The sequence below is a fragment of the Shinella sp. HY16 genome, assembly GCF_028534175.1.
GTDB lineage: Bacteria > Pseudomonadota > Alphaproteobacteria > Rhizobiales > Rhizobiaceae > Shinella.
The window spans coordinates 1-57,001 of the sequence record NZ_JAHYXL010000002.1 but is presented as its reverse complement, the minus strand read 5'-3'; the positions used below and the strand labels follow the sequence as shown (position 1 = coordinate 57,001).

General features: G+C 59.7%; 46 protein-coding genes and 16 pseudogenes (1 of these 62 cut by a window edge). 29 read left to right on the top strand and 33 right to left on the bottom strand.

Translation table 11 applies throughout. The features are described 5' to 3' along the window. The 9 genes and pseudogenes from K0P03_RS20380 to K0P03_RS20340 form a co-directional block, all read left to right on the top strand. A protein-coding gene (locus tag K0P03_RS20380) for a chemotaxis protein CheB (RefSeq protein ID WP_272790528.1) crosses the window boundary here: on the top strand, nt 1-763 show its 3' portion. The gene continues 56 nt to the left of window position 1, outside the view; only the last 763 of its 819 coding nucleotides appear in the window; its start codon lies beyond the left edge, outside the window; its stop codon occupies nt 761-763. A 24-nt stretch (nt 764-787) separates the two neighbouring features. After that, a complete protein-coding gene (locus K0P03_RS20375) occupies nt 788-4,252 on the top strand; it encodes a CheR family methyltransferase (protein ID WP_272790527.1) in 3,465 nt (1,154 codons plus the stop codon). A gap of 320 nt (nt 4,253-4,572) precedes the next feature. Continuing rightward, nucleotides 4,573-4,854: a hypothetical protein gene (locus tag K0P03_RS20370; protein ID WP_245462387.1), complete on the top strand. Its 282-nt coding sequence runs from the start codon at nt 4,573-4,575 to the stop codon at nt 4,852-4,854. Nucleotides 4,855-4,917: 63 nt separating this feature from the next. Further along, nucleotides 4,918-5,202: pseudogene (locus tag K0P03_RS20365) on the top strand (hypothetical protein); the annotation flags it as partial. Nucleotides 5,203-5,653: 451 nt separating this feature from the next. After that, a pseudogene (locus tag K0P03_RS20360) lies at nt 5,654-5,908 on the top strand (IS110 family transposase); the annotation flags it as partial. A gap of 157 nt (nt 5,909-6,065) precedes the next feature. Continuing rightward, complete coding sequence (locus tag K0P03_RS20355) at nt 6,066-7,295, top strand: site-specific integrase (RefSeq protein ID WP_269704327.1); 1,230 nt, start codon at nt 6,066-6,068, stop codon at nt 7,293-7,295. Continuing rightward, entirely contained in the window at nt 7,292-8,659 is a 1,368-nt protein-coding gene (locus K0P03_RS20350; RefSeq protein WP_272790526.1) for a tyrosine-type recombinase/integrase, read from the top strand. The genes K0P03_RS20355 and K0P03_RS20350 overlap by 4 nt, the downstream gene beginning before the upstream one ends. Then, on the top strand, nt 8,656-9,660 hold the full coding sequence (locus tag K0P03_RS20345) for a site-specific integrase (RefSeq protein ID WP_269704331.1): 1,005 nt from the start codon (nt 8,656-8,658) through the stop codon (nt 9,658-9,660). Before K0P03_RS20350 ends, K0P03_RS20345 begins: the two co-directional genes overlap by 4 nt. Nucleotides 9,661-9,744: 84 nt before the next feature. After that, nucleotides 9,745-9,978: pseudogene (locus tag K0P03_RS20340) on the top strand (IS110 family transposase); the annotation flags it as partial. A 22-nt stretch (nt 9,979-10,000) separates the two neighbouring features. Here K0P03_RS20340 and K0P03_RS20335 read toward each other — a convergent pair. Continuing rightward, nucleotides 10,001-10,755, bottom strand: a protein-coding gene (locus K0P03_RS20335) for an IS5 family transposase (protein ID WP_443020588.1) whose coding sequence is annotated in 2 segments (ribosomal slippage) — nt 10,001-10,411 and nt 10,414-10,755 — 753 coding nt in all. Because the reading frame shifts where the segments join, the coding sequence is not laid out codon by codon here. 349 nt (nt 10,756-11,104) lie between these two features. Further along, nucleotides 11,105-11,359, bottom strand: a pseudogene (locus K0P03_RS20330) (IS6 family transposase); the annotation flags it as partial. Between the two features lie 50 nt (nt 11,360-11,409). Between K0P03_RS20330 and K0P03_RS20325 the strand changes: the two are divergent. Further along, nucleotides 11,410-11,667, top strand: a pseudogene (locus tag K0P03_RS20325) (ATP-binding protein); the annotation flags it as partial. 277 nt (nt 11,668-11,944) lie between these two features. Here the strand turns inward: K0P03_RS20325 and istB (K0P03_RS20320) are convergent. Together istB (K0P03_RS20320) and K0P03_RS20315 are read right to left on the bottom strand one after the other, a co-directional pair. Continuing rightward, nucleotides 11,945-12,739, bottom strand: coding sequence for an IS21-like element helper ATPase IstB (gene istB, locus K0P03_RS20320; protein ID WP_272790515.1), 795 nt, complete (start codon nt 12,737-12,739; stop codon nt 11,945-11,947). Further along, a pseudogene (locus tag K0P03_RS20315) lies at nt 12,729-13,142 on the bottom strand (IS21 family transposase); the annotation flags it as partial. The gene istB (K0P03_RS20320) and the pseudogene K0P03_RS20315, both read right to left, overlap by 11 nt. Between K0P03_RS20315 and K0P03_RS20310 the strand changes: the two are divergent. After that, nucleotides 13,142-13,345, top strand: a pseudogene (locus tag K0P03_RS20310) (IS6 family transposase); the annotation flags it as partial. The pseudogenes K0P03_RS20315 and K0P03_RS20310 sit on opposite strands and share 1 nt — an antisense overlap. Nucleotides 13,346-13,798: 453 nt before the next feature. Here K0P03_RS20310 and K0P03_RS20305 read toward each other — a convergent pair. The 4 genes and pseudogenes from K0P03_RS20305 to K0P03_RS20290 all read right to left on the bottom strand — a co-directional run. After that, nucleotides 13,799-14,335: pseudogene (locus K0P03_RS20305) on the bottom strand (patatin-like phospholipase family protein); the annotation flags it as partial. 346 nt (nt 14,336-14,681) lie between these two features. Continuing rightward, a complete protein-coding gene (locus K0P03_RS20300; protein ID WP_130521144.1) occupies nt 14,682-15,920 on the bottom strand; it encodes an MFS transporter in 1,239 nt (412 codons plus the stop codon). A 2-nt stretch (nt 15,921-15,922) separates the two neighbouring features. Continuing rightward, complete coding sequence (locus tag K0P03_RS20295) at nt 15,923-16,891, bottom strand: quinone oxidoreductase family protein (RefSeq protein ID WP_130521146.1); 969 nt, start codon at nt 16,889-16,891, stop codon at nt 15,923-15,925. Then, nucleotides 16,888-18,405 carry an FAD-dependent oxidoreductase gene (locus K0P03_RS20290; RefSeq protein WP_130521148.1) on the bottom strand — a complete coding sequence of 506 codons (1,518 nt, stop codon included), beginning with the start codon at nt 18,403-18,405 and terminating at the stop codon, nt 16,888-16,890. The genes K0P03_RS20295 and K0P03_RS20290 overlap by 4 nt, the downstream gene beginning before the upstream one ends. 44 nt (nt 18,406-18,449) lie before the next feature. Here K0P03_RS20290 and K0P03_RS20285 point away from each other — a divergent pair, with 44 nt between their 5' ends. Continuing rightward, nucleotides 18,450-18,917: a MarR family winged helix-turn-helix transcriptional regulator gene (locus tag K0P03_RS20285; protein WP_130521165.1), complete on the top strand. Its 468-nt coding sequence runs from the start codon at nt 18,450-18,452 to the stop codon at nt 18,915-18,917. Nucleotides 18,918-19,270: 353 nt separating this feature from the next. Here K0P03_RS20285 and K0P03_RS20280 read toward each other — a convergent pair whose 3' ends face one another. Then, nucleotides 19,271-19,888, bottom strand: a complete 618-nt coding sequence (locus K0P03_RS20280; protein WP_130521150.1) for a TetR/AcrR family transcriptional regulator — start codon at nt 19,886-19,888, stop codon at nt 19,271-19,273. A gap of 76 nt (nt 19,889-19,964) precedes the next feature. Here K0P03_RS20280 and K0P03_RS20275 point away from each other — a divergent pair, with 76 nt between their 5' ends. Together K0P03_RS20275 and tnpC are read left to right on the top strand one after the other, a co-directional pair. Continuing rightward, nucleotides 19,965-20,372 (top strand): VOC family protein, encoded by a 408-nt coding sequence (locus K0P03_RS20275; RefSeq protein WP_130521152.1) that lies wholly within the window; start codon nt 19,965-19,967, stop codon nt 20,370-20,372. A gap of 593 nt (nt 20,373-20,965) precedes the next feature. Further along, nucleotides 20,966-22,393 (top strand): annotated as a pseudogene (tnpC, locus tag K0P03_RS20270) (IS66 family transposase); the annotation flags it as partial. Nucleotides 22,394-22,420: 27 nt separating this feature from the next. On the opposite strand, the gene K0P03_RS35680 reads toward tnpC, so the two are convergent. Both K0P03_RS35680 and K0P03_RS20260 read right to left on the bottom strand, forming a co-directional pair. Then, complete coding sequence (locus K0P03_RS35680) at nt 22,421-24,490, bottom strand: recombinase family protein (RefSeq protein ID WP_272790524.1); 2,070 nt, start codon at nt 24,488-24,490, stop codon at nt 22,421-22,423. Further along, entirely contained in the window at nt 24,477-24,656 is a 180-nt protein-coding gene (locus tag K0P03_RS20260) for a hypothetical protein (RefSeq protein ID WP_130521156.1), read from the bottom strand. The genes K0P03_RS35680 and K0P03_RS20260 overlap by 14 nt, the downstream gene beginning before the upstream one ends. Nucleotides 24,657-24,962: 306 nt before the next feature. Here K0P03_RS20260 and K0P03_RS20255 point away from each other — a divergent pair. Both K0P03_RS20255 and K0P03_RS20250 read left to right on the top strand, forming a co-directional pair. Further along, nucleotides 24,963-25,196, top strand: a pseudogene (locus tag K0P03_RS20255) (transposase domain-containing protein); the annotation flags it as partial. Beyond that, a complete protein-coding gene (locus tag K0P03_RS20250) occupies nt 25,196-25,495 on the top strand; it encodes a hypothetical protein (RefSeq protein WP_130521167.1) in 300 nt (99 codons plus the stop codon). The pseudogene K0P03_RS20255 and the gene K0P03_RS20250, both read left to right, overlap by 1 nt. Here K0P03_RS20250 and K0P03_RS35675 read toward each other — a convergent pair. Both K0P03_RS35675 and K0P03_RS20240 read right to left on the bottom strand, forming a co-directional pair. Continuing rightward, nucleotides 25,470-25,958 (bottom strand): annotated as a pseudogene (locus tag K0P03_RS35675) (hypothetical protein); the annotation flags it as partial. The gene K0P03_RS20250 and the pseudogene K0P03_RS35675 overlap by 26 nt on opposite strands. A gap of 74 nt (nt 25,959-26,032) precedes the next feature. Further along, nucleotides 26,033-27,229, bottom strand: coding sequence for an MFS transporter (locus K0P03_RS20240; RefSeq protein ID WP_272790523.1), 1,197 nt, complete (start codon nt 27,227-27,229; stop codon nt 26,033-26,035). A gap of 72 nt (nt 27,230-27,301) precedes the next feature. On the opposite strand from K0P03_RS20240, the gene K0P03_RS20235 reads away from it, so the two are divergent. The 5 genes and pseudogenes from K0P03_RS20235 to K0P03_RS20215 all read left to right on the top strand — a co-directional run bounded on the left by K0P03_RS20235 (nt 27,302) and on the right by K0P03_RS20215 (nt 30,799). Further along, nucleotides 27,302-27,754 (top strand): helix-turn-helix domain-containing protein, encoded by a 453-nt coding sequence (locus K0P03_RS20235; protein ID WP_130521160.1) that lies wholly within the window; start codon nt 27,302-27,304, stop codon nt 27,752-27,754. Nucleotides 27,755-28,080: 326 nt separating this feature from the next. Then, a complete protein-coding gene (locus K0P03_RS20230) occupies nt 28,081-28,734 on the top strand; it encodes a DUF433 domain-containing protein (RefSeq protein WP_130521163.1) in 654 nt (217 codons plus the stop codon). Further along, entirely contained in the window at nt 28,731-29,147 is a 417-nt protein-coding gene (locus tag K0P03_RS20225; RefSeq protein ID WP_050746638.1) for a DUF5615 family PIN-like protein, read from the top strand. The genes K0P03_RS20230 and K0P03_RS20225 overlap by 4 nt, the downstream gene beginning before the upstream one ends. A gap of 364 nt (nt 29,148-29,511) precedes the next feature. Then, nucleotides 29,512-29,993: pseudogene (locus K0P03_RS20220) on the top strand (alpha/beta hydrolase); the annotation flags it as partial. Nucleotides 29,994-30,238: 245 nt separating this feature from the next. Further along, nucleotides 30,239-30,799, top strand: a complete 561-nt coding sequence (locus K0P03_RS20215) for a hypothetical protein (RefSeq protein WP_272790522.1) — start codon at nt 30,239-30,241, stop codon at nt 30,797-30,799. A 62-nt stretch (nt 30,800-30,861) separates the two neighbouring features. Here K0P03_RS20215 and K0P03_RS20210 read toward each other — a convergent pair whose 3' ends face one another. Together K0P03_RS20210 and K0P03_RS20205 are read right to left on the bottom strand one after the other, a co-directional pair. Further along, nucleotides 30,862-31,575: a DUF6683 family protein gene (locus tag K0P03_RS20210; RefSeq protein WP_272790521.1), complete on the bottom strand. Its 714-nt coding sequence runs from the start codon at nt 31,573-31,575 to the stop codon at nt 30,862-30,864. Between the two features lie 140 nt (nt 31,576-31,715). Continuing rightward, a complete protein-coding gene (locus K0P03_RS20205; protein ID WP_272790520.1) occupies nt 31,716-32,102 on the bottom strand; it encodes a lysozyme inhibitor LprI family protein in 387 nt (128 codons plus the stop codon). Nucleotides 32,103-32,998: 896 nt separating this feature from the next. On the opposite strand from K0P03_RS20205, the pseudogene K0P03_RS20195 reads away from it, so the two are divergent. Continuing rightward, a pseudogene (locus K0P03_RS20195) lies at nt 32,999-33,168 on the top strand (IS630 family transposase); the annotation flags it as partial. A 12-nt stretch (nt 33,169-33,180) separates the two neighbouring features. Here the strand turns inward: K0P03_RS20195 and K0P03_RS20190 are convergent. Genes K0P03_RS20190 through K0P03_RS20155 form a run of 8 tightly spaced genes read right to left on the bottom strand, consistent with a single transcriptional unit; the run spans nt 33,181 to nt 41,289 of the window. Then, a complete protein-coding gene (locus tag K0P03_RS20190; RefSeq protein WP_272790519.1) occupies nt 33,181-34,179 on the bottom strand; it encodes an ABC transporter ATP-binding protein in 999 nt (332 codons plus the stop codon). Then, nucleotides 34,176-35,840, bottom strand: a complete 1,665-nt coding sequence (locus tag K0P03_RS20185; RefSeq protein ID WP_272790518.1) for an ABC transporter permease subunit — start codon at nt 35,838-35,840, stop codon at nt 34,176-34,178. Before K0P03_RS20185 ends, K0P03_RS20190 begins: the two co-directional genes overlap by 4 nt. A 2-nt stretch (nt 35,841-35,842) precedes the next feature. Beyond that, nucleotides 35,843-36,973, bottom strand: coding sequence for a M24 family metallopeptidase (locus K0P03_RS20180; RefSeq protein ID WP_023514372.1), 1,131 nt, complete (start codon nt 36,971-36,973; stop codon nt 35,843-35,845). Between the two features lie 4 nt (nt 36,974-36,977). Next, nucleotides 36,978-38,021: an ABC transporter substrate-binding protein gene (locus K0P03_RS20175; protein ID WP_024270699.1), complete on the bottom strand. Its 1,044-nt coding sequence runs from the start codon at nt 38,019-38,021 to the stop codon at nt 36,978-36,980. Nucleotides 38,022-38,044: 23 nt separating this feature from the next. Beyond that, nucleotides 38,045-38,743, bottom strand: a complete 699-nt coding sequence (locus K0P03_RS20170) for a type 1 glutamine amidotransferase (RefSeq protein WP_024270700.1) — start codon at nt 38,741-38,743, stop codon at nt 38,045-38,047. Between the two features lie 2 nt (nt 38,744-38,745). Further along, on the bottom strand, nt 38,746-39,531 hold the full coding sequence (locus K0P03_RS20165; protein WP_023515830.1) for an SDR family oxidoreductase: 786 nt from the start codon (nt 39,529-39,531) through the stop codon (nt 38,746-38,748). Further along, entirely contained in the window at nt 39,531-40,454 is a 924-nt protein-coding gene (locus tag K0P03_RS20160; RefSeq protein ID WP_272790517.1) for a dihydrodipicolinate synthase family protein, read from the bottom strand. The genes K0P03_RS20165 and K0P03_RS20160 overlap by 1 nt, the downstream gene beginning before the upstream one ends. 1 nt (nt 40,455) lies before the next feature. After that, nucleotides 40,456-41,289: a GntR family transcriptional regulator gene (locus K0P03_RS20155; RefSeq protein WP_272816001.1), complete on the bottom strand. Its 834-nt coding sequence runs from the start codon at nt 41,287-41,289 to the stop codon at nt 40,456-40,458. Nucleotides 41,290-41,302: 13 nt separating this feature from the next. Here K0P03_RS20155 and istA (K0P03_RS20150) point away from each other — a divergent pair, with 13 nt between their 5' ends. The 6 genes from istA (K0P03_RS20150) (at nt 41,303) to K0P03_RS20125 (ending at nt 47,104) form a co-directional block, all read left to right on the top strand. After that, nucleotides 41,303-42,823 carry an IS21 family transposase gene (istA, locus tag K0P03_RS20150; protein ID WP_152007245.1) on the top strand — a complete coding sequence of 507 codons (1,521 nt, stop codon included), beginning with the start codon at nt 41,303-41,305 and terminating at the stop codon, nt 42,821-42,823. Next, complete coding sequence (istB, locus tag K0P03_RS20145) at nt 42,813-43,607, top strand: IS21-like element helper ATPase IstB (RefSeq protein ID WP_272790515.1); 795 nt, start codon at nt 42,813-42,815, stop codon at nt 43,605-43,607. Before istA (K0P03_RS20150) ends, istB (K0P03_RS20145) begins: the two co-directional genes overlap by 11 nt. Before the next feature lie 219 nt (nt 43,608-43,826). After that, nucleotides 43,827-45,356 carry an IS21 family transposase gene (istA, locus tag K0P03_RS20140; protein ID WP_081870543.1) on the top strand — a complete coding sequence of 510 codons (1,530 nt, stop codon included), beginning with the start codon at nt 43,827-43,829 and terminating at the stop codon, nt 45,354-45,356. A 12-nt stretch (nt 45,357-45,368) separates the two neighbouring features. After that, nucleotides 45,369-46,106: an IS21-like element helper ATPase IstB gene (istB, locus tag K0P03_RS20135; RefSeq protein ID WP_023517565.1), complete on the top strand. Its 738-nt coding sequence runs from the start codon at nt 45,369-45,371 to the stop codon at nt 46,104-46,106. Nucleotides 46,107-46,431: 325 nt separating this feature from the next. Next, nucleotides 46,432-46,791, top strand: a complete 360-nt coding sequence (locus tag K0P03_RS20130; protein WP_272790514.1) for a type II toxin-antitoxin system RelE/ParE family toxin — start codon at nt 46,432-46,434, stop codon at nt 46,789-46,791. Further along, nucleotides 46,781-47,104 (top strand): helix-turn-helix domain-containing protein, encoded by a 324-nt coding sequence (locus K0P03_RS20125; RefSeq protein WP_024270705.1) that lies wholly within the window; start codon nt 46,781-46,783, stop codon nt 47,102-47,104. The genes K0P03_RS20130 and K0P03_RS20125 overlap by 11 nt, the downstream gene beginning before the upstream one ends. Before the next feature lie 169 nt (nt 47,105-47,273). Here the strand turns inward: K0P03_RS20125 and K0P03_RS20120 are convergent, their stop codons facing one another. Next, nucleotides 47,274-48,035: an NYN domain-containing protein gene (locus K0P03_RS20120; protein ID WP_130519322.1), complete on the bottom strand. Its 762-nt coding sequence runs from the start codon at nt 48,033-48,035 to the stop codon at nt 47,274-47,276. Nucleotides 48,036-48,273: 238 nt separating this feature from the next. Further along, entirely contained in the window at nt 48,274-48,966 is a 693-nt protein-coding gene (locus K0P03_RS20115; RefSeq protein ID WP_024270707.1) for a TetR/AcrR family transcriptional regulator, read from the bottom strand. A gap of 52 nt (nt 48,967-49,018) precedes the next feature. On the opposite strand from K0P03_RS20115, the gene K0P03_RS20110 reads away from it, so the two are divergent. Further along, nucleotides 49,019-49,651: a hypothetical protein gene (locus K0P03_RS20110; protein ID WP_051758693.1), complete on the top strand. Its 633-nt coding sequence runs from the start codon at nt 49,019-49,021 to the stop codon at nt 49,649-49,651. A 33-nt stretch (nt 49,652-49,684) separates the two neighbouring features. Here the strand turns inward: K0P03_RS20110 and scpB are convergent. From scpB to repA, 8 genes and pseudogenes are all read right to left on the bottom strand, one after another. Further along, nucleotides 49,685-50,340: pseudogene (gene scpB, locus K0P03_RS20105) on the bottom strand (SMC-Scp complex subunit ScpB). A 34-nt stretch (nt 50,341-50,374) separates the two neighbouring features. Beyond that, nucleotides 50,375-50,759 (bottom strand): annotated as a pseudogene (locus tag K0P03_RS35620) (DUF1403 family protein). Then, a pseudogene (locus K0P03_RS35615) lies at nt 50,720-51,277 on the bottom strand (DUF1403 family protein). The pseudogenes K0P03_RS35620 and K0P03_RS35615 overlap by 40 nt, the downstream one beginning before the upstream one ends. Nucleotides 51,278-51,526: 249 nt before the next feature. Beyond that, nucleotides 51,527-52,090: a hypothetical protein gene (locus K0P03_RS20095; RefSeq protein ID WP_272790513.1), complete on the bottom strand. Its 564-nt coding sequence runs from the start codon at nt 52,088-52,090 to the stop codon at nt 51,527-51,529. A gap of 178 nt (nt 52,091-52,268) precedes the next feature. Beyond that, entirely contained in the window at nt 52,269-53,219 is a 951-nt protein-coding gene (locus tag K0P03_RS20090) for an omptin family outer membrane protease (RefSeq protein ID WP_272790512.1), read from the bottom strand. 150 nt (nt 53,220-53,369) lie between these two features. Continuing rightward, complete coding sequence (gene repC / locus K0P03_RS20085) at nt 53,370-54,587, bottom strand: plasmid replication protein RepC (protein ID WP_272790511.1); 1,218 nt, start codon at nt 54,585-54,587, stop codon at nt 53,370-53,372. A gap of 201 nt (nt 54,588-54,788) precedes the next feature. Next, the gene (gene repB / locus K0P03_RS20080; RefSeq protein ID WP_024270712.1) at nt 54,789-55,790 is read right to left on the bottom strand and encodes a plasmid partitioning protein RepB; all 1,002 of its coding nucleotides are present in this window, start codon (nt 55,788-55,790) and stop codon (nt 54,789-54,791) included. Further along, nucleotides 55,787-57,001 (bottom strand): plasmid partitioning protein RepA, encoded by a 1,215-nt coding sequence (gene repA, locus K0P03_RS20075; RefSeq protein WP_024270713.1) that lies wholly within the window; start codon nt 56,999-57,001, stop codon nt 55,787-55,789. Before repA ends, repB begins: the two co-directional genes overlap by 4 nt.

Sequence of the window (57,001 nt, the reverse complement as noted above, 5' to 3'; positions counted from 1 at the left end):
CAGGATTATCGCGATCGGCGCGTCGGCCGGCGGACTGGATGCCTGCCGCATCCTGCTTGAGGCCATGCCGTCGGGTGGCGGCAACACTTTCATTCTCGTCCAGCATCTCGATCCCGTCCACGAGAGCCTGCTGGCCGAACTCCTCTCCCGCCACACCCCCATGACGGTCATCCAAGCCAGGGACGGCCAGAAGCTGGAGCCGGATCATCTCTTCATCATTCCGCCCGGCCGCTACATGGGCGTGCAAGCCGACACGATACGCCTCACCACGCCGCCCGACCGCCGCGGCACGCGCATGCCCTTCGACTTCCTCCTGCAGGCCCTCGCCGCGGAATACGGCGCGCGTGCGACGGCAGTGGTCCTGTCCGGCACCGGGACGGATGGCAGCATCGGCATCGGACTCATCCGCGCGGCGGGCGGCCGGGTCTATGTCCAGGATCCGGACGAAGCCGACTATGACGGGATGCCGAAGAGCGCGATCGCTTCAGGAATGGCTGAACACGTCATGCCGCTGGCGGCAATCGCTGGGGCCTTGCACCGGCCGCCGCCCGCCAGGGACGACGCTAGGCCGCCCTCGAAGGAGGCGACCGTCGACAGGATCCTCACCATGCTCCGCGAAACGGCGGGCAAGGATTTCGCCCTCTACAAGCAGGGAACGCTGCTTCGCCGGATGGAACGGCGTATGGCCATGGCAGGGATCGCCTCCTCCGACACGGCACGCTACCTGGACGTCCTTAAACAAAACCCGCTTGAACTGTCCTAGCTTGCCACCGACATCCTGATCAATGTGACGAACTTCTTCCGCGACCCCGAGGTTTTCGAGCGGTTGCGCGCGACGATCGTGCCCGAACTCGTCAAGAACCATCCGCCCGGGCGCACGCTGCGCCTGTGGGTCGCAGGGTGCAGCACCGGCGAGGAGGCCTATTCGCTCGGCATGATCGTCCAGGAGTGCATTTCGCAGGCCAGACGCGACATCCAGATGCAGATCTTCGCCTCCGATGCGGACGAGGCGGCGGTCGCCTTCGCGCGCGACGGCTTCTATCCGCTCGCGATCAACGCGGACGTCTCGCCCGAGCGGCTGCAACGCTTCTTCACCCAGGAGGAACACGGCTACCGGATCGCTTCGGAGCTTCGCTCGTCCGTCATTTTCGCGGTCCAGAACGTCCTCAGCGATCCGCCCTTTTCCAACGTCGACTTCATCTCCTGCCGTAACCTGCTGATCTATCTCGGCCCGGAGGCGCAGGCAAAGGTCATCGCGCTCTGCCACTTCGCCCTCAACGAAAACGGCATCCTGCTGCTCGGCAATACGGAAACGGTGGGCACGGCGACCAACCGCTTCGATGTACTCGACAAGTCAGCAAGGATCTTCCGCCGCAAGGGACAGCGCGGCCGCTATGGCTTTGCCATCAACGCAACGGACAATGTCCGGGTGCCGGCGCAGCAGGGGCAGGCGCCGAGCCGACAGGCCGCGCTCGCCGATCTCTGCCGCCGCATGGTTCTCGACACGTATGCCCCGGCCACGGTGCTGATCAACCGCAAACACGAGTATCTCTATTCGCTTGGCCCCGTACAGCGCTACCTGCGCATCGCCCAGGGCTATCCGAGCCAGGATCTCTTCACAATGACGCCGCGCAGCGTGCACACCAAGCTCCGCTCGGCGCTCCACCGCGCCCGGCAGGAGCACGCCCGCATCGTGGCGACCGGCCTTTACCACGATGCGGACGACACCCTGTCGCGCTACGAGATTGCGGTTCAGCCCGTCGTCAGCGACGGCGAAGACCTGTTTCTCGTCAGCTTCCTCGACACCGCCCAGCCACCTGAAGCCGGTGAGCGTCCCGAAGATGCCACCCCCGACGATCGGTCCGGCGCCCTGGAGCGGGAGCTGGCCACCACACGCACGGAACTGCAGGCGGCGATCCGGGACCTGGAAAATGCGGCGGAAGAGCAGAAGGCGATCAATGCGGAGACGCTCTCGCTCAACGAGGAATATCAATCCGCCAATGAGGAACTGCTGACCTCCAAGGAGGAGCTGCAATCGTTGAACGAGGAGCTGACCGCCCTCAACGCCCAGCTTCACGAAGCGCTGGAACGCCAGCGCGCGACGGCAAACGACCTCGAAAACGTGCTGTACAGCACCGACGTCGCGACGATCTTCCTCGATCCCGGATTGAACATCCGTTACTTCACACCGGCGACGCGCTCGATCTTCAACGTCATCATGGGCGACATCGGCCGGCCGCTGGTAGACCTCAACGCGCGCGTGCCCGACGCGACCCTGCTCGGCGACGCCTCCGCCATCTTGAATGGTAGCGCCACCCGGGAGCGCGAGGTCAGGACAGGAAACGGCACCTGGTACATGCGCCGGGTCATGCCGTACCGAACCCAGGAAGAGGGCATGGAAGGCGTGGTGATCACCTTTGCCGACGTGACCTCCCAGCATCGTGCCCACGAAGCGCTCGACCGGGCGAAGCAGGCGGCCGAACGCGCCAATGCGGCAAAATCCCGTTTCCTCGCCGCGGCAAGCCACGACTTGCGCCAGCCGTTGCAATCGCTGGTCCTGCTTCAGGGCCTTCTGGAACAATCGGTGGAAGGCGAGCAGGCCCGGAAGCTGGTCAGAAGCTTCGGCGATACGCTCGGCTCCATGTCCGGAATGCTGAACGCCCTCCTCGATATCAACCAGATAGAGGCCGGCACGGTCCAACCGCGTATCATTACGTGCCCCGTGAATGACGTGCTGCAGCGGCTGGCCGACGAATTCGGCTACAGCGCCGCGGAGAAGGGCCTGCGCCTGCGCTTCGTGCCTTCCAGCCTGCTGGTGCGCACCGATCCCCGCCTTCTGGAGCAGATTGTTCGCAACCTTTTGGCGAACGCACTCAAGTACACCCGGCAAGGCAAGATCCTGCTCGGCTGTCGGCGACACAAGGATGCACTCGCCATCGAGGTCTGGGACAGCGGCGTCGGCATTCCATCCCAAGAGCTCCAGGCGATTTTCGACGAGTACCACCAGGCCGCCGGCGAAGAGGCGGACCTTGGCCTCGGCCTCGGCCTTTCCATCGTCAAGCGCCTCAACATGTTGCTGGGCCACGAGATCGAGGTCCGTTCCGTTCCGGGTAAGGGCTCGGTCTTCTTGCTCCGTGTCGCGCTCGGGCGGCAGGAGCGGCAGGAGGACCGGCCGCCGATCGAGCAAAACACGCAGGCGCCCCCTTTGCGCGGCACCGTGCTCCTCATCGAGGACGACCAGAAGGTCCGCAGCCTGATCGAGATCGCGCTCCGCGACGAACATCACCTGGTCTACGCCGCAGACAGCAGCGCGGCGGCGATCGAGCTCGTTTCCAGCGGCATGGTGGTACCAGCGCTCATCCTGGCGGACTACAACCTGCCGAATGAGCTGAACGGCCTCGACGTCACCAAAAACCTTCGTGCGCTTCTCGGCCGCAGCATTCCCGCGATCGTTCTGACGGGAGACATCAGGGCGGAGACGTTGCGCATCCTTTCGGCCGAGAACTGCCTGCACATGCCGAAACCGGTAAGTCTGGGCGAACTCCTGAAGGCGATCCAGCTTCTGCTGCGCACCGGCAGGATCGAGCCCCATGGCGAGCGGCAGGGCGAGCCGCAGGCGCCGCCCCCCGGTGCGCCGGCGATCTATGTCATCGACGACGACGATACGACACGCGAGGCGCTGCGCGAGAGCCTGGAGGCCGACGGGCGCAGGGTACTGGCGTTTTCCGACGGGGAAACCTTTCTCGCAGCCTTCAACGACGCGTTGCCCGGGTGCCTCGTCGCGGACGTCAAGCTGCCGGGAATAAGCGGTCTGGACGTACTGCGGGCGCTGAGCGACCGGGGGGCCACGCTGCCAACGGTCATGATCACCGGCGCCGGCGACGTCGCGACCGCGGTCCTGGCGATGAAGGCGGGCGCTTCCGATTTCATCGAGAAACCGATCGGGCCTTCCGAGCTGCTGGCAAGCGTTTCCCGGGCACTGGAGTCCAACCGCGACAAGGGCGAGCAGGCCGCCCGGCAGCAGGAGGCGAAGACCCGTATGGCGCGCCTGACGGAGCGCCAGCGGGAAGTCCTGGACCGGGTGCTCGCCGGCGAACCCAGCAAGGTGATCGCAATGGATCTGGGCGTCAGCCAGCGAACGGTCGAAGTGCACCGGGCCGCGATCATGCGGCGACTTCAGGTCGGCTCCCTGCCTGCCCTCGCACGGCTGGTGGTGTTGGCGGAAAGCGGGGAAGTGGCAAGCAAGGGGTAGGCCTCTATCCTACGCTCGACAATCGGGGCTGTTCGGGCGCCGGACACCACCTTTGCCGCACCTCAACCTGATCCGCGCGACGGTTGCGCCGCAATTGATCTGTTGCCAAGACCGGGGAACGGGTCCAGTGTCTTCGTTCCAGCAGCCATCTCACGGGCGCTGCTGTTTGAGGGTTGAATACCCTAGCCCCAAAGCGAGGAGGACATCATGTCTTCCGTATTCCACTACACCAGGAAGTTAAGTTACGCGGACATCGCCGGCTACGCCGTATCGGCGGCAAGTCTTGCGATGGTCGTCTACATTCTGATCGAGCGATGGTTATGGTGATCCTTGTCTTCAAGGGTGCGCGGTCGGCTGCAAGCCGGCAACGAACCGTTCTGCGGCAAATCTTCAAGGACGCCGATTACCAGACGGAAAACCTGTCGGCCGGGGTCGGCACGGAACATGGCGAAGCGCGCAATCTCATCCGCCTCATCAAGGGCGTGACGATCGGCGCCGAGAAGTATCCCCTGTCGCAAAACGCCCGGTACAAAAACCGCAACCTCGACCTCGATGTCTGGGGAAACGAGGGCGCCTCGGCAAGGCGGAGCCCCGAAGACTAAAGGGCCGGTTCAGCCGGCGCACTTCGTCGGCCGTCGTTGGCGCAATGGGAAAGCAGCATCGAAATGACCGAAAGAACCACGGAAACCGAAATCACATTCATGCATCCGTTCAACCTGAAAGCCCTCGAGGAGCCGTTGGAAGCCGGAACCTACCGCCTCGTCGTCGACGAAGAGCTGATCGAGGGCCTCAGCTTCGCAGCGTATCGGCGGATGGGCACGCACCTCGAGATTCCCGCAATCGCGGTGGGGATGGCGAGGCGCCAGTTCCTGCAGGTATCGACGGCGGAAATCGCCGAGGCATTGGCGCGGGATGCGCCACAGACAGAAAACGGCCCGCGCTTCATTCCGGAAAGATACCTGAGTTTTACGACGTCAGCGAAGCCAAGCGCGCCAGAGAGCCGAACCGGTAAGTGTCAGCCCGACCCTGCATCGGAGCAGACGATTGAGGAAGCAAACATCCCGATAGCCGACTCATCGGGGACCGCTGAGGAGCGTTTCCGCAATCGGCGGCCTTCAACCCATCCCTCGGTTCTGGGGCACGGAAGCGCCTCCTTCCGGGTTTTCGTTGCCGTTCAGCATTCCTAACCCCTGGCGAAAGGCTCCGGCAATGGCTTCGAACTTAACGCTCTGCCAGCGGGCATAGTCCTGCAGCAGGACGGGGGAGACGTAGAGATCGCCCTGATTGCCGGGAAAGCTCCAGACTGTTGATTTGCACTGATGGGTTGGATGCCCCTCCCACCGGCATCGCAGTGTGCCAAGATGGTGATGCGTTACGTCACCCACAGAGGAGGAGGCATCGATGGAGGAAGTTAGCATCGTCGGCGTCGACCTTGCAAAGCAGGTTTTCCAGGTTCACGGCGCAGCATCGGATGGCCGGGTTTTGTTTCGTAAGAAGCTCTCGCGTCTTCAGTTTCCAAAATTCATGGCGACACTGCCCCCTTGCGTAGTCGCGATGGAGGCCTGCGGCACAGCCCATTATTGGGGGCGCGAGTTGGCAGGGCTCGGCCATGACGTTCGGCTGATCCCGCCGGTTTATGTAAAGGCTTTCGTAAAGTTATGCTCACCTCGCCATAACTTCACTAATCACGAGGTCGTCGTAATGCGGAGGAGCGCGGCCTGATCGGCGGATTTTCGCTGTTTTCCGATCGGCTTGCTTTGCATTATTCGGTGCCGAACCTCTGCGGGTCAATCGACCAACAGAGGACTCGCCAATGCCCTATATCCGTCACGAACTAATTGCCGCACTCAATTCCTCCCTTATCAGTCAGCGATACAGCCCGGTCGTGGTGAGGAATTACTGCACCTACGCATCTGGATTTCTCGATTATCTGGGACAGCGGGGCATCCTGGTCGCAGACGTGATCGACGTGCAGGTAGAGCAATACCTGCGGCACGCGATCGTAAAGTTCGAAAAGGAGCGTGGTCGACGTCCCGGCGCACGCTGGCACGAGGTTCCGCGCTCCGGAATTCATGCGCTGTTGCGACTTGCTCACGGTCAATGGCCGCCAGCAATCGAGCCTATCTGCGCGGCCGATGTGGCCCGATTTGCAGTTTGTGACGAATACGAAATCTGGCTGCGTGAGGAACGCGGGTTGGCTCGCTCCAGCGTCGCAGCGCTGATGTGGGAAGCCCGGAACTTTCTTGCCTGGCAGATCGATTACGGAAGCGGCGGCTTGGCGGGGCTGAGCGTCGTTGACGTAGACCGTTACATGGATCTGCGCGCGCCGAAACTGACGCGCTGCTCGCTGAAGTCTGTCGCAGAGCGGCTTCGCTCGCTGCTGCGATATCTCCACATCACGGGTCGCGTCACAACGGACCTGTCAGGGCATGTGATAGCTCCGACGCTTTATGCATATGAAGGAGTGCCCTCAATCCTGGAGCGAGACCAGATCGCCGCGGTGCTGGAAACCGCGAGGGCGGACAAGACGCCAGCGGGGCTGCGGGACCATGCAATCCTGCAACTCCTTGCAACATATGGGCTACGGTCTGGAGAGATCCGCAATCTGCGGATCGAGGACATCGACTGGCGGACGGAAGCCATCCATGTTCGCCACCACAAGACGCGGGCCAGCACATCGCTGCCCCTGATGGAGCCGGTCGGTGAAGCGTTGCTTGCTTATCTGCGTTCCGGGCGGCCCGTGACGGACGCCAGGGAAATCTTCCTCCGCACGCGCGCGCCCTATCGCAAGCTCGACAAGCTTTACAGCGTGGTTCGCCGGTGGCTCCGTGACGCTGGTGTCCAACCGCCTGGTAAGTGTGGACCCCATATCTTCCGCCATGCGCGCGCTGTTGAGATGTTGCGGGTCGCGGTGCCTCAAAAGGTCATCGGCGACGTGCTGGGGCACCGTTCGACGGGATCGACGGCTCCCTACCTCAAGCTCGCCACCGAGGACCTCAGGGCCATTGCGCTTGACGTGCCGGGAATGGAGGTGCTGGCATGACCGCCCGCTGGCCCGATCCCGACCGCGCGATCATTGACCGCCATGTCGCGATCCTTGATCTGCACAGCATGAAAAGCCGAGCCTGTTATCGGCAGGTCCTGCATGGCTTCCAGGATGTGGCCGAACGTTACGATGCACTCGGTCAGGAAGTGCTGATTGCGTGGCTGCGTAAATCGGCCGAATGCTGGGCAGCGACGACGCGGCTACACCGCACCCGCATCATTGACCGGTTCCTCGAACGCCTGGTGGAAATCGGCGCGATCGAACGCAATCCCGTCACCGCTCTGCGAGATGCGTGCAATATCAAGCAGTGCATGCCCATCTGGCGGGCATTGGCGTCGCGGGATCCGGAACAGGCTCTCGCCGAACTGCGCCAGCCCAGGCCGTTCGGCAGCGTGCTGGGCGAAATGATGGCTGAGCATGTCGCGATGATGCGGCGCAGAGGATACAAATACACTTCGCAGCCCCTGTTGCTCTTGCGGTTCGACCGGTTCCTGCAGCTGCATCCGGGACCGGAGGCCGAACCGCTGAGCGCCATGGTTGATCGATGGGCGGCAACGAATGTCACGCGTCACCAAGTGGAGGAATGCGAAAAGCTCAAACGCGTCTTTGCGAAAATCCTTCGTCACCGCGACCCGTCGATACCTGTGCGGCGACCGGACCCGAGACCGAGGAAGGAGGCGGCCAGGCAATGGCGAAAGGCTCATATCTACTCGCCTGCCGACGTGCGGCGGATGCTCGAGGTTGCCCGCACCTATCCGTCTCCACGGGTGCCGCTTCGGCCGCTGAGCATGTACACAATGCTGCTGCTGGCCTATTGCGCAGGCTTGCGGCGCGGCGAGCTTGCCCGGCTCGATCTTGGTGACGTTGACCTGCGGGACGGTACGGTAACCGTCCGGCAGACCAAGTTCTTCAAGACTCGGATACTGCCGCTTCCCGACAGCGTTGTAGTCGAGCTTCGCGCCTACGTCGATGCACGGCGTCGTGCCGGTGGATCACAGGACGCGCGCTCCGGCTTGTTCTGGCACGAGCGAGGCGACGGTCACTACACGCCGGAAATGATCACGTGGTTGCTCTCTGACGTCATACGTCGCGCTGGGTTGAAGCCATTGCGAGGAAAAGCGGGCCCTCGCGTTCATGACCTGCGCCACTCGATGGTCGTGAACAGAATCCTGGAATGGTACCGGACGGGTGTCAACCCGCAGGATCGCCTGCCGTTCCTCGCGACCTATCTCGGCCATAGGGATATCAACTCTACATTGGTCTACATCACCGTCACGCAGGAGCTGCTGCATTACGCGAATGAGCGGTTCCGGGCAGTTGGCGCACCGTGCCTCAGCATGGGGCAGGAGATGCGGCCATGAGCAAGGTTGACCGGTTCCCGGCCCTGCTGCGCGCGTTCTTCTACGAATGGCTGGTCGAGCAGCGCAACGCATCCATCCATACAGTCCGATCATACCGCGATACCTGGCGGTTGTTGCTCCGGTTCGTCGCCCAGCGTACTGGGAAGAAGGTGGCTATGATCACGCTGGCCGATCTGGCCGCCAGCGAGGTCGCCGCGTTCCTCAGTCACGCCGAACATGACCGTGGCGGTACGATCGGCACGCGCAACTGCCGGCTTGCGGCGATCCGCAGCTTCTTCCACTTCGTGGCCACAAGGGATCCTGGATCGATCGCGCAATGCGTGGAAATCCTCAACATACCGATCAAGCGCGCTCCGGTGTCGGAACCGAGCTATCTGGATCCGGCGGAAGTGACGGCGATCCTCGCTCAGCCAGATCGTTCGACCATTGAGGGCATGCGGGATCATGCGCTGCTCTCGTTCCTCTACAACAGCGGCGCACGAATACAGGAAGCGCTCGACCTTTGCCCAGAAGCAATCCGGTTCGAAAGCCCGAGTTGCGTGCGTTTGACCGGTAAGGGACGGAAGGAACGTATCTGTCCGCTCTGGCCAGAAACCGTGATGTTGCTGCGGAAACTGCTTGAACGGCAACCACGGGCGCCCGACCAGCGGCTGTTCGTCAACCGCTATGGCGAGCCGCTCAGCGCCTCCGGGGTCCGGTTCAAGCTCGCCGCCTACGTGAAGGCGGCGGCCGAAACCATGCCAACGCTGCGTGCCAAGCACGTAACGCCACACGCCTTCCGGCACGCCACCGCCGTGCACCTCATCTCGGCCGGCGTCGACATTACGGTCATCCGAAGCTGGCTCGGTCATGTCAGCCTCGACACGACCAACCACTATGCCAGGGCCAATCTGGAAACGAAGCGGAAAGCCCTGGAAAAGGTCGCCGTTCCAGCCACACCCGGCAGCCAGCCATCCTGGAAGCGCGATGCCAGCGTGCTCGCCTGGCTCGACACACTCTGAAATAATGCGGAGGAACATCGACAAGAACGGCGAAAATCCGCCGATCAGGCCGCGCTCCTCCGCATTACGACGACCTCGTGATTAGTCAAGCGCCAGAAGAACGATGCTGCCGATGCTGAGGCTGTTGCAGAAGCTGCGATGCGGCCGACCATGCGGACGGTCGCTGTGAAGACGTCAAATCAGCAAGCTCGGGCAATGCTATTCCGAACTCGCGATCTTCTTGTCGGCCAACGAACGCAGATGGTGAACGCTCTGCGCGGAGATCTTGCGGAACATGGTGTCATTGTGGGCAAAGGACTGGGCAATGTGGAGCGCCTTTCAACCCTAGGGTCCGGACTCACTAGAGCCACCAGATGACGGCTGCGGCGAGAGCGACGGCACCCATGAAGTTTTTGATGTTGCGATCGAAGCGGGTGGCGAGGCGACGCCAGTCCTTGAGACGGCAGAACATACGCTCGATGACGTTGCGCTGCTTGTAAACGGCGCGGTCGTACTCGTACTGAACCTTGCGATTTCGACGTGGCGGGATCACAGCCTCGGTACCGCGCTCGTCGAGCCACTCGCGCAGAGCCTGGCTGTCATAGCCCTTGTCCGCGACGAGCTGCGCGGTGGGCGGCAGGGCTTCGATACACAGCCTCGCCACGTTGCAGTCATGGACGTTGCCGGGCGTCAGGAGCAGGACGTGAGGGCGACCTTTCGCGTCGCAGACGGCATGGAGCTTGGTGTTCCCTCCGCCTTTCGTGCGGCCGATACCATGAGCCATGGCCCCCCTTTTCCGCCGCCTGCGCAGCGGTGGACCTTGATGCAGCTACTATCGATGAACAATCGGTCCGGTGCATCCTCGGCCCCGGCGAGTGCGCTGAAGATGCCTTCCCAGATGCCGCGCTCGGACCAGCGAACGAAGCGATTGTAGAGCGTCTTCTTCGGTCCATAGACGTCGGCGCAGTCCGCCCAGCGTCCACCGCATCGCAGCGCGTGGACGATTCCGCTCAACACGCGACGATCGTCCACGCGCGGCTTGCCCCGCACATCCGTTGGCAGGAGCGGTTCGATCCGTTCCCACTGCGCATCGGAAAACCAAAAGAAATCAGACATCTCACCGCGTTCCACACGAAAGCCTGGTTAAGAGTCACGCCGCCTTCATGCCGGATGCCGCCTGGGCAGAAATCAGGGCGCCCCCCAGACCCGTCCCGGGCTAACGAATTCCTCCCGGTTTCGACATCATCTTGCACTTTTCGACACGTCATCAGCGGTTCGCTTGCGCTCGTCTCTCTAAACCTCACCTGACGGACTAAGAGCCGCCTTTTCTGCAACGCTCACCACCACGGCTCTTTACCGTCGCAGCTTGCAGTGGTTTGAAACCTACCCCTGACGGTCGGCTTCGAGGGACCTACCCTCATCTTCCGCGCAGCTCGGCTCCCACATTGCTGTGGGCGCCTCGCGGCACACTCTCATCGAGATGCCATTTGTCTGCGAAGTTGCCGATCGACCGCCGCTTGAGTTGGTGGGCGAATTTCAGGCCAAACTTAGTCGTCCATTCTGAGACGGTCTGAAACGAGACGGCAATGCCGCGCTCGGCAAGCAGGTCTTCGATATCGCGCAGGCTCAGCGGGAACCGGTAACAGAGCCATACCGCATGCGCGATGATCTCGGCTGGAAAGCGGTGGCGTTTGTATCGGGCGGACGCATCGTCAGTCATGCCGATAGACTTGCCTCGATCCGCACCAGCCGGTTAAGGCGACGCCTCCCCTCGACTTCATCATCCTCGACGAACTCGGCTATCTGCCGTTCGCGCAGGCCGGTGGTCAGCTCCTATTCCACCTGATCAGCAGGCTCTACGAGCGCACCTCGATCATCGCCACCACGAACCTTGCCTTCGGTGAATGGCCGTCCGTGTTTGGTGATGCCAAGATGACGACAGCGCTGCTCGACCGCCTGACCCACCACTGCGAGATCGTGGAACCAGGAAACGAGTCCTGGCGCTTCAAAAACCGCTCTCAAAGCTAAAGCCGAAGATACCCATCACCCGCACTTGGCCTACCCTCTGCAACCCCGGTCAGCGCAGGGCAGGCCAAGCACTGATCGTCTACATGGGGGTGAAGATTGGACACCGACAAAAGGGGGCAACATTCCGCGCCGGTTGACAATCGAGTATTTCCGTTGTGCATAGGGAGCAAGCGGGCTGCTCATTGTCAGTAGCCCTACACCCTGCTGTTGGTTTCCACGCGGAACTGAGCCGGTTTTTCCACCGAGAAGTGAGCCACCTCTGAGTATGGTTTTCTGATCAGGCTTTGGTCAAGGGATTGGCCTTTTCTCCTCTCTTCTGAGCTGCTGCGGCCGAGCTGGCCTTGAAGCGGAAGCTGTCGTTTCCTGTTTCCAGGATATGGCAACGGTGGGTCAGGCGATCGAGCAAAGCCGTGGTCATCTTGGCATCACCGAAGACGGTTGCCCATTCGCTGAAGCTGAGGTTGGTCGTGATAATGACGCTGGTGCGCTCGTAGAGCTTGCTTAGCAGGTGGAAGAGCAACGCTCCCCCTGAGGCACTGAACGGAAGGTATCCCAATTCATCGAGGATCAGGAGATCGAGGCGAACCAGGGTCTCAGCGATCTGTCCTGCCTTGCCTTTGGCCTTCTCCTGTTCGAGCGCATTGACCAATTCGATGGTCGAGAAGAAGCGGACCTTCCGGCGGTGATGCTCGATCGCCTGGACCCCAAGGGCAGTCGCGACATGTGTTTTTCCTGTGCCCGGCCCACCGACGAGCACGATATTCTGCGCCCCGTCCATGAACTCGCATCGGTGCAGTTGGCGCACCGTCGCTTCGTTGATTTCGCTGGCGGCGAAGTCGAACCCGGAGATGTCCTTATAGGCTGAGAAGCGAGCAGCCTTCATGTGATAGGCAATCGAGCGAACCTCACGTTCGGCCATCTCGGCTTTCAGCAACTGGGACAGGATCGGCACGGCCGCATCAAAAACTGGAGCCCCTTGCTCAATCAGGTCTGTGACGGCTTGGGCCATGCCATACATCTTCAGGCTCCGCAGCATGATGACGACGGCGGCACTTGCGGGATCATGACGCATGGCGACCTCCCACGATCCGGACACGCAAGCCATCGTAGCGTTCGACGTTGGCCTTGGGTTCACGCAACAAGGTCAGCGCCTGTGGCGTGTCGATGTCAGGGCCGTCAGTCGTTTTCCCATCGATCAGACGATGCAGCAGGTTCAGCACATGTGTCTTGGTCGCGACGCCTTGATCCAGAGCCAGCTCCACAGCCCTGACGACGACCTGTTCGTCGTGATGAAGCACCAGAGCCAGGATATCGGCCATCTCACGATCGCCGCCCAGGCGACGCAGCATCTGGTCCTGCAACTGTCGAAAGGCCCGCGGCAATTCCAGGAAAGGCGCACCATTGCGCAGGGCTCCGGGTTTGCGCTGGATGACCGCAAGGTAATGCCGCCAGTCGTAAATCGTTCGCGGTGGTTTCCCACCTTCCAGTACGACGACGAGAACGACGCATGATGCGCTTCAAGTCGGCGCGACAATGCCAGCGTTTCGTCTCAGCCCATGGCCCAATCGCCAACCTTTTCCATCTCCATCGCAAACATCTCACCGCAGCTTACTACCGCCGGCTTCGCGCTCATGCCATCACGATCTGGCGAGAAATCGCTTGCTCGATAGCTGCCTGAAATTCGGCTCGCAAATCCCCGCCGCAAACTCCCAAAAGTTAAGGCGACGCCACCATACGGAGTTCTGAAAACAGGACGCTTGACCCACAGCTTTCTATCCAAGATCCCTTTATACCCTATGCGATACACCGAGCGCATGTAGTCAACGCTTAGCGGATTGAGCATGGAATAGGGAACCTGCTCGTCGATCGATGCAATATCGAGGTCGACACCTGATCGTTGCGCGAAATTGTAGAGTGCGACAAGGCCGTGTTTCGTTTGCGATTTCAAGAGTATGCCGTACGCTCTGCCCATGATCGGCAAGGCCCGCTCACGTGACATGGAAAACTCAGGAATAAGGGCGTTATTTACGATCACGTAAATATGCAGGTTTTGACCTTTAGCATGATCGTTGTTCGCAACGAGCAGGTGTTCAGGCAGAGTAAAGAACTGTGCCGAGCTACCCCCATCGGAATGCAATTCCTCGATCTGTTTTCCATCGACGACCGCTCTTATCGATACTGGAGGGAAAATTCCCGGGACGCTTGCGGATGCGATCAGTATATGCCGGACCAGGGCCAGTGCGTCCGGCCGGTTACTGGCAGCAATCGCTCCAATGTTCCAGACTACCGCCCGCTGGGTATCGAGATTTGTCGTCATAACCAGGAGACGACGTCCGGCGCGATGCTCTGTTGCAATTCGGCGTAGTATCTCGATCGTGATAGTCTGTTCCACATTGCTGCGCAGAGCATTTCCCTTGAGAAGGCCCGGAGAAAAGATGCCGGCTCCTTTCCATTCGATATCGATGAGGTCTCGTGTTTCTCCCGATAGATAAAGCCGTCTGAGCTGTGCATCATAATCTGAGCCGAGGAATGCGAAGGGCGCGATCAGGGCACCTGTACTCACCCCCGTTACAACCGCAAATCTCGGGCGGGTTCCAAGTTCACTCCAGGCGGACAATATGCCCACCGCAAACGCTCCCCCTGCCCCGCCCCCGGAAATGGCAAGCATCGTGGGCTTATCCTTCAGGATGACCGGCCTCCAGGGGTCATGCACCGATACAGGAGGCCGCGGATCATCTACGTGCGCCCTGATGTTCTCGAATCCGGAAATCTGTGCGCGATCAGCTTCAGCTGCGTTGTACGTCGGACGTTCTGGCGCCACACACCCACTTAAAATTGCCACTGCAAAAACCAGGATGCCGGCGAGCACGTCTCCAAAAGGAGCCTTCACGAATTTTCGCTGAGTTTTCGCTCGAGCTGAGAGCTTCATCCATATGACTCCATTGGAAAGGGGGAACCAGCGCCGCGATCATGCTGGTAGCCGGAGGGCATCGGCTGATACGCAGTGTCTCAGTTTACGATTTCCGTGTTTCCGGATCAGTTGAGGGTAGTCTCACGGTCGCCAATACGACGCCTATGACAGCGACCGCAATCGCCAGACCGACCCAGAGGCCATAGAGTTTGTGCCCAAGGATGAAACCGCCTATCAACGGGGAGATGATATCAGTTAGAGCGCCAAGCGATTGAGCGGATCCCATGACGACGCCCTGACGGTTTCCCGGTACATGGACGGACAGAGCCGCAAGGTAAGTCGGTTTGGCCATCGCATCGCCCGTGCTCACACAAAGCACCGCCAATGCGAGAAGGGGGACGGTTGTGGCAAGGCTCGCGATGAGAAAGCCGGTGCAGATCAAGCCAAATATCAAGATGATCAGCTGACGCTCGGAAAACCGCCGACCAAGCCAACCCAGGAGGAAGAGTTGCACCAGGATGTTGATGACGCCATCGGCAGCGACGATGTAGCTAAGGTGCTGGGGGCCAAAAGACTGCCCGTTCCAGATGAATGTCTCTGCGAGAAAGACCGGCATTTGCGAGCTGTAGATGCCGTATGCGAGGAAATGGCATACCATCACGATGATGAGGATACGGATGATCGGCGATGAAACGATGGCGCGAAACGAGACTTTCTCGCGTTCGTATGGTCCGGTTTGCGAGGGCGCAGCCTGATCGGCTTTCAGTGCGAAAAGAGTAAGGCCAATCGCGCCGATCGAGAGGAAGAGGGCTGCAAAGATTGGCACCGCCAGCGAAGCCTCGGAAAGAAACCCGGACAGGCCCGCACCGGTAATACCGCCTAAACCGACACCACCAGTCAGGATACTAATGGCCTGCCTGCGATCCTCAGGTGCAGTGTGGTCAGCGACGTAGCCTGCGGCCGCCGAGAAATTGCCGCCTGTCAGACCAAAGAGCGCACGCGCGACTATCACCACGAACACATTTGGCGCGACCGCCAGCAGGAAAAGACTTGCTGCCGCCATAGCCTGGCTTGCAAGCAGAACCCGCTTCCTGCCGAACCGATCCGACAACTGGCCTAGGGTGGGTGCGGCGACAAAATGAGTGAACGCCTCCGTAGCCAGGACAAGGCCAAAGATCAGCGGAGTTGCCCCCATCTCCCTCAGATAGAACGGTAGGACTGGCAGCACCGAAGCCATTCCGGCAGAATAAATACAAACGACCAGGAAGAGTGGCACCATGATGCGCCAGTTCCGACGCAGGGCCTCACGGGAAGCCGGTTTCGAGTAGGCAGCCTCAGTCATCTTCACTTTGCTCCCTGGCTGAGGTCGAAAACAGTTCGTGACGTGCTATCGTTCTTCGGCCATGCAGCATCAAAGTCAGCGAAAGGGACTTTCCTGAAACTGATATCCAGCCCGGCCGGTCTGGTAGACCGCAACACCTTGCTAGTGATTTCGAGGAGCTTGTCAGCAGACACGCTGCCATTCCCGCTGCCCATCAACTCGATTGCTGACGCCCGTAGTACAGCGCTTGGCAGTGAAATTTCCGAACCAGAGATAGAGCCCACCTGAACAAAGCGCATTGGCGATGCGCCGGAGCCAGCTTTGGCAGCAGCAATCAGGAGGCGCTCGGCGCTCTTACCCCAGAGATAGTCGATGACGATATCGACGCCTTCGGCAAACTCCTTCATCAATCGTTTGTCGAGAGTTTCGGGTTCTGCCCCAAGCGGGATGATCTCGTCTGCGCCGCTCTGTCTTATCTCTTCAAGCGCGATGGGGTTTCTACCGGTTGCCAGCACCTTACCGGCGCCAAGCCATTTCGCGATCTGCACCGCGAGACGGCCGGATGTCCCCGTAGCCCCGTTGATCAAAACGGTTTCTCCCCTTTGCAAACGGGCGCGTTCTGTCAACGCCGCCCAGGACGACATTCCCGGATTGGCGATGGCTGCCGCAGTAAAATCCTCGAGACCGGCCGGTATAGGTACGCAAAGACGGGTATCTGCGACCGCAAACTCCGCCATGCTGCCAAAGGGAGAACGGGGAAGAGCAAAGTACACGCGCCTACCGTCATCGAGCCTGCCTACGCCATCAATGCCGACAACAAACGGAAACACGCCATTCGCGCTGTAGTGGACGCCGGAAGCGTGAGCCTTGGTGACGTGGCTGATTGCTGCCGCAGTCACTTTGATCAGGTTCTCCCCTTCTAGCGGGATAGGCGGATCGATCTCGCCTAACGTTGGCTCAATCCCCATCGCTGATACTATTGCCGCTCTCATTTGCTCTCTCCATTGACAGAGAGCAGACCTGCCTCCGCGAGATACACCTCAATTTCGTCGGTTCGATCGGCGTCAAAGATTGCGCCGACATACCCGTCCGGGCGGATCAGAATGCAGTCGCCAGGCTTCAGCGCATAGGCGTCTTTGAAATGCCCCCACTCGTCGGAAAACTCCCCACCAGACCCGATCCGGTGAACATGCAAGCCTTCGCGCGGCTCAAATGCTTGCTGCCCGGCTTCGTATGCCAGCAATGTCCAATGGACGCCCTTAAACAGGCTGAAAAGGCGTTCAATTTGCCCCCCTGCGCCTCGCAACGGCGCATCAGGAGCGCGATCGCCAGCCGGCAGCGGAGCTCGGGCCGCGGTGCAGTTTACTGAGAGCGGCGACAATGGATAACCGATGTCGAGTTGACGGACTTCACGACCACGCCGCATTTCCCCCGCCTTCTGGGCGTCCAACAACTTGGTTGCAAGTCCAAGCATGGCTCCGGCAACCGGGCGCCGCTCCTCCTCGTAACTGTAGAGTAGCCGGTCAGGGGCACCTCGCACCACGGCCGCAAGTTTCCATCCGAGATTGTAGGCATCCTGCACGCTGGTGTTCAGGCCCTGGCCTCCCGTCGGTGGATGGACATGGGCGGCATCACCGACCAGAAAGGTGCGCCCCACCCGATAGCTGTCGGCCAGGCGAGCATTCATCTCATAGTCTGATGCCCAGTGAACAGTGTGGACAATGATGTCATTGAGGCCCGTTCGATCGGCCAGGAACATCGTCAGTCCATGCGCGGAGAGATCAACTTGTGCGTCTTTGGTGACAGGTGCCTGGATTTGAAACAGGTCCGTGCCGGCGAGAGGGCCAACCCATACCTGCCGGCTCATGTCGCCGTCTCTGGCGAAACGATGCGCGACCTCATCTGAAAGCCCGGATAACGCTACATCGGCGACGATTGCACGAGCGTCGAGCGTCTTACCGGGGAAGCCGATCTCGAGAGAACGTCTGACAAAGCTTTTCCCGCCATCGGCGCCAATCAACCAGCGCACCCGAACAACCTCTTCGTATTCAGAATGGCCGATACGCGCGGTAATTCCATCTTTGTCCTGCTCAAACCCCTTCAATTCGCAGCCAAATTCCACTCGACCACCAAGTTCGATCAGGCGCGATCGTAAATTGCGTTCAGTCACGAACTGCGGAACCATAAGCGCCAGATGGTAGGGCTCTGCTGGGGTGGGCTGGATGATCTCGGCCATATCAGCATCGGTGTAGCTCCCGTCATCGCGATAGGTCCGTTGGCGTGGGTAGATGCCCCCGGCTGCTACCGCCTTGTCCAAAATGCCGAGGTCCTCGAAGATTTCCTGTGTTCTGGGCTGTATGCCCTTGCCGCGGGAACCATTGAAAGGCACTGCCAATCGGTCAATCAAACGGAAGGAAATATCGCGGCGCGCGAGTTCGATGGCGAGCGTCAGGCCAGCCGCCCCCGCTCCGCAGATGAGTACATCTGCAGTGAAATCATTTGTCATTTTCGTCTCCATGTGTGTATTATGCACATAACAAGAGGGAGAGCCTGATGTCAACAAATAATGTGCAAAATACACGCACATCAGAACTGATGCGCGATCTGCATGGATCATTGATCGAGATCGTCAGCGCGATGAACCGGCCGCAGCAAGACGACGAATTGGTTCGCGAGGCCGGGATTTCGTTGGATCGCGCACTGTTTCGGCTCCTCGTCGCAGTCGAGCGAATGGGGCCGATCGGCGTTGTCGAACTCGCCGAGCGGGTCGGGCTGGATTACACAACGGTCAGTCGTCAGGTCGCGAAGCTTGATAGCCTTGGCCTTGTCAGCCGCCGCGGTAGTGCTGCCGACCGAAGAGTTCGCGAAGCGATTATCACAGCCGAAGGAAAGCTCATGACGGACAAGATCGATGCGGCGCGAGAGCGGATGAGCCGAGCGATCTTCGATACTTGGGATGAAAAGGATATTGCTGATCTGGTGCGATTAATGCGCCGCTTCGCCGATGCATTCAGGTAGGATCGGAATTTGGCTCGCGCCCGCCACAATCGAGGTCGTCCATGCAGTCGCCGAGCACATGCAGCGTTTCAGTGGGGATCCGACCCGACGTCTGCTTCCAACGCCTGTACGTGCCTACGTCAGTTCATCAAGGTGATGCAGTAACGATACCGCCACGGTGAGCGCAAGATGAGTTTCAACAATCGCGGTTTTGTCATCTGGCCACCGGTTAGCACAGCGGTCGTCGATTGAAGAGCTCGCGCGCGGATTGTTACCTTCCCTGGATGCTATCTCACTATGATGCCGCACCGACCCGTAAACGATCGTTGCGCACGACGCGCAACTGGTGGACGCGGCATATTAGAGAATGGACATTAGGATGTTGTCTGCGGTTGTGGCTCTATAATTGCTGTCACCCCCGCGCGACCAATCTCTGCCGTCGCGCGAAGATCATGTGCCGCCGCACCATCTTTAGCCTGAACGGCGATACCTTGCAGGACGGCGCAAAGAAAGCGTGCAACCTTCCCGGAAAGAGTTGGTGACAACCAGCACCGAAGTTCATGATCAAGGTTTGCGGCCATGTCCCCTCGCCGCGCCGCGAGCTCCTCGCTTAAATCGCTGTGATCTGGATGACTGGTAAGCAAACCCAATGAAATCATGCAACCGCGCTCGCCTTGCTCGGACGTTACCCTGTCGATGACCTTGTCAAATAACTGCGCAACGGCCTCATCGAGGGTAAGCCGTACTCCATCTTCCTGCGAAAGCGATAATTGGGCCATCATCGAGTATCGGTGCAAAGCCTCACGATAAAGTTCGGCTTTGGATCCGAACGCAGCATAGAGGCTGGGAGGGGCTACGCCGATACTTTCTGTCAGCATGACTAAGGAGACGCCCTCATATCCATGCTTCCAGAATAGATACATCGCGGTCTTGATTGCTTCGTCCCGATCAAAGCCGCGTGGACGGCCGCCCTTGTTTTTAAGCTGTTTCATATCACTCACTAAAAAACCATTGACCAATGCGAGTCAATTAGCATAGTTCTATAGTGATCAATAAAGAAGGTGCCGTATGATCCTCAAAACCTATGCACGGATGTTTTCGACCGACTGCAATGCAACCCTGGTCGCACTCGAGCGGCTCCACGGCCGCCAAGCACATTTACGGTTTCGCTTCGGCGAATGGGACCTTGCGGGGATTGGAGACATGTTTGTCGTCGCAGGCACTGAGGAATCGCTAGCTCCTATCCGGGATAGCCATGGCCCAGTGATAGTTCACGACCTCCAGGCTATCGAAGCAGAGTTGCTTGCCAGTGGAGCAACCATAACCCAGCCAATAGTTAATGTTCCGACGGGACGGATGCTATATGCGCGCCATGCTGATGGCCTTCATATTGAATATGTAGAATGGAACGATGAACTTGTGGAACGATTTATCCGCAGGCCGCAACGCGAGGGACGGTTGTCGTCTGAACTGTAGTAGGTTGTCTGCATCTACAGGCTCGTAAGTTGTCGCTCGGCGAAGCGTTTGCCTACATTGGCCATTATTGAAAACTCCTGCACTTTTTTGGCTGACGCGGTCGCCCCGGAGATTGATTGCTCTGGGGCCAAACTTTGGACCGCCGGTGGCAAAGCGACTGGAAGCCGCCGATGCCTCATCGCAATCTGCGATAATGGACGCAGCGTTGGTCTCTCACGAAACGAGCCGGAGAGATATCGATGCCTCACCAGTCCGTACCAGTTCGTCTGTTCTAGGGTCCAAAGCGGAGGAAGACGGCAGGGACGCCGCAATGGCCGGAGGTGCCGGAGGAGACCCGCCAAGCGCTGACAGTGCTCACCGTGCGGCTGAACCAATCCCGGACGATCTGGAACGTGACGTTGCCGAGGCGAGCGGCATCGGAACGTGAGCCTCCCTCTTAGATCGACCCGAGTGCCAACAGACGTCGTGCCTGGGCTGCATCCTTCGTCACGCCGCGCCAAGGTGAAGGGCAATTTGATAAACGCCACTTTGCGCGTACTTCTGACTTCTCGAAGCGCCGATCGACACTCTTGTGTCGGCGTGGAAGTTCAGCGCTGGGTCTTTCTGTTCTGCCGCCGCTTTGCCTGCCATCGGACCTTACCAGCGCCCATGCGGCGCTGCTGGCCGAGCGCGCGGCGCGTATGCAGGCCGAGGCGGAAGCCGCCAATGCAAAGGCGCGGTTGTCGAGCACCGAGGTGCTGATCGCACATCTGCAATTACTGATCGGCAAGCTGGAACGGGCCAAGCACGGGCCGGGTCGTGAGCGCACCCAGCGGCTGATCGACCAGTTGGAATTGCAGCTCGAAGAACTCGCCGCGTCGGCAACCGAGGACGAACTGGCGGCCGAAGAGGCCGCGCCCAAAACGCAGGCAGTGCGTGCCTTCACGCGTAAACGGCCAGTGCGCCAGCCCTGGCCGGAGGATATCGAGTGCGAGCGCATCGTCCTCGACGCACCGACAGCCTGCGCTTGCTGTGGTGGATCGCGGCTATCGAAGCTGGGCGAGGACGTCACCAGAACGCTGGAGGAGATCCCGCGCCGATTCAAGGTGATCGAGACGGTGCGCGAGAAGTTCACGTGCCGCGATTGCGAGGCGATCAGCCAGGCTCCCGCGCCTTTCCACGCCACACCGCGCGGCTTCATCGGCCCAAACCTTCTGGCCACGATCGTCTTCGACAAGTTCGGGCAGCACATCCCGCTGAACCGCCAGAGCACGCGCTTCAAATGTGAGCGCATCGACCTGTCGACCCAGACGCTCGCCGATCAGGTCGGACACGTCGCCTTTGCCCTCAAGCCGGTCTTCGACCTGATCGAGACGCATGTGTTCGAAGCCGAACGGCTTCACGGCGACGACACGACGATCCCGATCCTGGCCAAGGGCCATTGCACAACCGGGCGAATATGGGTTTACGTGCGTGACGATCGGCCATTCGCCGGGCCTGCGCCGCCGGCAGCGGTCTTCTACGCCTCCAGCGATCGGCGCGGAGAACACCCGCAAAAGCATCTGGCCGACTTCAGCGGCATCCTTCAGGCTGATTGCTACAACGGCTTCAATCCGCTGTTCGACCGGACGAGGAGGCAGATGCCGGCAACGCCCGCGTTCTGCTTCGCCCATGCGCGCCGGAAGTTCTTTGAACTGGCCGATGTCGCCCGCAATGCCCGGCGGGGCAAGGGTGCCAAGCCGATCTCGCCGGTAGCCCTTGAGGCCGTGAAGCGCATCGATGCCCTGTTCGCCATCGAGCGCGATATCAACGGCCTGAGCGCGGCCGAGCGGCTTGTCGTCCGGCAGGAGAAGAGCAAGCCCTTGCTGAACGATATGGAGGAATGGTTGCGCGCCGAGCGGGCCAGCCTCTCGCGCTCGTCGCCGGTGTCCGGGCCGATCGACTACGTGCTGTCACGCTGGGCCGACTTCGCCCGGTATGCCGACGACGGCAGGATCTGCATGACGAACAATTGCGCGGAAAGAGCGTTGCGCGGCGTGGCGAGACGTGTTTCATTATGCACCCCTTCGTTAAGTGTCTGTAAACATTGGAAGCGTGTCCGCGTCAACATCGCGCAACGGGCGACCTTTCCGGGCAATCGCCGCTCTGACCGGCTCGGACGTCAAATCGACGGCCCGGATTTGATAGGGCGCTCGCGGAACAACCTGGACTGCAGGAAGAACGCCTGTGGAAACAAGGCGTCGTACCATATAGCTTGAGACGCCCAACGCTTTCGCGACCTCTGCTTGCGTGAGCCATTCGCCATTTTTGTCCGCTGAACGGTAGGCATCGATGCCACGCACGTAACGAACAGAGCGGACCCGATGGGCTGTCCAGGTCTTTCCCTGGCCGGTGGGAAAGCCTATTCGGTTGAGTGTGGCGGCGATATCCTCATCTGACCAGCGACCCGCCATGCTGCGTATGACTTCCAGTGCATCTTCGGCTGTCGCGCTGCCGTGTTCGCCGGAGCGCGGCTTGCGAACACGCAGTTCCGAGTGCTGGCCACCCCGCCAATGAATCGTGAGCACGACATCGCGTATGGCATCGTCGACATCGACGATGATGTCTGCGATCAGCGTTCGAAGAAGCTGCTGGCGGGCGCGCATCGTCACATAAGGAGCATTCCAGGCCGCTGACAGGTTTTCCGCCAGGTTGACGAAAGCATCTGGATCAACCGCGATGGTCGTCGGGTTTTCGGCGGGCTGGCGCGTCTCCAAATCACGCACGCGGCGCAACGCGATTTCCCAGTTTTTCTCCAACTGTGCGGCGATCAGACGATTGTCAGGATCACATGCCGCGTAGCGCCGCTCGGCAAGGCCGGCCTCGTAGCGGGCCTGCTGGAGTTCCAGATCCAGGATCTGGCGCTGATCATCTGCTTGTTTCCGATGCATCCGTTCCGCCTCGATCGCGGATTCGATCGCTAAGGGTTCTACCGCTCGTAACAGCTCTCGTGCCACCGCCGTGTCAATCTTCGGAGCACCGAAGATCATACAACGAGGCAGCCCAGCCAAATTACCCTTGTCGCAGCGGTAGGCCGGCTGGCTTATCGGGCCACCCCTATAGCAAACACTCAGACGTTGGCCGCAACGGGCGCACGTCAGAAGGCTCGATAAGAGCGCCTTGCCCCCACGGCCCGACTTTACACCATCTCTGCGACCGTAGGCATTGAGCGCCAACTGCTTCTGGTTGCGCTCATATTCCTCCCAGCCGATGTAGCCTTCGTGATGATCCTTGATCATCACCTCCCAGGTGCCCGCCGGCTTGTAATGTCCGTAGGTCCGCCGAGCTCGCCCCTCAACGATTAAGGTTCGCTTCTCGCTTTTGCCATAGACATAAGCGCCCGCATAGAATGGATTTTTTAGCACACTGATCACATTACGGTAGCGGATCGGCTGCCAGACGCAGTTCGTCATGCGGCCTTCATCAGCAGGCCGGGGGAAGTGGATTTGCTCGGCTTTCATCGACAACAGCACCTGGCGGGCGCTGCCAAGTTCGCGAAAGCGGGTGTAGATAAGCCGGATCACCTCTTGCAGACGGATGTCGGGATCAAGTCCCAGGCCTGCCTCGCGATGCCATACATAGCCGAACGGAACCGACAGGCGCAGCTCGCCTCGCCGCGCCTTCGATCTGGCGGCATCGAGCATCCTTGCCCGCAACACGCCCAACTCGAACTCACTGATGCTGCCTTTCATGCCCAGGAGCAGGCGATCATTGGGATGGCAGGCGTTGTACACGCCGTCACGATCGATGACGCGGGCTTCGACAAGCCCGCACAGTTCGAGCAAATGATGCCAGTCGCGCCCGTTGCGCGCGAGCCGCGACGCATCGAAGCACAGAACGGCCCCGACCTTGCCTGCGCAGAGCCACGCGACCAGACGATCGAAGCCGGGCCGTGCCACCGTTCCGCTCGCGGATCGCCCGAGATCGTCGTCGATGACCTCGATGTCGGCAAAGCCGTACTTGCGCGCGATGTCGACCAGATCATACTGGCGTCGCTGGCTTTCCAGATTGGTCATGACCTGGGACTGCGACGACTGGCGCACATAGACGACCGCCTTACGCTGGAGCACGGTCGCCGGGAGCAGATCAGCGCTTGTCATCGGCAAGCTCCTCGACTCGGATGCCGGCAGCTTGCATCAGGACTTGGGCAAGCGTCAAAACGACCTTCGCCCGGTCCGCTTCTTTCATCCCGTCCACCCGGCGGGGCTCGAATATCAGGCTCATCTGTCTGCCCGAGGTCAGCGCGGGCGCGTCGTGTTGTTTCATCGACTTTCTCCCAAGCGATTCCATTATCGCGTTGGGAGTTTGGGGGAGCAGCGGCTACCGTGACCAGCCTCTTCAGATCGGACAATGCCAAGAGATCGACCTGTTGCGCGCCCAAAGTCATCCCGGCGCAAATCACCGGATCAAGCATCCAGGCAGCCATCGAAACTACGAGACCCGATGGACCTTTCACCTTAAGAAATTGGCCCGTCGCTCGATGCTCTACCCGCCGCACGCTGACCTTGCGGCCAAAATAGGGATGCCAACGGTAATGAACCTCCAATTCCTGACCGACATGGGCAGAATGAACGGGCAATGGCTTGCGGAAGAAAGGCATGGCTGTTCGCCGGTTCCCAGCGTGGGGGCGAGCGCGCTGCCTTCATGTATTCCCTGATCGTCACGGCAAAGATGAACGATATCGATCCGCAGGCCTGGTTGGCGGATGTCCTCGCCCGCATGCCCAACCTTCCCGTGTCACGACTGCCGGAACTGTTGCCGTGGAACTGGACCGCCGCCGGCAGCGTACGGCAGATGGCGGCCTGATGGCGCGACCGACCCATGTCTACACGATCGAATACGTCGCCACGCTGATCGGCGAGAACCTCGAACTCGTCCAGGAAATTGCCAGCAACTCAGACAACATCGACTACGGCGAGATGATCCATGCCTATGACGGCAGCGAAGAGGGCATCACGACCTTCACCGACCGGGGCATCGAAAGTCTAAAGGAATTCCTCGCCGATATCCGCACCTGGGATGGCGGTGTCCGACAGTTCCTTGTGGACGAGCAATGCGATCCTGCAAGGATCGAACGCATCATGGCAGACGAGCCGAAATCATAAACCCCGCGGCCTTCGCCGGATGGATACATTGAAAGGATGGCGGCCGATCTTTTGGAGGCAATGCGGACATCGGATTTCCGCTTCTATCAAGGTCAGGGCTGCGATGACGGCGCGCCGGAATGCCGGCAGGGTTGGTTCAGGTGGTCCGTTCTGTTGACGCCTCTTCTTTTTTTCCCCGCTTTGCGATCTGAAGGCGGTGATACTGGAGGAAGGCATAAGCGATCATCGTCGTCAGGGCGTGACGATGCAGTCCTTTCCATGATCGGCCTTCGAAGTGGTCAAGGCCGAGCTCCTCTTTCATCTGCTGGTGCGCCTGCTCGCAGACCCAACGGGCCTTGATCGCGCCGGCCAGTCGTTTGAGCGTGGCATCGGCGGGCAGATTGGCGAGATAATATTTGCGCTCCCCGCTCGAACGCCACTCGCCGACCAGCCAAACCTCTTCACCAGGCATATCCGCGGTCCCTGTCGCCGGAGTGCAGGCGTCCACAGCACTACTCCACAAACGCAATCAACCAGGGCTCCATTTATGAAAAGTGTTCAGGAACTGCGTGTACGAAGTATCGAAACCGCTCCACAGACAACCCCAACCGTTCCTAGCGCGGCCGCCAGCCCAAGACCGCTGATGCGCCAGCCAAACGTTTCAATCGATGGATTGCTAAGAAATGGGGACAGGAACTGACCCAAGAACACAGATCCCGTCAGAATCGCAGCGGTTTGTCCGCGGCGGCCTGGAGGCGTCCGCGAGAGCGATAGAGCGACAAATCCCGGAATTGCCAGCGCATAACCCGCGCCAACCGCAGCATTTCCCAAGAAAATCGCCGTCGTAGTGTCTCCCGCGACGAGCGCTGCGAAACCGAGCGCCATAAGGCCGAAACCGAGCGCCCAGACACCGGCATTGCCGAAGAAGGCCTGAGCCCGAGGGTAGCCAAGCGCAGCAATGCCGCCGGCGACCATAAGCGTTCCGAGGGCGGCTCCTGTCATGCTCGGTGATGTATAGCCACGGCTGGACAAGAAGAACGGCAGTTGCGTGGGCATGACGAAAAACAGCATCGTCAAGACCATTTGCCCAAAGGCGAGCAGGAAGACGACCTTCGTCGTTTCACCGGAATTGGACTGTGCGGGCTTTTCGCCCGCCGATCTGAAAGCCGGTGGATCGACGATAACGCGCCAGAAAAACGGAAGAGCGAGTGCTGGCATCGCATATACGGCAAATGGAAGCCTCGGCTGTACCGAAGCAAGAAGCCCCGCAATCACGATGAAGACAAAACCGCCGAAGTTTCGCGCGGAAACCTGACCACTTGAAACAGCGTGCAATGCCTCGCCCGAGAAATAGTCTGCCATCAGCGCAGACTGGGCCGTCATGATCATGGCAAGCGCAATCCCGAGACATATCCTGCTGAGCAGGATCAACGGTAAGGTCGGCAGGATCAGGCCAGCACTTCCCGATACGATAAACAGCAGCAAGCCCAGCAGCAGCAAACAGCGGCGGCCAGAGCGATCAGCGACCGCTCCACACAATGGCGCCACCAGAACGACCGCCAAAGAAGGTGCCGGGACCAGCAGCCGGATCAGAAGCGCGTTGGTTTCGTTGGCAGCAAACTGCTGTTCGAGCCCCGGCAAGGCAGGGCTGATCGTGGCCGCCGTCATCACGGTGAGTGAGGCAGCGATCATCAACGCGAGCGCACGTGGATCGTGCCATATGGATAGTGCATTCGTTTGTCTGCTCAGCTGCATCTTTCACCGCTTTCCTTGCGTTTCACACTGGAAAAAGGCAGGGTACGACTTCAAGTCCGCTTGAGGTCAAGTATGAAATTTCTGGACATCGCCGAAGTCAGCGGCGCAAGCGGCCTACCTGCTTCGACGCTCCGATACTATGAGGAAGTGGGTCTCATCGAATCTGTGGGAAGACGGGGCTTGCGTCGTCAATATGATCCATCAGTTCTCAAATGGCTGGCCCTGATCAACATGGCACGGGCGGCGGGGTTTTCCCTCGACGAGATCGGACCGATGTTCGGTGGCCGCGGCACTGGAAGCGTCATCATTCCCCGCGACGAGTTGCACCTTCGGGCTGCAGAGCTGGAAAGCAACGCCGATCAAATCAGAGCGCTGGCGACCATGATGCGGCATGTAGCAGATTGCCCAGCCCCGTCTCATCTGCAGTGCCCGACCTTCCAGAAGCTTATGCGCATCGGGACAAAGTACCAGTCACGTACCCGCAGGAAGCAGATGACGCACTCTGTTGCCCGCAAGCGGGTGTGAACACAAAGCATCCTGATCGGCACCTGCTCTGTCCGGCACTTGGGATATATGCGTGGGCTCTTGATGGGATCCGAACTCGCGACCTACACATTTCTAAGCAGCTCATCGCGTTGAATGTCCATTATAATGTTCTTTCATGGACATAAATAGAGGTGCGGGAGATCGCCGTGGCGGTCGGCTATCATGTTCTCTCGTCTTCACTCCGCAGCCAGGCGATCGACGCCGCCGCCTAGGTGTGAATGGCCCAACGCGAGCCCGACATCTTGTAATCGTAGCGCCTGGAATATATATTCCGATCCATCGGAAGAATTAATCAGGAGGCCCATATGCCCGAGGTTGCGGAAATGCTGAAGGCGAGCGAGGCCGCTGTCGTTTCGCGCGTGAGCCTGCGCGACGTGAACCGCGCCATCGACGAACATATCCTGCCAGAGGCGTTTGTCTCGCTCGACAATGGCCGGCACATTCTCGCCGGCGCGTGCTCATTCATTGCCTTTTACTTCGAGAGCGCCAGACGCCTGACCTCGGAGGAGCGGCTCTTTGCAATCAAGACCGTCGGTCCGCGCCTCACGCGCTCGCGGGCGCTCGCCTGGGCTGCGCTGCTGCGCGAGGATTGGACTGTACACGACGAATTCCTGACAATCGACCTGCTTCCATTCGTCCGGGAGACAAGCAAGCGGTTGGACGATCTTGCGGCCGCTCGCGAACTCGTCGCGGTATCGCCGGATATCTTAGGCGGCACGCCGGTCATCAATGGCACGCGTGTTCCGGTCTATGATGTCGCCGCTTCCGCCGCGGCTGGTCTCCCGATCGAGCAGATTCTGGACACTTGGCCAAGCCTTGACGCGGAAAAGGTGCGTCTCGCTGCGATCTACGCGGAGGCAAACCCCCTTCGTGGGCGGCCGCGCGTCTCCTCCGATTTGCCCGAGGGCGCAACTATCATCGTCGACCGCCGTGTCGCCCGTCGCAGGAAGGCGGGATGAAATTTCTGATTGATGAATGCCTCAGTCCGGAACTTGCCAAACTCGCAATCGGCAAAGGTCATGGGGAAACGAGCCACATCGTCTGGATAGGTTTGGCCGGCCGCAAGGATTGGGAGCTGAAGCCGATCATCCTCCAGGGTGACTGGACATTCGTAACCAAGAACTCCGTGGATTTTCGGGGTCCAAAGGACACTCCCGGTTCCAAGGGCCAGTATGCAGACGTTGCCATCCATGCCGGGCTAATCTGCCTCAATGGCCCACCCGGCATGGATTTAGACATGCAGATCGAACTCTTCGAGCAGGCCCTTGCGGAGTTGGAGGCGGAGCCTGACTTGATCAACCAGGTGCTGGAGGTTTCACTTGAGGATGAAGACGAGCTGCGCATACTTCGCTACGCCCTGCCAAACGAATGAGCAGCCGTCATCTCTCACTTGAGGATCCCGAAAAGTCCGCTCACGCATCAGCGGACGATGTTCACGATGACGAGGTGAGAGAAACGCCGGAACGGCGGTTGCCAATTATGAAGCTGACCTTAAAGACGCATCCCGATACATCTAATCGCGGAATGGCATCGGCTCGTGTGGATTGCAACGGGCCATATGGACATGCGGTGTGGGTTTCCATCCCTTGCGTTGCGGGTGCAGGAGGTGCTGAAACTGAACCTGCGCCAGGCCGAAAAAGACGCCGCTCAGATCGCCGCCTGAAACAATAGCCCCATCATACGTCAGCAATGCCCCACACGCGCGAGAAAATTCCGCGGTTCACGGCGTATGGATACCGGATGGGCGCGAAGGCCTCCAGACGATGTTCCTGCGCCGACATTTCCCGGTCTATACCGTCGATCAGCCGCCTCGTGGCCGCGCCGGCAACAGCACAGTCGCCGCAACGGTCCAGCCCGCTTCGTTCGACCAGTTGCTCTTCGATCAATTCCGCATCGGCAAGGGGCCGGATTACTTCGAAAACGTCCAGTTCACCGCAAGCCGGAGACGCTCGACCAGTTCTTCCGCTCAGTGACGCCGAACACCGGCCCCTACGATGCCGGCGTGATCTCGGATGCGATGGCAGCCCTGTTCGCAAAGACTGGCCCCGGCATCCTGTTCTCGCATTAGCAGGCCGGTGGGCCGGGCTGGCTGACGGCGATTAAGAGCGAGAACGTCGAGGGGATCGCCGCTCTCGAACCTGACAGCGGCTTCATCTTCTCGGAAGGCGAACTTCCCGATGAGATGCCAAGCGCGGCCGGCACGCTGAGGCCCGAGGCCGGTTTTTACTCCGCCGTTGACACAGGCATGAACGCCGCAGCAAAATCCCATTCGCGATCCCTCGCCTGCATATCGAAGCGTCCGGCGGACATAATTCCGCCGGGTGGATTCCGTTAGGAAGGGCGACGGTTGCAGCACGCTCACGGCACCACACAAAATATCCAAACTTGACCATTATCGGCTTAGCGGTTGTTTTTCGCTGGCGAAATGAGTCGACCGTAGGCAGGGGACTTGGACAGGCGAGGATGACGATGATCCGCGGCAAGGTAGTGGCGATTTTGGCCTTTGTGACGCTCTTTCATTTCGAAGCTACACCTACCGTAGCGCAACGCCTTTCAGGTGAGATCTTTCTGGCAGCGGGAAAGCCTGGCCTGGAAGACCTCGAAAATCAGGCGCTAGCTGTCGACAATGATCCACTCGGCGTTGCAAACTATCTTGAGGACTTCAGAGCAGGTAGGGCTTTACGACAATATACGTCGTCCATGTTGACTGATGGTCAAGCCAATCGTCTGGGAAAGCAATGGGCGGCACTGGTGGCGGATCCAGACGCCCTGGCGAGAGCTGAACGAAAGGATGGAAGCCTCTGGTGGCCTGGGGCAGAAGATGTTGGCTTTTTCACGGGAGGCGTTTCATACGCGCTCAGCAAGCATCCTCAAGCGATCCAGGCCTTCAGTAAGGGAGCCGGCCGCCCGGAGCCGAAAGCCGGGCAGGAGATCGAGGAGTGGTTGAATGAAGCGGCGGCGGCGCTTTCGCGTCCGGCTCGTTCAGCTTTTGATCGGGCATTTCGCGCAGCCGCCACTCGTTAGCTGCTGATAGCGTTTCCCAAAGTGCCAGCCACCGCCTGGTGGGGCACGCCCCAACTAGCAGACTATCTCGTGACAAACCCTGCATGTGTAGGCTTGATCCTTCGCAGGTCTGTCCCAGCCTCGTTGGAGAAGCGTTGTACTGCTGCACTGCTCAGTTGTTCGAGCATCCTGGTGTCTGCGGTGGTGACGGCCTGGCTATAGACCGCCTGCTGGATCAGGAAGTTCATCATCAACACCTCCGAGAGTTCCTGACGCTGCGCTTCGCTCAGTTTCCTGAATCGAGGACTGCCCATCAACGCGGCACGCACCTGATCCAGTACGGGCTTGGTTGAAAACTCCTCATCATGTGCCTGATTGGCAATGATCCAATTGAGGATCCAGTATGCGGCAACCGCATCTACCGCGTCGCCTGGCTTAAGGCCGTCCTTGGAAACAAGGCCAGCCCACAGTTTGACGGGACTGCTCTTGTCGAACTCCAACTTGACGACCGCAGCACCCGCCGGACCGCTGGTCTTCTCAACGAAGGCAAGAAACTGACCTTCCGCCCTGGCGCTGACTTGCGGGTTGGACCTGTAACGGGTCAGATAAGCAGCATCCTCGGCGGCGCCACTTTCCCCCTCCTCAAGCGACGACCGAATAGAGGCATTCAACAAGGTGTTGTGCAGGGTGTTCATGGCAATGTCCGCCGCAAGTCCCTGGAACGGGTAGTCCTGTGAAAAGCTGGGCGACGACGTCGAAAAGCTGAAAATCAATGCGAACACGAGTGTTCTGAGCATTCCATCCTCCAATATTCGAACTGTTCCTATTGGAACTACGGCGTTTCCAATTTAACCGTTCTCCGGCTCGCAGAGCTTCGCCCTGCAATACGGCCCGCTTCTGGTATCTACAGGCAACGTTTACTTGTCGTTTGTGGTTTCTAGCCTGGCTGGGCAGACTCGAACCAGCGAAGCCTCTCGGAAGTGAGGCGAGCCTTGCAATCGATCAATGCGACGCTGGCAAAGGAGCCTGTTTGAAGCACGGCTTCCGCAGCGCATGTCGTATCGCGAAAGCTGATCCAGTCACGCTGGGCTTCACGAAATGCTTTCTTCTGGAAGGAATCCAGCTTTGGAGATAGTTCCAGCCAAGCCTTGTTGAGACTCGCGTCGGCCGTTTGGTACGAAAGCGTCACACACTTGAGCATTTCACTGGTAACGCCACCAGACCGATCGATACAATTTCTTTCTTCTTCTGAAGCCCCCTGCCCGATGGCGGGCTGACCAAGCAGCAGTATCAAAAAAGAAAACGAGATCAATAATCTATTCATAAAATTCAACCAACTTATAATTTCCCGGCTCGAGATAGGAAAGACGGCTTGTTCAGCCGGCTAACGGCTCTCTAAGCTGTTAGCCTCACGTTGATCCTAGATCGACCTGGAGTTTTCTGACATCTTCTTTCTCAAGCTCATCAAACCAGCTCGTCTGCGTTCGTGAGCAGTTTTCGGAATCGAGCTGTCCGGGTTCGCCGCGTCCCACGCCAATGCCTCGTCAATTAACCCGACCGCTTCCTCCACATCACCGAATTCATGCTTGTTTATCGGCAGGGCCACCACTCCCATTAGTGAAGCGAACAGCGCGGGCTTCCGACTTGGATCAAGTGGAGGATTTGCGATAAGCTAGGCACAATAGCGAAGCTGTCCTACATAGGGCACGAATGTCGCATCCTCCTTCCTTCCGGTCCGAAAAGCCTCTCGCGCCAGATCGATATATTGCACGGGCTCTAAAGTGGGATTCAACTCCCTGGGGGCGGCCTTCAACGGGCTCAGCAAAACCGAGAGGCTCGTGAACACCGCGAATGAAAGGCCAGAGAGCACAATCTTTCGCTTCATGCGTTCTCCTCTCTTTTTAACGGTCTTCTATATGCATCTATCCCACACTTGCACACCAAGTCGTCGAGGACGAGGCGACGAACTGAACGACTGAAATCGCGCAAATTATGGCAGGACGCGCCCAGGCCTTCATCCGAAGAGACAAACGCTGGCAAGAAGCCGCCAATCATCCTCTTATGTGGATGGCCATCGTCCGCACGTTCCAGGCGTTGACGGTGATCGAGATCCATACGCGTAAGGCGCTGGCAATCGAGGTTGGTCCGCACCTGCGCGGGGAGCATGTGGTCGACGTCCTCAATCGGCTTGCTTGGCGGCGCAAGGCTCCCGCAATCAACAACCCAGACTTCAATCCCATCAAAAACGCCTTCGCCAAGCTCAAGGCGATAATACGGGCAAGGGCCGCACGAACCATACCCCCCTGGAATGCCGTCAGTTCATTATCGAGCTCTTCACGCCCGTCGAATGCGCCAACTACTTCAAGGCCTCCGAATATGAACCGGATTGAACCGGAGGTGCTCTAAACTGTAACAGGGAGGACGTCTTCTATACTGTAGCCTATGCAGATTTTATCGCCAGCCGGAGGAATCTCTGGCTGCTGACGCATATCAGCGATAGCCATAACCGTCTCGTCTCCGATCGACATGATCAATCTCAAGCCGGTCCCTATAAAGATGACATCCGTCAAGGTCGCAACGAGCCGGATCTCGCAATCCTGCGCAAGGGTGCCAGCCTTCAGATGTTCCGGGCGCACGACATAGCAGCTCCCGTCCTCGCGTGAGAAGACGTTGCAGTCGCCCAGGAAGCCCGCGACGAATCGATTGACGGGCTTAAAATACAGATCCTGGGGCGTTCCCACCTGGATCACACGGCCTGCATCCATGACAACGATCCGGTCGGAAAGATTGAGCGCCTCCTCCTGATCGTGCGTGACATAGATCACCGTAATCCCGACACGGCGATGTAATGCCTTCAACTGAAGCTGGATCGACTGTTTCAGATTCTTGTCGAGCGCGCCGAGCGGTTCGTCCATCAGGAGGATATCCGGGCGGATGACCAGCGCCCGCGCAAGCGCGACCCGCTGCTGCTGCCCGCCGGACAATTGTCTCGGCAGGCGCTCCTCGTAGCCGGTCAAACCAACCATGGCGAGCGTCTCGTCGACCCGCTCGCGCAACTCGGATCGAGGCGTCTGCCTGGTCTCCAATCCGAAAGCGACGTTGTCGAACACGCTCATATGCGGGAACAGCGCATAATTCTGGAACACCATGCCGATATTGCGCTTCGAAACCGGCACCCGGCCGATATCCCGGTCCCCGATCCGGAGATGGCCGGCATCGATCGCCTCGAAGCCCGCGATCACTTTCAGCAAGGTGGTCTTGCCGGATCCGGATGCACCCAGCAAGCTACAGAATTCTCCCGCGCCGACATCCAGCGTGACGTCATCCAAAGCACGGAGCGCGCCGTAGTTCTTTACGATACCCGAAATACCGACGGGCTTACCGAGACTTGAAAAAGTCAATGTGACCTCCGTGTCAGGATCATGTTGAGTCCAAGCGTGAAAACGGTCAGCAGGATGATGAGTCCGGATGCGGCGATGATCGTGGGATCGATCTCGTGCGCGACACCTTCGTACATCAGCTTGGGTAGGGTCCGGCTTCGGACATTCGTGAGGAAGATCGCCAGCACGACGTCGTCGAAGGACGTAATGAAGGCGAAGACGGCGCCGGCGCCGATCCCCGGAGCGATGGCGGGCAGCATGACCCTGCGGAACATCATCGGCCAGGAGGCGCCGAGCCCGATGGCCGCCTGCTCCAGGTTCGTGTCGAAACCCTGGACCGCGGCGCGAACCGTCAGGAAGACATAGGGGCTGGCAAGGACGGCATGGCCAAGTCCCAGTCCGAGCGCGCCGCCGATGAGACCGAGGGGCGCGAGGAAATAGAAAAGGCCTACCCCAACGATGATGGTCGGGATGATCATCGGCAAGAGGAAATAGGTCTCGATCACCTTGCGAAACCGGCTGTCGATCCGGTTGAGCGCGATCGCCGCCGCCGTGCCCAACACGATCGACAAGGTGACTGCGATGGCCGCCACCTTCAATGAATTGAGGAGCGCCGTCAGCCATTTCGCGTTGGAGAAGAAGTTCAGATACCAGATGAGGGAATATTCTTCCGGCGGAAATCTGAGAAAGGGCGAAGCCCCAAGGCTCATCGGGAAAACGAAGAGGATCGGCAGGATGAGAAACACGGCGACGAGTATGCCGGCGGCCACCGCGACGCGCCCCCCCATGGACCGTTGCTTCGCCTTGCCGGCGAAACTCTCCCCGGCCCGGCCCGAACCGCCCGGGGCCATCAGCCGGTCGAGGCCGAAAACCTTCTGGAAAAGGAAGAAGACGATCAGCGTCGAGATGAGCAGGACGACGGCAAGGGCGGAGGCGAGCTCCCAGTTGAGCTGCTTGGAAATGTTGAAGTCGATCATCTGCGCGATCATCGTCTGGCCGGGGCCGCCCATCAGCGAAGGCGTTATGTAGTAGCCGATGGCGTTCATGAAGACGATCGTGGCACCCGCCAGCACGCCAGGCGCAGTGAGCGGCAGTAGCATCTTGAAGAAGATCCGGACAGGACCGGCGCCGAGGCTCTCGGCCGCCTGAATCACGGAACGGTCGACGGATCGAAAGGCGGCGAACAGCGGGAGCACGACGAATGGCATCAGGACATGCGTCATGCCGATCAGCACGCCGGAGAGATTGTAGACAAAGGGGAGAGGATTGGAGATCAGCGAGCTTCCAACCAGGACTTCGTTGAGAACGCCATTGCGCTGAAGGATGACGATCCAGGCCGTCGTGCGCACGAGCGCGCTCGTCCAGAAGGGCAATACGACCGCCAGCAGAAGAAGGCGCAGGACGCGCGGGCTGACGGTCGCCATGAGATAGGCCAGCGGATAGCTGAAGAGCACGCAAAGCGCCGTCACCATCGCCGAGATCGTGAACGTGTTGACAAGCACCGCGCGATAGACGGGCACATTAATAAGGTGGCGATAGGAGTCGAGCGTGAACTCATCCTGGCCGAAGCTCAACCCGAGAAGCGTGACGACAGGCCAGATGAAGAAGACCAGCAGAAGGATGCCGAGGGGCAGAAGCCCCAAGGCAGGCGCGGTCGATTTGCGTGCTACCGTCGTCATCATGGTCAGGTCACGAAAAGCTGGCGGGGGAAGTTCGTCAGGCGCTCGTAGCCGGTCTCGGTGATCGCAATCGTTTCGGACATCCCGAAGCCCTTTGCCAGCACATAGGTATGGAAGGTCATGCCCGGTGCGAAGCTCCAGGTGCATCCGGGCGCGGCTTCAAGCGGCTCGCCGCCATTCGGCTCGAGCAGCAATCCGACGGAATAGAACGTCTTGTTGGTGTAGGTTTCCCGCAACCCGGCCGACAGGACGCCTTCACGATAGATCCGGTCGGGCACCGTGGCTTCCACGCCGGGGGCGACCTGGGCCAGCGCTTCGTCCTGAATCCCGATGAGCTGCTCGACCGTCCGCATGTCCTCGTCAGTCGCGCCTCCGACCTTCATCGGCCGCATGAAGCGTGCGTGATAGCGCCGGTGGTTCGGCGTCGTTTCGAGTTGCACGATATCGCCGTGCTGCAGGACCCTATCCGTATAGCCGCCGTGAAGGTGGAAAGCCCGCTCGCCGGAGGAGAGCACGCCAGGGCCTGGGGAATCGCTGCCCGCGAGGATCATCGCCGCGCAGATGGCTGCTGCCATATCCCGCTCGCTCGCACCGGCTTTCGCGGTCTCGATGCCCGCCCGCATGCCCGCTTCGGCGGCGGCCGCCGCTTTGCGCTGATAGGCGATTTCAGCCGGCGACTTGATCAGCCGCATGGAGGAAACCAGCCGGCTGCAGTCCACCCAGCTCGATTTCGGAAGCGCAGCCTGCAGGCCGGAAAGACGGGCCGCAGAAAGTGTCCAGGCGCCCATTTCGACCGCGAGGCGCGGACTGTCCCCGAGGCAAGCCGTGATAGCGGAAGCGGCCACCCGGGACTTGTCATCGGAATCGTTCCACATGGCGCGCCCCGGGAAGACGCAGGTGGAATCGAGATAATACTCTTCGACATCCCGGCAGATCACGACCGGATCGCCCGACGCCGGAATGATCGCGAACTGGAACGAGCTATATCCGCGCGTAAAGAAACCGGTGAGATAGGTGACGGTTTCCGGGAGAAAAGCCAGGAAGGCGTCGAAGCCGTCCTTCTTCAGCTCGGCCTGGACCCGAGCTACCCGGGACGCGAATTCGTCCCGGGAAAACCAGTAGTTCGTCTGTACCATGATCTCAGTCCTGCAGCAGTGCCGTGTATTTTTCGGTCATTGCGGTGGCGTGCTCTCCCCACCAGGCCGTATTCAGGAAGAGCGCACCCTTCAGACGGTCTGGCGTCGACGGCAGCCGTGCCTTTCTTTCGTCGTCGATCAGCGCCATGGCGCTCTCGGTGATCGGGCCGTAGGCGACATATTTGCTGAATTCCGCCTGCGCTTCCGGGGAAACGACGTAGTTCAGGAACTTGACGGCCGCATCCTTGTTGGGAGCGTTCTTGACGATCATGAAATAACCGACCTGGGCAACCGACTGGCCCCAGGTCATCTTGATCGGCAACTTCTCGTCGATGCCACCCTGGAACCGGCCATTCCAGCCGATCGCCATGGTCACCTCTCCGCTGCCCAGCGCCTGAACGGGCTGTGCGCCGCTAGACCACCAGACGGACACATGCGGCTTGATCTCAGCGATCTTGTCGAAGGCCCGCTTCACACCTTCCGGCGTATCGAGCACGGCGTAAACCTGATCGGCGGGTACGCCATCGGCAAGCAGCGCGATTTCGAGAACCTCGGAAGGGCTGTCCGGCATCGCGCGTTTTCCGGGAAATTTTGCGACATCCCAGAAGTCCGCGAACGTCTGCGGTTGCGGCCCGCTGTCCGGGAACTGCTCGGTCGAGAAGCCGATGACTGTCGAGAAGATTTCCGACGGAACGCCATAGGGATGGCGCGCCTCTGCAAGAACATGATCCTGATTGACCATTTCCGGCGTGATTTCCTCGAACAGCCCTTCGGCCTTCCCGCGCGAAAGGGCGTCCCCGCCGCCGGTCACGACGTCCCAGCTTACGGTGTTGGTGTCGACCATGCCTTTTATCTTGGCGATTTCCGGATTCGTATCCTGGACGACATCGATCCTCGTCTTTTCGTGGAACGGATCGATCCACGCTTTCGTGATCGCCTCCTGATAGGTCCCGCCCCAGCTGGAGAAGACGAATTCCTCTGCATGCGACGTGGAAGCGATGAGCATTCCAGCGGCGGCCACAGCCGCCAACAACAGGCTTCTAGACACTTGGTTTCCTCCCAATGATGTGTTCAGGCCAGGCAGTAACGAGCAAATTTCGTAATCATCGTCTTGGCGGGCAGGACATCGTCAGCGGCCTGCTTAAGCTGCTCGACGTCGGCGCCATCCTTCTCCAGGGTGCTCCTGTTTTCCTCGAACCAGATCGCCGCCTGTTCGCGGGAGATCTCCGGATGTCCCTGAATCCCCCAGATCGGCCGGTCGCGGTATCGCCAGATATGGTTGGGGCAAAGATCGGTGGAGGCGAGGATTGTCATGTCGGGGTGAGCCGCGGCGACCTCGTCATTGTGCCAGACGAACATATAGACCTGGTCGCCGAGGGAGTTTGCTATGGGGTCGCTCGCTGCGGCCTCCGACACGTTCAGCCATTTATAGCCGACCTCGCAGAACGAACGCCGGAAGACCTGATCACGGCCACACAGCGCGGAGGCGAGGATCTGGCTGCCGAAGCAGATACCGAGCATGGGAATGCCTGCCCGCTCGGCCTGCTGTAGCAATTCATGCTCCCGATGGATGAAAGGAATATCTTCGTAGGCGCCATGGGGGCTGCCGGAAACGAATATCCCGGAATAAGCGCTTAGATCGTTGGGGAAGTCGCCATCGTAGGCCCAGCGATAATCGATATCTAGACCGTGGCTTGCGAATGTATCCTCAAGCTTGGAGACGGTTTTGCACTCGGTGCCGTTCTGCAGGAAAAGCAGTGTCCGCTTCATGATCAAATTCCCTTGATAAGTCCCCCGTCGACGCGGATCTTGGATCCGGTGACATAGCTGGCGCGCGTGCTCGCAAGGAACGTCACGACATCGGCGAATTCCTGCGGATGTCCGTAGCGCCCCAGCGGGATCGCGGCCCGCGAGTTCGCTTGTATCTGCTCCACAGGGCGGTCGAGCCGCTTTGCGGCCGCCGTGTCGAGTTCCCCGACCCGCTCGGTGTCGATCCGGCCGGGCAAGACCACGTTGACGGTGATGCCGCTGGCAGCCACCTCGCTCGCGAGGGTCTTCGACCAGCCGAGCACGGCAGTGCGAATGCCGTTGGAGAGCGCGAGGTTCGGGATCGGCTGCTCGATGCCGGAAGAGCCGATCGTGATCACCCTGCCCCATTTCCGGTCCATCATCGGCGGCAACAGGCGGCCGGTCAGGTGGAACAGGTGCGCCGCCATGACCAAAAAGTGGGCCTGCCAGTCATCGAGGCGAGCCGAGAGCGCCGCACCGGGCGGCGGTCCGCCGCCGTTGTTGACGAGAATGTCGACACCGCCTTCGGCCAACAGGCGGTCTGCAAATGCATCGAGCGCAGCCCTGTCCGAAAGGTCTAAGGAGCAGGCTTCCACTCGCGCCGCAACCGGTTCGGCAAGCCGCGCGCGCCATTCGACGATCGCGTCCTCGCGCCTTGCTGCCGCGAAAACGATGGCGCCTTCACTTGCCAGGGACTGAGCAATTGCCGCACCGAGACCCCGGCTGGCGCCGAGCACAAGGGCGCGTTTTCCCTCAAGACCGAGATCCATCAGCCGAGTCCTCCCAGACGGCGCTCCTGCCGGGCAATGAGCGTTTCTATGTCGGCAATATCTGCGGCGCTCAGTTTCGCGCTGGGTTGGCGCAGCGCTGGAGATGCGATTGCACCACGGCGGGCCAGGACGTGCTTGCGAATGGCGAGACCAAGCCCCGGCTGCTGCTCGTATCGGGCAAGCGGCAGATACGCATCGAAGATATCGCGCGCGCGTTCCCGATCCCCGGCCGCATGGGCCTTGCAGACATCGACCATCATTTCGGGATAGGCAAAGCCCGTCATCGCGCCATCTGCGCCGCGGTCGAGTTCCTCCGGGAGGAACAGCCCGCCATTGCCTGCGAGAATACTGATGCGGCGTGCATCCGGCGCCGCCCTGAGTGCCGTGATCTTTGCAAGCCCGGGCCAATCCTCGTGCTTGAGCATGACGCAGCTCGGAACCGCCTTCACGATCTGCGTAATCACCTTCGGCGTGATCTGTACGCTCGTCACCAGGGGGAAATCCTGCAAGACCAGAGGGACGTCCTCGCCAAGCGTGCTCGCAACCATCTGGTAATAGCCGAGAATGGCATCATCGCTGCGCAACGTGCCCGGCGGTGCCACCATGACACCCGCCGCACCGACATCCATCACCGCAGCGGTCAGTTCCCGCATGGCCGCGAAGCCCGGGCTGGAAACGCCCACGACAACCGGCACGTCCTTGCCCGCGCGCGCGACGACCCGCCGGGTGACATCGAGACTCTCGGCCGCGGAGAGCTTCGGCGCCTCGCCCATCATGCCGAGGACGGTGATACCGGAAGCGCCTGCCTGGAGATAAAAGTCCGTTACACGATCAAGGCTCTCGTAATCGAGAGCGCCCGTTTCCGTGAACGGCGTGACCGCGATGATGTACACGCCCGTGGCAGCTTCTGACAGCAAGGCCATCTTAAAGTCTTCCTTTCGACAATGCCTGAACAATTCCGGCCCGCGCGTTTTCGAGATGACGGCTCATCGCCTCGGCCGCTGCCTGGCCATCCCCCGCCTCTATCGCGTCGATGATCGCAAGGTGCTCTTCCTTGCCGGCTTCAAAGCGGGACGGTATCCGCGAGAGTCCGAACATCCGGGTACGATCACGAAGTTCAACGACCATACGGGCCAGAAGCTTGTTTCCGGAGGCCTCGGCAATGGAAAGGTGAATCAGGTCATCGACACTCCAGTGGAGCGCCGGCACGACGCCTGAAGGATCGCGCATGTCGAGAATGGCATTGCGGATCGCCGTCACAGTCTCCTTGCTCATCCTGCCGGCCGCCTCCCTGGCCGCACCGACTTCAAGGAACAGGCGAACATTGAGGATCTCGATGATGTCCTCGACGGCAACACCCTCGACCAGGATCACCCGCCCGTGCCGACGCAGATACCCTTCCCCCTCAAGCCGACCGATCGCGGCGCGAATGGGCGTTCTGGACCGGCCGAGCCTTTCACCAAGGCCGCGCTCCGTAACGACGGCCCCTCCCGGCATTTCCCCTGAAACGATCATGCGCCGAATTTCTTCGAAGGCGCTTTGCGTGAGGGTGTCTTCTTCATTCTGCATTGCCCTGGCGTCCGCTTGGTATACCAATAATATCCCATATGAACACTGAATGGATGCCGAGTCAAATTGTATTCCGGTTTTAAGTTTGGGTGTTGGTTTCCACGCAGAACTGAGCCGGTTAGGCGCATAATTTCCATTGAGAATTGAGCCATGTGAACCTTCCCCCAACGCGGTGAGCGACGGGGGCAACGGAGTGATCCACATGGGACTTTTAAACATCATCCGTCGGATGGCGCTGCGCGAGAAGCAGTCGATCCGGGAGATCAGCCGGCGCACGGGGCTGTCACGCAACACTATCGCAAAGTATTTGAGTGCCGGCACGATCGAGCCGACGTTCACGGTTCCGGAACGACCGAGCAAGCTTGATCCTTTTGCAGACAAACTCTCTGGCTGGCTGAAGACCGAGGCCGGGAGGTCGCGCAAGCAGCGCCGAACATTGAAGCAGCTTCATGCCGATCTGATGGCTCTCGGCTTTACCGGCTCCTATGGTAGGGTCGCCGCGTTCGCTCGTGACTGGCGGACTGAGCAGCAGACAGCGAGCCGCGGCATATTCATTCCTCTGTCCTTCCGCCCAGGCGAAGCGTTCCAATTCGATTGGAGCGAAGATTATGCCGTGATAGGCGGCGAGCGCACGAAGCTGCAGGTCGCCCATATCAAACTATCACACAGCCGGGCGTTTCTGGTCAGGGCCTACCTGCTACAAACGCACGAGATGCTCTTCGACGCTCATTGGCACGGGTTCCGTGTGTTTGGCGGTGTGCCGGGTCGCGGCATTTACGATAACATGAAAACCGCGGTCGATCGCGTCGGTCGTGGCAAGGAGCGACAGGTCAATATCCGTTTCCTCGCGATGACGAACCACTACGTCTTTGCGCCTGAGTTTTGCAATCCCGCCGCGGGTTGGGAGAAGGGCCAGATCGAGAAGAATGTCCAGGATGCCCGGCCGCGACTTTGGCAACAGATGCCGGACTTTCCTGATCTGGCGGCATTGAATGCCTGGCTGGAACAGCATTGCCAGGACCTGTGGCGCGACACAGCACACGGCACCTTGCCCGGCACGATCGCGGACGTCTGGTCCGCGGAACAGCCAGCATTGATGGCGCTCCCCGCTGCGTTTGACGGCTTCGTCGAGCAGGGCAAACGTGTCTCTCCGACATGCCTGATCACCTTCGAGCGGAACCGCTATAGCGTGCCTGCATCGTTTGCGAACCGGCCTGTCAGCTTGCGGATTTATCCCGAGAGACTGGTTGTTGCAGCCGAGGGCAATATCCTCTGCGAACATCCGCGGATCATAGAACGCAGCCACGACAAACCACCGCGAACGATTTACGACTGGCGGCATTACCTTGCGGTCATCCAGCGCAAACCCGGAGCCCTGCGCAATGGTGCGCCTTTCCTGGAATTGCCGCGGGCCTTTCGACAGTTGCAGGACCAGATGCTGCGTCGCCTGGGCGGCGATCGTGAGATGGCCGATATCCTGGCTCTGGTGCTTCATCACGACGAACAGGTCGTCGTCAGGGCTGTGGAGCTGGCTCTGGATCAAGGCGTCGCGACCAAGACACATGTGCTGAACCTGCTGCATCGTCTGATCGATGGGAAAACGACTGACGGCCCTGACATCGACACGCCACAGGCGCTGACCTTGTTGCGTGAACCCAAGGCCAACGTCGAACGCTACGATGGCTTGCGTGTCCGGATCGTGGGAGGTCGCCATGCGTCATGATCCCGCAAGTGCCGCCGTCGTCATCATGCTGCGGAGCCTGAAGATGTATGGCATGGCCCAAGCCGTCACAGACCTGATTGAGCAAGGGGCTCCAGTTTTTGATGCGGCCGTGCCGATCCTGTCCCAGTTGCTGAAAGCCGAGATGGCCGAACGTGAGGTTCGCTCGATTGCCTATCACATGAAGGCTGCTCGCTTCTCAGCCTATAAGGACATCTCCGGGTTCGACTTCGCCGCCAGCGAAATCAACGAAGCGACGGTGCGCCAACTGCACCGATGCGAGTTCATGGACGGGGCGCAGAATATCGTGCTCGTCGGTGGGCCGGGCACAGGAAAAACACATGTCGCGACTGCCCTTGGGGTCCAGGCGATCGAGCATCACCGCCGGAAGGTCCGCTTCTTCTCGACCATCGAATTGGTCAATGCGCTCGAACAGGAGAAGGCCAAAGGCAAGGCAGGACAGATCGCTGAGACCCTGGTTCGCCTCGATCTCCTGATCCTCGATGAATTGGGATACCTTCCGTTCAGTGCCTCAGGGGGAGCGTTGCTCTTCCACCTGCTAAGCAAGCTCTACGAGCGCACCAGCGTCATTATCACGACCAACCTCAGCTTCAGCGAATGGGCAACCGTCTTCGGTGATGCCAAGATGACCACGGCTTTGCTCGATCGCCTGACCCACCGTTGCCATATCCTGGAAACAGGAAACGACAGCTTCCGCTTCAAGGCCAGCTCGGCCGCAGCAGCTCAGAAGAGAGGAGAAAAGGCCAATCCCTTGACCAAAGCCTGATCAGAAAACCATACTCAGAGGTGGCTTGCAAATTCCGAGGCAATCCGCGCCCTGATTCCGAAATGATCTCGCCCCTCCATTCCGAGAAATAGTCGCCCCCTTGTTCCGAGATGATGCCGCCCCCTTTGGAAGGGATGTGGCGTGGGGGTTCTGCCGGTGTGAAGTTCCTTCCGTCGATGTTGACGAGGAAGGAACGGGATGCCTGCGGAGAGACTGGAGATGCGGCGTGTCCGCGAGATACTGAGATATCGTTTCGAACAAGGACTGGGCCACAAATCGATTGCGGTTCGGGTCGGGGCAGCACCGTCGACGGTGCGCGAGACGCTGCGGCGGGCAACGGTTGCGGGTCTTTCGTGGCCGTTGGGTGATGACGTGAGCGATGCCGTCCTGGAGGCGGCGCTCTACAAATCGGCAGGGACGAAGACGGGTCATCGCCGGGCCCCCGAGCCGGACTGGGCCGAGGTCCATCGCGAACTCAAGCGCAAGCACGTGACGCTGCAAATTCTCTGGGACGAATACATGAGCCGTTATCCCGACGGCTACCGCTACAGCCGGTATTGTGACCTCTATCGCGGCTGGGCGCTGAAGCTGCCGGTGACGATGCGGCAGGAGCATGCTGCCGGCGACAAGCTGTTCGTCGATTATGCCGGTGACACGGTCACGGTCGTCGTTGATCGGCTGTCGGGCAAGACGCGACAAGCACACCTGTTCGTGGCGGTTCTGGGAGCGTCCAGCCTGTCTTATGCGCAAGCGCGCTGGACAGAGACGCTACCCGACTGGGTCGAATGCCATGTTCAGGCGCTGGAATTCTTCGGCGGCTCGCCGGCGCTTCTGGTTCCTGATAATGCCAAGGTGGCGATCATCAAGGCCTGCCACTTCGACCCCCAGGTCAACAGGACCTATTGCGCCATGGCGGCGCACTATGGGAGCGCCGTTCTTCCGACACGGCCGCGGCGGCCGCGCGACAAGGCGAAAGTGGAGGCCGCGGTTCGTATTGCCGAGCGCTGGCTGTTGGGCCGGCTGCGTCATCGGGTCTTCTACAGCCTGGCCGACGTGAATGCGGCGATCGCCGAACTGCTTTGCGACCTCAACGATAAACGCGTTCTGCGCCGGGTCGGCGCTACCCGTCGCCAGCTATTCGAGGAACTCGATCGTCCGGCTCTGCGGCCATTGCCTGTCGAGCGCTATGTCTTCGCCGAGTGGCGTATCCGGCGTGCCGGACTGGATTACCACGTCGAGATCGAACGGCATTACTACTCCGTTCCCTATCGCTTTGCCCGCGAGCAGGTCGAGGCGCGCATCACCGCCAACACGATCGAGATATTCCACAAGGGCGAGCGGATTGCCGCGCACCGCCGCTCGAGCGGCAATGGCAAACACACGACCATCCCCGATCATATGCCTTCGGCGCATCGTCGGTTTGCCGACTGGACGATCGAACGCATTCGGCGCGAAGCCTCTGCCATGGGACGGGATGTCGAGCTTTTGTGCGAGCGCATTCTTGCCGACCGGCCGCATCCTGAGCAGGGCTTTCGCGCCTGCCTCGGAATTATCCGCCTTAACAAGAGCTTCGGCCGCGACAGGGTCAATGCCGCTTGCGCCCGAGCGCTGGAGATCGGGGCTCGGACCTATGGCTCAGTGCGCTCCATCCTCGACAATCACCTCGACCGGACGGCGAGCTCGAATGGTGCCGCCTCGCACGAACCGATCCACCACGAGAACATCCGCGGACCTCGCTATTACCACTAAGGAGAACGAAGAATGCTTGCTCATCCAACACTTGATAGACTGAACGCCATGGGCCTGGCGGGCATGGCCAAGGCCTTCGGCGAACTCGTTGCCAACGGCGAAGCCGAACATCTCTCGCATGCCGAATGGCTCGGACTGCTGCTCGAGCGGGAATGGAGTTCCCGCTACGACCGCAAGCTTGCCACGCGCCTCAGGTTCGCCAAGCTTCGCCATCAGGCGACGCCCGAAGATGTCGACTATCGCGCCGAACGCGGCCTCGATCGTGCGCTCTTCATGAAGTTGCTCGGTGGTGACTGGATCGGCGCTCACGACAATCTCGCTATCTGCGGCCCCTCAGGCGTCGGAAAGAGCTGGTTGGCATGTGCCCTCGGCCATAAGGCTTGCCGCGACGACCGTTCCGTTCTCTATCAGCGCGTTCCTCGGCTCTTTGCCCAGCTCGCGCTCGCCCGCGGTGACGGCAGATACGCCAGGCTGCAACGCACCCTGGGCCATGTTCAGGTCCTGATCCTGGACGACTGGGGTCTTGAGCCGCTCAACGAACAGGCCCGTCACGATCTTTTGGAAATCCTCGAGGACCGCTACGGCCGTCGATCGACGATCATCACCAGCCAGCTCCCCGTATCTGCCTGGCACGGCGTCATCGGCGATCCCACCTATGCCGACGCCATCCTGGATCGCCTCGTCCACAATGCCCATCGCATCGAACTCAGCGGAGAGAGCCTACGCCGAAATCTGCCGCGCAAAGCTTGACACATCACTCGAACGAACTGACAACAATCACTGCCTGCAGACCCCTTGAAACAGGGGGCGAGATCGTCCCGGAATCCGGGGGCGCAATCATCTCGGAACAAGGGGGCGGCTTCATCGGAATCGGCAGTGGCTCACTTCGCGGTGGAAAAACCGGCTCAGTTCCGCGTGGAAACCAACATTCTGGAGGCCGACAGTCCGCTGGCGGAATATCGCAAGATCACCGACGAGATCTTGAACCGCATGCCGGATGAGGACCGCTATGGGAGGCGGCATAGATCTCCTATTAAAATCTTGATGGATGTAGCACCTAGTGCTATATAGACCGATGTCAGAACGAGTGTTGAAAACAGCGTGGTTTGCCAAGGCGGCAAAGAAAGCGCGCATCTCCGACAAGGCTTTGTCGAAGGCAATCGATCAGGTTGCCCTTGGACAGGCCGACGATCTTGGCGGTGGCGTCTTCAAGAAGCGCCTCAACGACAACATGCATCGTTCAATTGTTCTGGCGAAGGCCGGGGAGTTCTGGGTGTTCGCCTATCTCTTCGCCAAGAAGGATCGGGCGAACATCGACGACGACGAGCTTCTAGCGTTCCGGAAACTCGCAGACCTCTACCGTGCCAAGTCGAAAGCCGACCTCGAAGCGGAACTCGAGATTGGCGCCTTACTGGAGATTGATCATGGCGACTAAACGCAAGTTCAAGAGCGATGCGTTCGAGGCAATCCATAGCGCTGTCGAAGGCATGCTTGCGGCTGGGACTATCGACAAGGAAACGATGCGGACCTTCGATGAGGATTGCCTTGTGATCCCGCAGGAACTGTCACCTGGCGAGATCAAGGCGCTCCGCGAGGACAACCATGTCAGCCAGCCGGTCTTTGCCCGTTATCTGAACACGAGCCAGTCGACGGTTCAAAAGTGGGAAACCGGTGCCAAGCGCCCAAGCGGGCCAGCGCTCAAGCTCCTGTCGCTCGTGCAAAAGCACGGGCTGCAGATGCTCGCGTAACTCGATCTCCCCTGCATGGGTAGCATTCGAACGTTGAGAAAGTCCGAATAGACCTATACCGTCCGCATCATTCGAGTTTCCTGGGCTTCCAGATGACAAAGCGCCTTGGCCACCAGAGCGTGCATCAACGAGACGCACAAGGCTGCCGTGTTCGCGCGATTAAACCAAGTCAACTCGTCGACGCAGCCGCATTCGGTTTCTTGCTGGGCTGCGGTTTGATGCGGATTTTGAGCACACCACCTTGAGGATGGTCGATATCGAAGGCGTTCGTTTTTCGCACGAGATCACTCAGTTTGCGGAAACCATAGGTGCGCGGGTCAAAGTCGGAGGCAATATTCGCAAGGTTTGCACCGATGGCGCCGAGCGGAACCCAGCCATCTTCGCTCTCTATCTGCATGATGACTGTCCGGATAATGGGAATAGCGGCTGATGGCGGCTGCAGCGGTATTGCATTGAGTGTTGTTTCCGGCGCGTTACCGGGCGCGCCGGGCAACAGATTTTCTGTGTAGACGAACCGTCGGCATGCCTGACGGAAACTCTCGGGCGTCTTCTGTTCGCCAAACCCGAACACATCGATGCCCTGCTCGCGGATTCGGGCAGCAAGTCTCGTAAAATCGCTATCGGACGACACCAGGCAGAAACCATCGAAACGTCCGCTGTGGAGCAGATCCATGGCATCGATCACAAGCGTGATATCGGATGCGTTTTTGCCCGTCGTATAGGCAAACTGTTGCTGAGGGATGATAGCGTGCTTCGAAAGCACATCAGCCCATCCCTTGGATCGAACGCTGGAGAAGTCACCGTAGATGCGACGAACACTCGCTTCACCTATCCTCGCGATTTCCTCAAAAAGACCATCCGCGATCTTCGCCGACGCGTTATCGGCATCAATGAGAACGGCTAAGCGGGGTGAGCGAGGCTCCGATGGCATGTGTCATCCCTCATCAGACTGTCCTGGACCCGAGGATACAGTAGGTATCTCAATTGCGACCTACCGGCCCTTGGTACCTTCGTCGAGTTCGAGCACAACATGCCCAAATACGCTTTTTGCAATGCCTAAATGCTAGCATTCTACCCGGCTTCTTCCTCCATAGGTTTACGGAGCTCCAAGACGGAATTCAACAACTTGACGTTCACTATCCAGCCTCTCTCAAACCCGACAATGACCGTCAAGGCGTGGCTTGGCGACTACCAATCATGTCGATGAACAGGTCTACCGCCTCTGACATTGCATCCTGGGCCGGCTTCTCGACGCGCCATTCGGTAAAATGACCATCGATCCACATGCGGCACAGACCGTAGATGAAGGCGCGCGCTGAGAGCATCAGCGCGTCCGGGGCGATCGCCGATGCAATCTGTCCATCTGCCTGTCCGCGGGCGATCAGGTCGAGCATGATCAGCCGGATCGCCTCTGTTTCGCCTGTCAGCTTGAGCGAGCCGTGAAAGTCGATCAGCGTGCGCGAGGCGATCACGTTGAAGTGCGTCGGATTGGCGAGCGCCCAGCCGAGATAGCCACGTGCGATGGCGCGAAGCGCTTCCACCGGATCGGCGTCACCAGTCGATGTGAGTTCGGCCTGCACTCGCTCGGTGAGCCGCCCCATCGCCTGTTCGGCCACGGCCGTCATCAAGGCCGTCTTATTGGCGAAATGACGGAAGGGTGCAGCCGGAGAGACCCCGGCCCGCTTGGCTGCCTCGCGCACCGAAACGGCATCGACCCCCTTCTCCTCGATCAGGGCGATCGTAGCGGTGACAAGCTCCTCGACGAGGTTGCCGTGATGATAAGGCGTGCGTGATGTCGATGATTTTGCCATCGCCTTTGATAGCGGCTCCCGCGCTTCGATGTAAGCGGCGTAAACATTCACTTGACAGTTTTCCCAAGATGTATGTAAACACCGCTTACATTGGAGGGAAATCATGCAGCAAACCCTGAGAAACCGATCTACCCGATCTCTCGAAAGCTGGGCGGTGACGGGCTGGCTATGCGCCGCAGTCGCTGTAGCCTGCTTTAGCGTGACGGCATTCGCTACAGATCCGACCGAGGCAGCACGCATGGCGATCCGCTTGACGGCTCGCACATCGCTATTGCTGTTCCTGTTGGCCTTTTGCGCCTCAAGTCTGGATTTTCTCTGGCCGTCAGCAGCAACGCGCTGGATAAAGGCGAACAGGCGGAGCTTTGGACTGGCGTTTGCCTTTTCGCACCTGCTGCATGCAGTTGCGATCGTGGCGCTCTCGCAGTTCAATCCGGTTCTGTTCGACGAGTTGACCGCACCGGCGGCCTTTGTTGCTGGCGGAACGGCCTATTTCGTCATCATCTTGATGACCTTGACGTCGTTCGACCGCGTCTCGGAAATCGTTGGGGCTAGGATTCGCGGTATCATCCACAGTGGTGGTATCTGGTTTCTTCTGCTGTCTTTCGTCATCAATTTCGGCCGCCGCGCCGTGATGACCCCGGAAATGTACTGGCCCTACATGGCGCTGCTTGCCGCCGCGATTGTTGTCCGGATCGCCGCCCACGTCCTGAGGCGAACGGCGCGAACGTTGGCTTGAACCGTCGTAGTTTAACCCCGAGCCTGGCCAGGTTTACTCCGCCTCCTCACCATCCACATCGGCCAAGAGTTGCTCTTTCTGAACCGCCTGCCGGCTGAGCAGCCCCGCATCCTGCAACGCATCGATATCCGGCAGATCACGCAGCGTCTGCAGGCCGAAGGCCGAAAGGAACTGCTTTGTCGTGACCTAGGTATACGGCGCCCCGGCGTCGGGCTGCGCGGGCCGGAGGCGAGGAAGTTGGCGTTGCGCAGGGTGGCGGTCGTGTCTCGGCTGATCTCCTTGCCGAAGGTCTTTGACAGGTCGCTGCGGGTGATCGGTTGGAAGTAGGCGATGACCATCAGGATCATGGCCTCGAATTCGGGCACCGCAGGTGCCCCTCCCCGTGTCGGGGCCTTTGACGCCCGGATCGCGGATGCGAAAGCCGAACGGCTTCGGTGCTGCCAGCCGCCGGCGACGGCGACGATCTCGTAGAGGCGGGAACGAAGTTCTTTCTGCGGGTCGTCGATCAAGAGGTCGATACTGCAATCCCTACCGACGACGCGCGCGAGCGTCTCGCGGCTGACCGGCTCGGCCGAGGCAAAGATTACGACGTCGACCCGCAGCATCCATCCGCGCCAGCGCAGCTCCGGCGGCAGATCCCCCAGCTCCCGATCCAACAAGCGTTCGCTTGCGTCCATCGTCCGAGACATCCGTGTTTTGCCGGGGCATCCGGTTCCGCCATCGTCACAATCCATAGATCCGAAAGGCGCTGCGGCCGGACAACTCGCGTACCGCATCAAATGCCTCCAGCCGGTCGAACAGCCGGATCGCTGCCCAGCGAGAGAGAGGTGCCGGGCGCCGAGGCAGCCACCGCATCCTCATTTAGCAGGGCCTGGATGACAGCGCCGGCGCCTTTCGTCCGAACCTTTGGCACCGCAGCGCGCAGCGTCTCGGCGCGGCGCGCGATCTCGCCGGCGGTGCGCAGGGCCGCGCCCCTTCCCTCGATGAGGGCAAGGCAGACAGCGCGGGCAAAGGCTGGCTCGCCAGGGCGCACACGGCCCCTGCCACAAGCGTCTTGAAGGCCGGCCCTTAGCGTTCCGCCATCAGCAGCGGCACGGCATAATCCCATTTCAGCTGCGCGGCGATCAGCAGGTCGCCCAGCATCCAGGCGAGCGATTCGGCGTCCGGGCGCGCCGCCTGGATGGACGTGACCAGGTCCGCCGCAGCCAGCGGCGCCGAGCGGCCGGACTGCAGTACATCATTGGCATGGTCGACCGCCGTCGCCATCCAATCGTCCAAGGCCAGCCCCAACAGATCGGCAAGCTCGGCCACCGCTTTCGACGAGAAGGCGGGTTTTCAGGTGGAAAGCCTTTTGGTCGCCAAAAACACCCTTCCAGCCAGGCTGGGATCGCCGCCCGCGGCCGTCAGAAGAACGGCGTCGCGCAGTGCTGCCTCGTCCTCGCTGCGGCCCATCAGTCGGACGGCGACGGCAGCACATTTGAGGGCTGGCACGCGCGCCAGCAGCCGGCACCAGATGGGTGCGGAGCGGACAAGATCGTCCGGCTCGCGGCCGCGCGGCAGGGCCCAGCCGGGCAAGCCGGCCGGGAGTACCGGCGAGGCGACGAGAGGGGTGACGGGCGAATCCATGGCCGCCATCCTATAGTGAGTGTGCGGTTTATGCTATAGATTCATATAATAATCGCACGGCCTGCCTTCTCGTTAAAATGGCGGATAAGATTGCCTTATCGGTCATTCTATCAAATTTAAGGCAGATACGGCAAAATCGGTGTTGAAGCTTCCCTCGCAGCTGCCGATGTTAAACATCGGCTCGCCCATATAACGTTAATCGGCCGACTGGAGAAAGAAGTATTTCTCAAGCCGAGAGCCGAGTGCGGCTCATGCAAAGATCGCCGTTGCGCCAAGGACGAAGGCTATTGCGGTGCCGAGCGCGCATCCGACGACCGTCTTGCTTCTCGCCAGGGCGGCCGTGCAAAGCAGCGTATAATAGGTCAGGTTCAGGCTGGCCCAGAGGGCGATATCCACCGGGGGCCACGGCGTCGTGAAGGCCAAGGTGGCGGGCGGGATCTGGGTTAGCAGGTTGCTCGCCAGGACGCAGAAGGCGACCTCCCGTCGGTGCGCCATGATATGGTCATCAAGCGTGTCCGTCTCCGTGGCCTTCGGGAAAACCTGCGTGGCAGCAAAGTAGTAAAGCAGTGCGACGAGAGTTACGGCGAACGCTACCGGATAGCTGATTTCGGGGAGCTGACGGTATGCCCAGGCATTCATCCAGAACGTAATCAGATCGACGAGAAGAAGGATCCCGAACAAGGGAGCAACGAAACCAAGCTTGCGGGTGTGGCGTTCGTCATAGGCCCGCGAGAAGCCTGATACCACTTCGGCGACCGCAAAGCCGAGCAACAGTCCGTAGAAACCGAACATGAAACCGAAAGCGTCGCTCATTCAATGTTCCCCGGTGGCCTGGAAAAGTCGTGTTGGCGCCCTCTAAGGGCATTCTGAAACAGTTTTGCCATGCTGCTAGGCCATATGCGTGTCTTGCTACCTGACAAAGAAGCCCCTCCTCCAGGTGATCCTTGCGAGAGCAAGGCAATTCCGTTGAACTGGCCTCCGCTCGGCCACTCTAGAAGCGGGCGCGAAGCCCCATCTGGAACGACATGGTTCTCAACGAGGCACCGGCGGCATTCCTGTAGAGGGTTGCGGTTCCGCTCGCTGTTTCCGTCGAATTCAAGTCCCCCTTCCTGCGAAAAAAGTTCTCGAAATTGCCAGCGATATAGAAGGACGCCGTATCCGTGAGCTGATAATCGACTGCGACATTGAGCATCAGGACCGGCGCCACCTTCATATCACCGAAGAATCGGGTCCCGGTCAGCCAGTGATCATCCTGATCGTTGATGCCTGTCGTCAGGCCACCCTTGATACTACCCGCAAGGGTCAGACGGTCGAAGCGTGTTGAACCGTCGATTCCGACAAAGACTGTCGGGATTTCTTGTTTGTAGGAAATGGCGTTTACGTCTGCGGGAAGGTCGCCAATGTCGTTGCGCAGACCACCGTCGCTGTAGATATACGAACCGCCAAAGGCTTCCCAGCGGACCTCGGTATACTTGAAACCGCCGCCAAGGCTGACATTGGTGCTTTCATCCGCGAAGATATCCCGGCCGATTTCGAGCGTACCGCTGAAATAGTAGTCGAGACGGGTATCAGGGTGAACGGAACGATCACTCCAACCGTTCATGCTCTGGTCAATGGCAAAGCCCGGGACCCAGTCGTAGTCGACCATGTGGCCGTCACCGCCAAAACCAAGGTCTACCCTCCCCTTGACGTGCCAATTTCCCTCAAGTTCAGCCCCGGCAGCTGCCGTATAGACCACCACTCCGTCCGTATCCCAGTCCAGCTGGCTGGCCTTGTCGTTCCCGAGATAGACATATTCACGCGCTTCGATCGACATGAGGCCGACACTCCCGGACAGCCAGAAGGTTCCGTCTGTGGCGCGGGCGATCAGATCGTTGGCTCGTGCACTGGATATGCCGAACACCAGGGCAATCAAGGCGTATTGAAGTGTTTGAATTTTCATCAACGATCCCTCCGGCATGGCCGGTCTACTACTGGCGACAGACGAACTCTTTCTCAACGACTTCGTCTCACGAACCTCAAGAAGACGAAGCAGCGTTGCAGATTTGCATAGGATTTTCGGCGCCACCCTCTCGAACAGAGGCGATACTTGTCATGCTCTCAGCCTTTCATCGGCGGTATTTGCCTTGAGCGCCGCCATGACCATTGGGCCAAGACCGAACTCGCCGCGTGCCGCCTTTTTCGTCAAGTCTCGAAGATAACCCCCGGCAGAGTTGATGTGCTCTGCTCGCTCAAGGATACAGGCCATGGCGATAGCTGCATTTTCCGCCCCCATCACCTGACATGCCGCTTGATAGGCAGATGGGCTGACGCCCAGCATGGAGCGAACGACGACTGCTGCCGCCATCAGATCCCGCCAATGGGCTATCTGGCCGGTCGGGGTGTAGTCGGCCAGTTGGGGGCAGGCCTTTAGCACCAATGCCAAAGGAAACGTCCTCAACGGCTCGGCAGACCGTTGCGGTTTGCGCGCTGTGATTTCGTCCAGCTCTTTTCCAAAGCGTGGTTCAAGTTCATGAGTAGAGTCAGGATCTGAATTCTGTATGTGGCATCCACTATGGATATCATTGGCGTCTATATTTCCTACATTTAGCTGTATTTCCAACCGGTTGACGATTTCCTCGCGAAGTTTTTCCATCTTGTCGAGAACGGCTTGGATCTGTTCATGGCGAGGCGAGCGTGGAAGGCTTGCTACGAGCCCGAGGAAGATGTTCTCCATTGTGGCCCAATCGCCATCGGCCCCCTCCTCCATGGCAGCCGATATGAGCTTGCGGATGTCGCGCCGGCAAAGCGTCAGCGCCTCCCTGGTGCGCTTGAACCGGAGACGTTCTGCGGCGACCCGTTGAGCATAGGCAGCGAGCTCGGCGGTGCGCGCGAGCAGGGGCGCAAGGCTGAAACCGAACGCGGCTTCGATCTCCCCTCCTCTGCCCCTGTGGGCGTAGCGTTTGCCATTTGGGCTGTCCCGGCGCTCGATCAAGCCGGCATTAACGAGCGCGGAAAGATGCCTGCGCAGCGTCGTCCCCGCGATTCCATGGGCACGGATGGATAGCTGGGCGTTTGATGGGAACACCACCAGTCCGCTTCCCTCATTGGAGAGGGTAGAACCCGGATAGAAGCTGAGCAATGCATGGAGCACGGCTAGCGACCGGTCTTGGAGGTCGAAGATATCCTTCGCCTCGCAGACGTCCCGGAAGATTTTCCACTTATCAGCCGTCTTGTTGGGGCTGCATTCGGCTGTCGCAAGCTGGTTTTTCACCAGGGCAAGCGTCATCGACCGCCGCCCGAAAGGCGTCGTCACATGTCCACTCTGCATTTCCTTCACCTTTCTACAGGCAAAAGGAAACCGCTCGCCAAAACGGCGCCAAAAACTCTTGACTGTGATTCGTGGAAATGCGATTCTCAGGATGCTACTACTGAGGAGGGCTTCCACGACGGCAACGTTTGGGGGCCTTTTCCTTTTGTGCTGGTCTCTCCTTTTCGACCGTTTTGGTCTGGTTGCTCCTTCCGCGCCCTCTTACGAAGGGTCGGAAAATTCTCCGTATTCATGCATCAGCGCCGGCATTCGTTTGGCCAACCAATGCGCAAATGCCTTCTCCTTTTTGGGGATCGTGAGCGTCATTCCCGACGCTGCATTCTTCATCCGGCCAAAAACCCGTGCGCCAAGGGTGAAATCGATCGTTTCGTCCGCTTCCACCACATCAGGCGTCACCGGCATGCTGCTTGCAGCACGCATCGCCTGGGCAATTCGCTCTAGGTTGTCCGCCTTGCGGAACTCGGGAGCCCGAACCACCTTCCGTACGGCTTCAAGCCGTCCCGGTTCCTTCAGAAGCTCCGCAAACGCCGTCCATTTTGGACGGCCAACACCCCTTGCCCTGCCGATTGCAAGGATGACATCGTCCGGTACAACGGCTGTAACCCGGAAGAGATGGGATACAGCCGCTTCGGAAAGACCCAAGATTGGGCATATCGCTCGATGCGAGAGACCGGCGCCTTTCAGCTGGACTGCCCACATCGCCTGTTCGATCCAGGTGAGGTTCTCGCGCACGCCATTTTCGAGGGACTGTTCCTCGATCAGCTGGCGATCGGTCAGATCACGCACATAGGCCTTTATCTTGATCGTCTCCGGTCGTTCGGCATCTCCCATGATCGCTTTGATTGCCGCCCATCGACGATATCCGTAGGCCAGCTGATACTGGCCGGGCTTTGTCGGATGTGGCCGGACAAGAACCGGTATCTTCTGACCTTCGCTGGCGATCGATATCTTGAGAGCCTCAAGCGCCTGATCGGCCTCCTCGTCATTGTCGAAGCGATCCTTGAACGGGGACCGCTCAACCTTGTCGGGGTCGAGCGAGATGATGCTGTCCTCGGTCAATTGGGTGAGGACCCGGCCGACATTGGAAATGACGGGCGACGAATGTCGGCGGGATGGCAACATCTTCTCCTGCGCGTCCGACGCCGGTACCGCATCTCCGCGGTTTTCGGCATCGGTCATTCGTTGAAGAATGCTCTTCTTCATGCGCTACGCCCCCATACCTTTTGGACCAGACCGAGGATTTCGAAGTTCACGCGGTCAGCGCTCTCGATGGCGCGCTTGAGCGCCTCGCGACCCACCTCCCCCGCCTCGAGTTCGTACAGTGTTTTCTTGGCAACTGCCGCGCCGGCGATTGCGGTCGATTCCAATGCTTCGGCGACAAGCACGTCGTCCCCGAACAGCCTGCGCATCACGCCGGACATGTATTTCTGTGGCCCGTCGTTGGGGTTCACACGGGTCAGCAGGAAGCGGAAGAAGTCATGCTCGAACCGTGCACCGAACTGCCCGAGAACTTCGGAGAGATCGGAGATCATGATGAGGAACTGGTTGCAGGACGCCACATCGAGCATGGCAGGATGAACGGTGATGATCAGTGAGGTGGCTGCATAGAGGGCCGCAAGCGTTGAATAGCCCAATGATGGCGGCGTATCGAGAATGACGATGTCGTAGCGATTTTCGACATGCGAGAGGGCATTGCTCATGCGCTCGAAAAAGAGGCCAAGATCATCACGGTTCCGCGAGGTCAGGTAGGACGGTGTGTCAAACTCAAAATCCATGAGCTCGAGGTTGCCCGGGACGAGATCGACACCCGGGAAATAGGTCGGGCGGATGACATCGGCCAGCGAACGGCGCTCGTTGTCATATCGAATGGCGGCGTAGGCCGTTTCGTTTTCACCCAGATCAAATTCGGGCTGGATACCGAAGAGTGCGGTCATCGATGCCTGGGGGTCCAGATCGATGCATAGGACCCGATAGCCCTGAAGACCCAGGAAGTGCGCCAAGTGGATCGACGTGGTGGTCTTCGAGCTGCCGCCCTTGAAATTCGCAGTGGCGATGACTTGCAGCTTTTCCCCGTTGCGCCGCTGGGGAAGAAGCTCCTTGGCCTCATCCGGACGAAGTGCGGCGAGAAACGTGCGGAGCTCCTTCACCTGTTCCACGGTGTAGGTCCGCCTGTTGTTTTCGGCTCTTTCCGGCTGGGGCCCCTTTCCTTCGATCGTCAGCTGTCGGAGAGTGCTCTCCGGAACTTTGAGAAGGCGAGCGAGGTCGGTGGTTGAGAATGTCCGCGCGAAGGTCTTTCTTGCCGTTGGAAAATAGGCGGTCTCGCGCATATCATGCAGTTCGGCCGAAAGCTTTGCTGTGTAGCCCTCGATCTTCGATGCGGTATCTCTGACGTTGTGAGAAGCCGAGTGAAGCAT

Bases quoted from the DNA above. Each gene is read 5' to 3' on its own strand.
- K0P03_RS20370 (WP_245462387.1), top strand. From the start codon at position 4,573: ATGGTGATCCTTGTCTTCAAGGGTGCGCGGTCGGCTGCAAGCCGGCAA.
- K0P03_RS20355 (WP_269704327.1), top strand. From the start codon at position 6,066: ATGCCCTATATCCGTCACGAACTAATTGCCGCACTCAATTCCTCCCTT.
- K0P03_RS20350 (WP_272790526.1), top strand. From the start codon at position 7,292: ATGACCGCCCGCTGGCCCGATCCCGACCGCGCGATCATTGACCGCCAT.
- K0P03_RS20345 (WP_269704331.1), top strand. From the start codon at position 8,656: ATGAGCAAGGTTGACCGGTTCCCGGCCCTGCTGCGCGCGTTCTTCTAC.
- istB (WP_272790515.1), bottom strand. From the start codon at position 12,739: ATGCGTCATGATCCCGCAAGTGCCGCCGTCGTCATCATGCTGCGGAGC.
- K0P03_RS20300 (WP_130521144.1), bottom strand. From the start codon at position 15,920: ATGACTGAGGCTGCCTACTCGAAACCGGCTTCCCGTGAGGCCCTGCGT.
- K0P03_RS20295 (WP_130521146.1), bottom strand. From the start codon at position 16,891: ATGAGAGCGGCAATAGTATCAGCGATGGGGATTGAGCCAACGTTAGGC.
- K0P03_RS20290 (WP_130521148.1), bottom strand. From the start codon at position 18,405: ATGACAAATGATTTCACTGCAGATGTACTCATCTGCGGAGCGGGGGCG.
- K0P03_RS20280 (WP_130521150.1), bottom strand. From the start codon at position 19,888: ATGAAACAGCTTAAAAACAAGGGCGGCCGTCCACGCGGCTTTGATCGG.
- K0P03_RS20275 (WP_130521152.1), top strand. From the start codon at position 19,965: ATGATCCTCAAAACCTATGCACGGATGTTTTCGACCGACTGCAATGCA.
- K0P03_RS35680 (WP_272790524.1), bottom strand. From the start codon at position 24,490: ATGACAAGCGCTGATCTGCTCCCGGCGACCGTGCTCCAGCGTAAGGCG.
- K0P03_RS20260 (WP_130521156.1), bottom strand. From the start codon at position 24,656: ATGAAACAACACGACGCGCCCGCGCTGACCTCGGGCAGACAGATGAGC.
- K0P03_RS20250 (WP_130521167.1), top strand. From the start codon at position 25,196: ATGGCGCGACCGACCCATGTCTACACGATCGAATACGTCGCCACGCTG.
- K0P03_RS20240 (WP_272790523.1), bottom strand. From the start codon at position 27,229: ATGCAGCTGAGCAGACAAACGAATGCACTATCCATATGGCACGATCCA.
- K0P03_RS20235 (WP_130521160.1), top strand. From the start codon at position 27,302: ATGAAATTTCTGGACATCGCCGAAGTCAGCGGCGCAAGCGGCCTACCT.
- K0P03_RS20230 (WP_130521163.1), top strand. From the start codon at position 28,081: ATGCCCGAGGTTGCGGAAATGCTGAAGGCGAGCGAGGCCGCTGTCGTT.
- K0P03_RS20225 (WP_050746638.1), top strand. From the start codon at position 28,731: ATGAAATTTCTGATTGATGAATGCCTCAGTCCGGAACTTGCCAAACTC.
- K0P03_RS20215 (WP_272790522.1), top strand. From the start codon at position 30,239: ATGACGATGATCCGCGGCAAGGTAGTGGCGATTTTGGCCTTTGTGACG.
- K0P03_RS20210 (WP_272790521.1), bottom strand. From the start codon at position 31,575: ATGCTCAGAACACTCGTGTTCGCATTGATTTTCAGCTTTTCGACGTCG.
- K0P03_RS20205 (WP_272790520.1), bottom strand. From the start codon at position 32,102: ATGAATAGATTATTGATCTCGTTTTCTTTTTTGATACTGCTGCTTGGT.
- K0P03_RS20185 (WP_272790518.1), bottom strand. From the start codon at position 35,840: ATGATGACGACGGTAGCACGCAAATCGACCGCGCCTGCCTTGGGGCTT.
- K0P03_RS20180 (WP_023514372.1), bottom strand. From the start codon at position 36,973: ATGGTACAGACGAACTACTGGTTTTCCCGGGACGAATTCGCGTCCCGG.
- K0P03_RS20170 (WP_024270700.1), bottom strand. From the start codon at position 38,743: ATGAAGCGGACACTGCTTTTCCTGCAGAACGGCACCGAGTGCAAAACC.
- K0P03_RS20165 (WP_023515830.1), bottom strand. From the start codon at position 39,531: ATGGATCTCGGTCTTGAGGGAAAACGCGCCCTTGTGCTCGGCGCCAGC.
- K0P03_RS20160 (WP_272790517.1), bottom strand. From the start codon at position 40,454: ATGGCCTTGCTGTCAGAAGCTGCCACGGGCGTGTACATCATCGCGGTC.
- istA (WP_152007245.1), top strand. From the start codon at position 41,303: ATGGGACTTTTAAACATCATCCGTCGGATGGCGCTGCGCGAGAAGCAG.
- istB (WP_272790515.1), top strand. From the start codon at position 42,813: ATGCGTCATGATCCCGCAAGTGCCGCCGTCGTCATCATGCTGCGGAGC.
- istA (WP_081870543.1), top strand. From the start codon at position 43,827: ATGCGGCGTGTCCGCGAGATACTGAGATATCGTTTCGAACAAGGACTG.
- istB (WP_023517565.1), top strand. From the start codon at position 45,369: ATGCTTGCTCATCCAACACTTGATAGACTGAACGCCATGGGCCTGGCG.
- K0P03_RS20130 (WP_272790514.1), top strand. From the start codon at position 46,432: ATGTCAGAACGAGTGTTGAAAACAGCGTGGTTTGCCAAGGCGGCAAAG.
- K0P03_RS20125 (WP_024270705.1), top strand. From the start codon at position 46,781: ATGGCGACTAAACGCAAGTTCAAGAGCGATGCGTTCGAGGCAATCCAT.
- K0P03_RS20120 (WP_130519322.1), bottom strand. From the start codon at position 48,035: ATGCCATCGGAGCCTCGCTCACCCCGCTTAGCCGTTCTCATTGATGCC.
- K0P03_RS20110 (WP_051758693.1), top strand. From the start codon at position 49,019: ATGCAGCAAACCCTGAGAAACCGATCTACCCGATCTCTCGAAAGCTGG.
- K0P03_RS20095 (WP_272790513.1), bottom strand. From the start codon at position 52,090: ATGAGCGACGCTTTCGGTTTCATGTTCGGTTTCTACGGACTGTTGCTC.
- K0P03_RS20090 (WP_272790512.1), bottom strand. From the start codon at position 53,219: ATGAAAATTCAAACACTTCAATACGCCTTGATTGCCCTGGTGTTCGGC.
- repC (WP_272790511.1), bottom strand. From the start codon at position 54,587: ATGCAGAGTGGACATGTGACGACGCCTTTCGGGCGGCGGTCGATGACG.
- repB (WP_024270712.1), bottom strand. From the start codon at position 55,790: ATGAAGAAGAGCATTCTTCAACGAATGACCGATGCCGAAAACCGCGGA.
- repA (WP_024270713.1), bottom strand. From the start codon at position 57,001: ATGCTTCACTCGGCTTCTCACAACGTCAGAGATACCGCATCGAAGATC.